Origin of the sequence: Mycobacterium sp. (genome assembly GCF_049608025.1) — a bacterium.
Taxonomy (GTDB): domain Bacteria; phylum Actinomycetota; class Actinomycetes; order Mycobacteriales; family Mycobacteriaceae; genus Mycobacterium.
In genome coordinates, this window is sequence record NZ_JBMYXC010000010.1 from 55,786 (window position 1) to 96,639 (window position 40,854).

General features: G+C 66.0%; 34 protein-coding genes (1 of these 34 only partly in view). 13 read left to right on the plus strand and 21 right to left on the minus strand.

Features of this window, described 5'->3' with window-relative positions; genetic code table 11:
- The 5 genes from ACPGXI_RS05685 to ACPGXI_RS05705 all read left to right on the plus strand — a co-directional run.
- Positions 1 to 141, plus strand: partial view of a CDP-alcohol phosphatidyltransferase family protein gene (locus ACPGXI_RS05685; protein ID WP_526650689.1) — the 3' portion only. It extends 489 nt beyond the left edge of the window; the window shows 141 of its 630 coding nt (coding positions 490–630); the start codon falls outside the window, past its left edge; the stop codon is at positions 139 to 141.
- Between the two features lie 107 nt (positions 142 to 248).
- Entirely contained in the window at positions 249 to 908 is a 660-nt protein-coding gene (locus tag ACPGXI_RS05690) for a universal stress protein (protein WP_526650691.1), read from the plus strand.
- Positions 908 to 3,616: a cation-transporting P-type ATPase gene (locus ACPGXI_RS05695; RefSeq protein ID WP_526650693.1), complete on the plus strand. Its 2,709-nt coding sequence runs from the start codon at positions 908 to 910 to the stop codon at positions 3,614 to 3,616. Before ACPGXI_RS05690 ends, ACPGXI_RS05695 begins: the two co-directional genes overlap by 1 nt.
- Before the next feature lie 110 nt (positions 3,617 to 3,726).
- Positions 3,727 to 5,427, plus strand: coding sequence for a cation:proton antiporter (locus ACPGXI_RS05700; RefSeq protein ID WP_526650695.1), 1,701 nt, complete (start codon positions 3,727 to 3,729; stop codon positions 5,425 to 5,427).
- A 173-nt stretch (positions 5,428 to 5,600) separates the two neighbouring features.
- Positions 5,601 to 7,241: a peptide chain release factor 3 gene (locus ACPGXI_RS05705; protein WP_526650697.1), complete on the plus strand. Its 1,641-nt coding sequence runs from the start codon at positions 5,601 to 5,603 to the stop codon at positions 7,239 to 7,241.
- Here the strand turns inward: ACPGXI_RS05705 and ACPGXI_RS05710 are convergent.
- The 4 genes from ACPGXI_RS05710 to ACPGXI_RS05725 all read right to left on the minus strand — a co-directional run bounded on the left by ACPGXI_RS05710 (position 7,238) and on the right by ACPGXI_RS05725 (position 12,806).
- Positions 7,238 to 9,856 (minus strand): DEAD/DEAH box helicase, encoded by a 2,619-nt coding sequence (locus ACPGXI_RS05710; RefSeq protein WP_526650698.1) that lies wholly within the window; start codon positions 9,854 to 9,856, stop codon positions 7,238 to 7,240. The genes ACPGXI_RS05705 and ACPGXI_RS05710 overlap by 4 nt on opposite strands.
- 18 nt (positions 9,857 to 9,874) lie before the next feature.
- The gene (locus ACPGXI_RS05715) at positions 9,875 to 10,354 is read right to left on the minus strand and encodes a hypothetical protein (RefSeq protein ID WP_526650700.1); all 480 of its coding nucleotides are present in this window, start codon (positions 10,352 to 10,354) and stop codon (positions 9,875 to 9,877) included.
- A 60-nt stretch (positions 10,355 to 10,414) separates the two neighbouring features.
- Positions 10,415 to 11,632: a fatty acid desaturase family protein gene (locus ACPGXI_RS05720; protein ID WP_526650702.1), complete on the minus strand. Its 1,218-nt coding sequence runs from the start codon at positions 11,630 to 11,632 to the stop codon at positions 10,415 to 10,417.
- A 73-nt stretch (positions 11,633 to 11,705) separates the two neighbouring features.
- A complete protein-coding gene (locus ACPGXI_RS05725; protein ID WP_526650704.1) occupies positions 11,706 to 12,806 on the minus strand; it encodes a ferredoxin reductase in 1,101 nt (366 codons plus the stop codon).
- A gap of 85 nt (positions 12,807 to 12,891) precedes the next feature.
- On the opposite strand from ACPGXI_RS05725, the gene ACPGXI_RS05730 reads away from it, so the two are divergent.
- Complete coding sequence (locus ACPGXI_RS05730) at positions 12,892 to 14,160, plus strand: PucR family transcriptional regulator (RefSeq protein WP_526650706.1); 1,269 nt, start codon at positions 12,892 to 12,894, stop codon at positions 14,158 to 14,160.
- A gap of 18 nt (positions 14,161 to 14,178) precedes the next feature.
- Here ACPGXI_RS05730 and ACPGXI_RS05735 read toward each other — a convergent pair whose 3' ends face one another.
- The 3 genes from ACPGXI_RS05735 to ACPGXI_RS05745 form a co-directional block, all read right to left on the minus strand.
- Positions 14,179 to 15,438, minus strand: a complete 1,260-nt coding sequence (locus tag ACPGXI_RS05735) for an MFS transporter (RefSeq protein WP_526650708.1) — start codon at positions 15,436 to 15,438, stop codon at positions 14,179 to 14,181.
- 10 nt (positions 15,439 to 15,448) lie between these two features.
- The gene (locus ACPGXI_RS05740) at positions 15,449 to 15,931 is read right to left on the minus strand and encodes a MarR family winged helix-turn-helix transcriptional regulator (protein WP_526650710.1); all 483 of its coding nucleotides are present in this window, start codon (positions 15,929 to 15,931) and stop codon (positions 15,449 to 15,451) included.
- A 75-nt stretch (positions 15,932 to 16,006) separates the two neighbouring features.
- Positions 16,007 to 16,780, minus strand: coding sequence for an enoyl-CoA hydratase/isomerase family protein (locus ACPGXI_RS05745; protein WP_526650712.1), 774 nt, complete (start codon positions 16,778 to 16,780; stop codon positions 16,007 to 16,009).
- Positions 16,781 to 16,934: 154 nt separating this feature from the next.
- Here ACPGXI_RS05745 and ACPGXI_RS05750 point away from each other — a divergent pair, with 154 nt between their 5' ends.
- Positions 16,935 to 17,651 (plus strand): NUDIX hydrolase, encoded by a 717-nt coding sequence (locus ACPGXI_RS05750; protein WP_526650714.1) that lies wholly within the window; start codon positions 16,935 to 16,937, stop codon positions 17,649 to 17,651.
- 25 nt (positions 17,652 to 17,676) lie between these two features.
- Here the strand turns inward: ACPGXI_RS05750 and phoU are convergent, their stop codons facing one another.
- Positions 17,677 to 18,333, minus strand: a complete 657-nt coding sequence (gene phoU / locus ACPGXI_RS05755) for a phosphate signaling complex protein PhoU (RefSeq protein ID WP_526650716.1) — start codon at positions 18,331 to 18,333, stop codon at positions 17,677 to 17,679.
- A gap of 175 nt (positions 18,334 to 18,508) precedes the next feature.
- Here phoU and ACPGXI_RS05760 point away from each other — a divergent pair, with 175 nt between their 5' ends.
- The 3 genes from ACPGXI_RS05760 to ACPGXI_RS05770 are packed head-to-tail and all read left to right on the plus strand — an operon-like array spanning position 18,509 to position 20,190.
- Positions 18,509 to 19,210: a cutinase family protein gene (locus ACPGXI_RS05760; protein ID WP_526650718.1), complete on the plus strand. Its 702-nt coding sequence runs from the start codon at positions 18,509 to 18,511 to the stop codon at positions 19,208 to 19,210.
- Positions 19,211 to 19,253: 43 nt separating this feature from the next.
- The gene (locus tag ACPGXI_RS05765; protein WP_526650720.1) at positions 19,254 to 19,757 is read left to right on the plus strand and encodes a MarR family winged helix-turn-helix transcriptional regulator; all 504 of its coding nucleotides are present in this window, start codon (positions 19,254 to 19,256) and stop codon (positions 19,755 to 19,757) included.
- Entirely contained in the window at positions 19,738 to 20,190 is a 453-nt protein-coding gene (locus ACPGXI_RS05770; RefSeq protein ID WP_526650722.1) for a DUF5313 family protein, read from the plus strand. Before ACPGXI_RS05765 ends, ACPGXI_RS05770 begins: the two co-directional genes overlap by 20 nt.
- Positions 20,191 to 20,222: 32 nt before the next feature.
- Here ACPGXI_RS05770 and ACPGXI_RS05775 read toward each other — a convergent pair whose 3' ends face one another.
- The 3 genes from ACPGXI_RS05775 to ACPGXI_RS05785 are packed head-to-tail and all read right to left on the minus strand — an operon-like array spanning position 20,223 to position 22,382.
- The gene (locus ACPGXI_RS05775; protein WP_526650724.1) at positions 20,223 to 20,876 is read right to left on the minus strand and encodes an MOSC domain-containing protein; all 654 of its coding nucleotides are present in this window, start codon (positions 20,874 to 20,876) and stop codon (positions 20,223 to 20,225) included.
- 52 nt (positions 20,877 to 20,928) lie between these two features.
- Entirely contained in the window at positions 20,929 to 21,315 is a 387-nt protein-coding gene (locus tag ACPGXI_RS05780) for a DUF2237 family protein (protein WP_526650769.1), read from the minus strand.
- 29 nt (positions 21,316 to 21,344) lie between these two features.
- Positions 21,345 to 22,382: a CobW family GTP-binding protein gene (locus ACPGXI_RS05785; protein ID WP_526650771.1), complete on the minus strand. Its 1,038-nt coding sequence runs from the start codon at positions 22,380 to 22,382 to the stop codon at positions 21,345 to 21,347.
- Between the two features lie 228 nt (positions 22,383 to 22,610).
- Here ACPGXI_RS05785 and ACPGXI_RS05790 point away from each other — a divergent pair, with 228 nt between their 5' ends.
- The gene (locus ACPGXI_RS05790) at positions 22,611 to 23,258 is read left to right on the plus strand and encodes a hypothetical protein (RefSeq protein ID WP_526650726.1); all 648 of its coding nucleotides are present in this window, start codon (positions 22,611 to 22,613) and stop codon (positions 23,256 to 23,258) included.
- Here ACPGXI_RS05790 and ACPGXI_RS05795 read toward each other — a convergent pair.
- The 8 genes from ACPGXI_RS05795 to ACPGXI_RS05830 form a co-directional block, all read right to left on the minus strand.
- Complete coding sequence (locus ACPGXI_RS05795; RefSeq protein ID WP_526650728.1) at positions 23,255 to 24,646, minus strand: aminotransferase family protein; 1,392 nt, start codon at positions 24,644 to 24,646, stop codon at positions 23,255 to 23,257. The genes ACPGXI_RS05790 and ACPGXI_RS05795 overlap by 4 nt on opposite strands.
- A 156-nt stretch (positions 24,647 to 24,802) precedes the next feature.
- Positions 24,803 to 27,286, minus strand: a complete 2,484-nt coding sequence (locus ACPGXI_RS05800; protein ID WP_526650730.1) for an AMP-binding protein — start codon at positions 27,284 to 27,286, stop codon at positions 24,803 to 24,805.
- Positions 27,286 to 27,429, minus strand: coding sequence for a hypothetical protein (locus ACPGXI_RS05805; protein ID WP_526650732.1), 144 nt, complete (start codon positions 27,427 to 27,429; stop codon positions 27,286 to 27,288). The genes ACPGXI_RS05800 and ACPGXI_RS05805 overlap by 1 nt, the downstream gene beginning before the upstream one ends.
- A 13-nt stretch (positions 27,430 to 27,442) precedes the next feature.
- Positions 27,443 to 28,783, minus strand: a complete 1,341-nt coding sequence (locus tag ACPGXI_RS05810) for a TIGR03118 family protein (protein ID WP_526650734.1) — start codon at positions 28,781 to 28,783, stop codon at positions 27,443 to 27,445.
- A 226-nt stretch (positions 28,784 to 29,009) separates the two neighbouring features.
- Positions 29,010 to 29,291, minus strand: coding sequence for a WhiB family transcriptional regulator (locus tag ACPGXI_RS05815; RefSeq protein WP_526650736.1), 282 nt, complete (start codon positions 29,289 to 29,291; stop codon positions 29,010 to 29,012).
- Between the two features lie 231 nt (positions 29,292 to 29,522).
- Complete coding sequence (locus ACPGXI_RS05820; RefSeq protein ID WP_526650738.1) at positions 29,523 to 30,953, minus strand: WS/DGAT/MGAT family O-acyltransferase; 1,431 nt, start codon at positions 30,951 to 30,953, stop codon at positions 29,523 to 29,525.
- A gap of 81 nt (positions 30,954 to 31,034) precedes the next feature.
- Positions 31,035 to 32,519 (minus strand): protein adenylyltransferase SelO, encoded by a 1,485-nt coding sequence (locus ACPGXI_RS05825; RefSeq protein WP_526650740.1) that lies wholly within the window; start codon positions 32,517 to 32,519, stop codon positions 31,035 to 31,037.
- Positions 32,520 to 32,529: 10 nt separating this feature from the next.
- Positions 32,530 to 33,672, minus strand: a complete 1,143-nt coding sequence (locus tag ACPGXI_RS05830; protein WP_526650742.1) for a hypothetical protein — start codon at positions 33,670 to 33,672, stop codon at positions 32,530 to 32,532.
- 190 nt (positions 33,673 to 33,862) lie between these two features.
- Here ACPGXI_RS05830 and ACPGXI_RS05835 point away from each other — a divergent pair, with 190 nt between their 5' ends.
- Entirely contained in the window at positions 33,863 to 34,756 is an 894-nt protein-coding gene (locus ACPGXI_RS05835) for a mycobacterial-type methylenetetrahydrofolate reductase (protein ID WP_526650744.1), read from the plus strand.
- Complete coding sequence (hrpA, locus tag ACPGXI_RS05840; protein WP_526650746.1) at positions 34,757 to 38,677, plus strand: ATP-dependent RNA helicase HrpA; 3,921 nt, start codon at positions 34,757 to 34,759, stop codon at positions 38,675 to 38,677.
- Positions 38,678 to 38,801: 124 nt separating this feature from the next.
- Here hrpA and ACPGXI_RS05845 read toward each other — a convergent pair whose 3' ends face one another.
- Entirely contained in the window at positions 38,802 to 40,061 is a 1,260-nt protein-coding gene (locus ACPGXI_RS05845) for an HNH endonuclease signature motif containing protein (protein WP_526650748.1), read from the minus strand.
- 99 nt (positions 40,062 to 40,160) lie between these two features.
- Positions 40,161 to 40,854 (minus strand): MDR/zinc-dependent alcohol dehydrogenase-like family protein (locus ACPGXI_RS05850; protein ID WP_526650750.1); only part of this gene is annotated, 694 nt, incomplete at its 5' end.

Below are 40,854 nucleotides of genomic sequence, written 5' to 3' on the forward strand. Positions count from 1 at the left end.
GAAGGCGCGGAAACCATTGTCGTGCACAGCCTGTGGCTGATCTTCTCCACCCTGGCCTGGCAGATCGCCGTGGTGTGGGGCGTCATGGTGTCGATCAGTGCACTGCAGCGGATGGTCCTGGGCTACCGCGCGTTGCGCTGAGGAGGGCGTTCCCCGCCGGGCCGCGGGCCAACAAAGGCCCAAAGTCCCTAGGGGTTTCGGCCCTATGAAACTGACACAGCTGGGCTCGCTCTGGAAACATCGAGGGAGTGAGCACAACACTCGTCGTCACATTGATCGTCGCCTGGATTGTGGTGGGCTTGCTGTCCGGACTGTGGATGGCTCGTCACGGCCATGATCCGCTATGGATCCTGATCGCGTTGGTGCTGGGGCCGCTGTTCGTACCGATTGCGATCGAGCGGGTCCAGCGGCGCCCCAGCGTGGCCGCGTTCGGGCAGAAGGGAGCACCGCCACGGCGGGATGGCGACGGTGGATTGCGGGTGCTGGTGGGGCTCGACGGGTCAGCTGAGTCCGAGCGGGGGTTGACGACTGCGTTGCGCCTCTTCGGACCGCACTGCGCACTGCTGGTTCTAGCGGAGGTCACGCATTTCGAAGCTGCCGAATATGACTCCGGCCACGACGTCGACGCGGCGGCGCGGCACCTGTCCGGAGTGGCGAACAGTATCGACATCCCCGGTGCAGTGCACACCGAGGTGCTTGCCGGTGCTCCGGGCCCGGCGCTGCGCGGATTCGCCGAAAAACAGGACATGGACCTGCTGATAGTCGGCCGGCGCGGCCGCGGTCTGTCCACCCGGCTGCTGGGCAGCGTGTCGGCTGACATCATCGAGCATTCCTCGGTGCCGGTTCTCGTCATCGAACCGGAAGGCAACGCGGTTCCTTCGTCGAAGCGTGACCCGGGTAACACCTGATGGTCGCGCCGGCCTCCCCCGGTGTGCACAGCCACCATGGGATCCCCGGCCACGAGGTAGTCCTGCTCTGGGGGACCGATCCCCATCGCGGGCTCACCGACGAGGTGGCAAGCCAGCGGTCGCGACGGTTCGGTCCCAACGTCCTTCCCGCGCCAACCGGTGCGGGATTGGTGTGGCGGATCCTTCGGCAGTTTCACCACCCGCTCATCTATGTTCTGCTGGTTGCCGGTGGTGTCACCGCCCTGCTGCACGAGTACGTCGACTCCGCGGTGATCTTCGCCGTGGTGATAGTCAACGGCCTGATCGGATTCCTCCAGGAGTCCCGGGCCGAGGCTGCGCTGCAGAGCCTGCGCGCGATGGTGCACACCGACGCCAAGGTGATTCGTGATGGCCGCCAACGCGTTGTCGCGTCCGGAGAACTCGTGCCCGGCGATCTGGTCCTTGTCGAGGCCGGCGATAAGGTACCGGCCGACGTTCGATTGCTTCGGCAGACCGAACTGCGCGTCGACGAATCGGCGTTGACCGGCGAATCGTCGTCGGTAGCGAAGAACGAATTGGCACTGCCCGAAGTGACTCCGGTTGCGGATCGGCGCAACATGGCCCACTCGGGCACCCTGGTGACGGCGGGCTCCGGTGCGGGGATCGTGGTGGCCATCGGAGCCGAGACCGAAATCGGGGAAATTCACCGGCTCGTCGGTGCCGCAACCACGTTGGCGACACCGCTGACCGAGAAGCTGGCCCGGTTCAGCAAGATCCTCACCGTCGGCATTCTCGCCCTGGCCGCGTTGACCTTCGCCATCGGATTGCTGCGCCGGCAGGACGCAGCAGATACCTTCGCAGCAGCCGTCGCTCTTGCGGTGGGCGCGATCCCCGAAGGCCTACCCGCTGCCGTCACGATCACCCTGGCTATCGGCGTGGCGCGAATGGCGAAGCGCAGAGCGGTCATTCGGCGGCTTCCCGCGGTGGAAACGCTTGGCAGCACCACGATCATCTGTGCCGACAAGACCGGCACTCTCACCGAGAATCAGATGACAGTGCGCGAAATCTGGACGCCTGTTGGGTCGGTTGAAGCGACAGGGTCGGGGTATGCCAGCGCCGGAGCGTTGTTGTCGCGTGACGGAACGCCCGTGGCGATCGAGTCCAACGTCGCGCTGCGATGGACTCTGCTGGTAGGTGCGGCGTGCAATGACGCAGCCCTGACTGCGGCAGGTGAGCGTTGGGATATTGTTGGCGACCCCACCGAAGCAGCCATGTTGGTGGTTGCCGCCAAGGCCGGCCTCACGCCGGATCGGATCCCCGAGAAACTGGCTCGCGCTGCAACGATCCCGTTCAGTTCAGAACGCCGGTACATGGCCACTCTGCACGGATCTGGGGGTGGTGCCCATGTGGTGCTTGTCAAGGGAGCCGCGGAACGGATGCTCGAGCTGTGCAGCACCCAGATGCGCGCCGACGGCTCGCCCGAGCCACTTGACCGATCGGTCGCGCTGCAGGCGGTCGAGCGGCTTGCCGCCAAGGGCCTGCGGGTGCTGGCCACCGGTGTCCGGGTACCGGCCGACCCTGCCGACTTCACCGAAGAGGGGCTACTCGGCGCGGTGACGCTGACGGGTCTGCAAGGCATGCTCGATCCACCCCGCGCGGCGGCCACAGCGGCGGTGACGGCCTGCCATTCGGCCGGCATCGCGGTGAAGATGATCACCGGCGACCATGCCGGCACGGCTAGCGCGATCGCCAGCACGGTCGGGGTGCTCGAGGGTGGCGAGAGGATCGATCAGGCGGTCTTGACCGGTGCTGAGCTGGCCGCGCTGCCACCCGAGGAGTTTCCCGACGCGGTCGAGCGGGCGAGCGTCTTCGCCCGAGTGTCACCGGAACAGAAGCTGCGGTTGGTGGAGGCCTTGCAGGACAGGGGCCACGTCGTGGCGATGACCGGCGACGGCGTCAACGATGCGCCGGCGTTGCGGCAGGCGAGCATCGGCGTCGCGATGGGCCGAGGCGGCACTGAGGTCGCCAAGGATGCCGCTGACATGGTGCTGGTCGACGATGACTTCGCGACCATCGAAGCCGCCGTCGAGGAAGGCCGCGGCGTCTTCGACAACCTCACGAAGTTCATCACCTGGACGTTACCCACGAATATCGGTGAGGGCCTGGTGATTCTGGTGGCCATCGCCGCGGGCGCGGCGCTGCCGATCCTGCCGACCCAGATTCTGTGGATCAACATGACCACCGCGGTAGCGCTCGGATTGATGCTCGCGTTCGAGCCCAAGGAGGACGGCATCATGACCCGTCCCCCGCGCGACCCGGGCCAGCCGCTGCTCACCAGAGCCCTGGTCGGGCGCATCCTGTTGGTATCGAGCCTGCTTGTCGCCGGTTCATGGTGGCTGTTCGAGTGGGAACTGGCCAACGGAGCTACGCTGCCCGAGGCCCGCACCGCGGCGCTGAACCTATTCGTCGTGGTCGAGGCCTTCTACCTGTTCAGCTGCCGGTCCCTGACCCGCTCGGCCTGGCACATCGGCCTGTTCACCAACCGCTGGCTCATCGTGGGTGTGGTCACCCAGGCTGTTGCCCAGCTAGTGATCACCTACCTGCCGGCCATGAATACGGTGTTTCAGACTGCGCCGCTGGACGCCGGAGTGTGGCTGCGCATCTTCGCCGTCGGGGTCCTGGTAAGCCTGGCAGTAGGGGCCGAGAAATGGCTGCGGGCGCGCGAATAAACTTGTCGGCACCGAGGAGGAGCTGAAATGGGCGTCACCGCCGTATCGGCCCGGCGACTCGCCTGCTGGAGCTGTGCCACTCCAGTGCTGTCGACGGTCAACACCTGACCATGGACCTACACCCTTTTCCCACCCTCGCCATGATTCTGGCGATCGCGACGGTCGCCGGGGTGCTGGCCACCCGGCTGCGTCAGCCGCTCATCGTTGCGTTCATCGTGGTGGGCATTTTGGTCGGACCCGTAGGCACCGGATGGGTGTCGGCCGACAGCACGATCGACCTGCTCGCCAGGCTCGGTATCGCGATCCTGTTGTTCCTCGTCGGACTCCGGCTGGACCTGCACATGATTCGCAGCACCGGCCCCGTAGCGCTGGCGACCGGGCTCGGACAGGTGGCCTTCACCTCCGTGATCGGCTACCTGATCGCACTGGGGCTCGGCATGGACAGCGTCACCGCCCTCTACGTGGCCGTGGCACTGACGTTTTCATCGACGATCATCATCGTCAAGCTGCTGTCGGACAAGCGGGAACTCGACCAGCTGCACGGGCGGATCGCAGTCGGCTTCCTGATCGTCCAAGACATCGTCGTGGTTCTGGTCATGATCGCGCTCACCGCCTTCGGACAGGACACAGGTGACCACCTTGGTCTCGGTATCGCCACAGTGCTGCTGAAGGGGGCCGGCCTGCTCGGCGGCACCTGGCTGCTGATGCGTTTCATCTTGCCTTGGCTGCTGCCGCACATCGCGAGGTCTCAAGAACTGCTGGTGTTGTTCGGGGTTTCCTACGCCACGTCCTTGGCGGCCTTCAGCGAGTGGCTGGGGCTCAGTTCGGAGGTCGGTGCCTTCCTCGCGGGAGTGTCGCTGGCGAGCACGCCGTTCCGTGAGGCCCTGGGGGCGCGACTGGTCAGCCTGCGAGATTTCCTGCTGCTGTTCTTCTTCCTCGATCTCGGTGCTCGCCTCGAATTCACCGACGCTGCAAGGCAGATCACCGAGGCTGTTGTCTTTTCAGCGTTCGTGCTGCTCGGAAACCCGTTGATCGTCATCGTCATCATGGCCGCGCTGCGCTACCCCGTACGGATCGGCTTTCTCGCCGGGCTGACCGTCGCTCAGATTTCGGAGTTCTCGCTCATACTCGCCGCGTTGGGCTTGAGTCTCGGCCATATCACCAGCACCACTGTCAGTCTGATCACCGTCGTCGGCCTGATCACGATCGGCGGATCGACTTACATGATCATGTACTCGCACCAGCTTTACGACTGGTTCAAGCGGTGGCTCTCGGTGTTTGAGCGAAGAGACAGTGCAACGCCCGACGATGGTGACGCTGACGACTCCTACGACGTCATCGTGTTCGGATTGGGGCGATTCGGTGGCCATCTGGCGCAGCGACTCAGCGATGCCGGTCACCGGATCCTCGCGGTCGACTACGACCCGCATGCGGTGAGGACCAACGATCGTGAGGGGGTGACGGCGATGTTCGGCAGCGCCGAGGATGTCGATCTCCTAGCCGCCTTACCTCTGGGGCAGGCACGGTACGTCGTCAGCGCCATTCCGATACTGCAGACCAATCTGGCGCTACTTCACGGACTGCGCCACCACCAGTTCGCCGGCACCGTCGCATTGACCGCCCATACGCCCCACGACGCGGAACAGTTGCGTGCCGCGGGGGCCCACACGGTTCTCGAGCCGTTCTCTGCGGCCGCGCACACGACATCAAACACGCTGCACGACTTGTTGTCCGAAGATATCGACCTGCCGGTAGATATCGACCTGCCCGTAGATATCGACTCGGCCGATGTCGACAAGAAGACCGAATGACCGGATTCTTGGGCGCAGGCCGCGGACTTCGCGGCCCCTGACTGAACTTCCAACCTGCTGGCCGATATACCCCAGCGGGGTATTGGACCCTGCCCATTGGGCTTGGGTGCCGAGGCCTTACCGGCAGCGGCGATTGTCGTTTCTGCGCCGTGGCCAATAAAGTCGACGATGCAATGACCGATACCGCCCCAGGTGTGTCGACGGCCGCCGCCGGGCCTCAGGCAGACCGAATCTCCGCTGAAGCGAAACGTCGCAGAACGTTCGCGGTGATCAGCCATCCCGACGCCGGTAAGTCCACCTTGACCGAGGCGTTGGTTCTGCACGCCAACGCCATCACCGAGGCCGGCGCCATCCACGGCAAGGCCGGTCGCCGCGCGACCGTGTCGGACTGGATGGAGATGGAGAAGGCCCGCGGCATCTCCATCACCTCCACGGCGCTGCAATTTCCTTACCGGGGCGTGGGCGGGGAAACCTGCATCATCAACCTGCTCGACACCCCCGGGCACGCCGACTTCTCCGAAGACACCTACCGCGTGCTGACCGCCGTCGATTCCGCGGTGATGCTCATCGACGCCGCCAAAGGTCTGGAACCACAGACTCTCAAACTTTTTCAGGTGTGTCGTCATCGACGTATCCCCATCATCACGGTGGTCAACAAATGGGACCGGCCAGGGCGTGACGCCCTGGAATTGATGGATGAGATCCAGGAGCGGATCGGGCTGCGGCCCACGCCGCTGACGTGGCCGGTGGGTATCGCCGGCGAGTTCAAAGGAGTCCTGGACCGCCGCAGCGAAAATTTCATTCGATTCACCCGGACTGCCGGGGGAGCCACCGCCGCTCCCGAGGAGCACATCGATCCAAGTCGGGCGCACGACGTCGCGGGCATCGACTGGGACACCGCGGTGGAGGAGTCCGAACTGCTGACAGCGGATGGGGCAGACTTCGATCCGGATACGTTCCTGGACTGCACCTCGACGCCGGTGCTGTTCACTTCGGCCGCGCTCAACTTCGGAGTCAACCAACTCCTGGACGTCCTGGTCCAGCTTGCTCCGCCACCGAACGGACAACTCGACATCTACAGCGAGACACGCGAAGTCGTGGCGCCGTTCAGTGCCTTCGTCTTCAAGGTTCAGGCGGGTATGGACTCGGCCCACCGCGACCGCATCGCCTATGCCCGAGTGTGTTCGGGCACGTTCGAACGGGGCGAAGTTCTGACCCACGCCGCGACCGGCAAGCCGTTTGTCACCAAGTACGCGCAATCGGTCTTCGGTCAGCGCCGATCCACCCTGGATACTGCCTGGCCAGGTGACGTGATCGGGCTTGCCAATGCCGCTGCGCTGCGTCCGGGCGACACGCTCTACCGCGAGACGGCCGTGCAGTATCCGCCGATACCGAGCTTCTCGCCTGAGCATTTCGCTGTCGCGCGGGGCACCGATCCGAGCAAGCACAAGCAGTTTCGGCGGGGGATCGAGCAGCTGGAGCAGGAGGGCGTCATCCAGGTTCTGCGTTCGGACCGCCGCGGGGATCAGGCACCGGTCTTCGCCGCCGTCGGGCCGATGCAGTTCGAGGTGGCCAGTCATCGGATGGCCAGCGAATACAGTGCGCCGATCGAGCTCGAGCCGCTCCCGTACACGGTGGCCCGCGCCGCCGAACCCGAGGATGCCGAGTTTCTGCAGAAGCAGCCGTCAGCCGAGGTGTTCACCCGAACCGACGGTGTCGTCCTGGCGGTGTTCTCCACGAAGTGGCGCCTCGAAGGCTTCCAACGGGATAATCCCACCGTGCAGCTGCGTTCCCTGGTCGCCGCGGGCGATTAGTCCAGGCGGCCGGCGTCGAGCAGGCGGATAACCGCCACGCCCTCCTCGTCGGATGCTTCCAGGTCTACTTCCACGTCGAAGCCCCAATCATGGTTGCCCGCAGGATCGTCGAGGATCTGCCGGACCCGCCACACATCGCTTTGCCGGTCGATGATCAACAACGCCGGGCCACGCGCGTCGGCTGCGGTGCCCACCTCGTCGTGCTCGTCGAAGTACGCGCGCACCGTCTCTTCCCAGCGTCCGGGCGTCCACGCCGCGTCGGAATCCACCCGACCGTCCAGTACGCCAAGTTCATCCCAGCGGCGCCGTGCGAAGAGCTCCACCCGCCGGAACAACGCATTGCGAACCATCGCGGTGAACGCCCGCTCGTTCCCGGTCACCGGGCGCGGGCGAGTCGGCACCGCGAGAATGTCCGGGATGGGCGCACCTTCCTGATGTTCAGGGCTGGTCAGCTGTTCCCATTCGTCGAGCAGGCTCGAATCGACTTGGCGCACAAGCTCACCGAGCCACTCCACGATGTCGGTCAGCTCCTCGGTCCGGGCGGCGGCAGGCACTGAAGAGCGCAGCGCCTTGAAGGCATCGGAGAGGTACCGCAACACTGCGCCCTCCGAGCGGGTGAGCCCGTAGACGCTGATGAATTCCCGGAAGGTGAAGGCCCGCTCCCACATCTCGCGCACGACGGACTTCGGTGACAGATGTACATCAGCGGCCCAGGGATTGCTCTGCAGATAAACCTCGTAGGTGTGCTCGAGCAACTCCGCAAGCGGCTTGGGATAGCTGACCTCGTCCAGCAACTCGATACGTTCGTCGTATTCGATGCCCTCGGCCTTCATCGCGGCGACCGCCTCGCCCCGGGCTTTGTTCAACTGCGCGGCCAGGATCTGGCGGGGATCTTCCAGGGTCGCCTCGATGACCGAGACAACGTCCAAGGCAAAGGTCGCAGAGCCTTCCGGCCCCGGGTCGAGCACGTCGACGGCGACCAGAGCGAATGTCGACAGCGGCTGATTGAGGGCGAAGTCGGGCGGCAGGTCGACGGTCAGGCGGTACCGGCGCCCGTTCGATGGGTCGCCGGCCACATCCACCCGTTCGATGACGCCGGCCTGCAGCAGCGAGCGCGCGATACCGATCGCCTCGCGGACATGCTGCAGCTGGCGCTTCCGCGGCTCGTGGTTCTCGGTGAGCAGGCGTCGCATCACCGCGAACGGATCACCTGAACGATCCACCGTCGCTTCGCTCGCCCCCTGCCGTGCCACGACATTGAGGATCATCGCCGTCGTCACGCGCATGTTGCTGGTCAGCGGTTCCGGCGCAGCGTTCACCAATCGGGTCATGGTCGACTCGCTCCACGGGACCATGCCCTCGGGTGCTTTACGGCGCACCAGCTTTCGGCGCTTCTTCGGGTCATCGGCCACCTTGGCGAACTGCTTGAGGTTCGCTACCTCGTGGTCGGGGGCCTGGACGACGACGGTGCCGGCGGTGTCGTAGCCCGCGCGCCCGGCTCGCCCCGCGATCTGGTGAAACTCGCGGGCGGAGAGCAGCCGGGTGCGGGTGCCGTCGTATTTGGACAGCGCCGAGAACACCACGGTCCGGATGGGCACGTTGATGCCGACGCCGAGGGTGTCGGTGCCGCAGATCGTCTTGAGCAGCCCGGCCTGAGCCAGCTGTTCCACCAACCGGCGATACTTGGGCAGCATTCCGGCGTGATGGACGCCGATGCCATGCCGGACGAGTCGGGACAAGGTGGAACCAAAGGCCGTAGAGAACCGGAACCCGCCGATCATGTCGGCGATCGCCGCCTTCTCCTGCTTGGTGCTCACGTTGATGCTCATCAACGCCTGCGCCCGCTCCAGCGCTGAGGCCTGGGTGAAGTGGACGATGTAGATCGGCGCCCGCTGGGTGTCGAGCAAGTCGCCGATCGTCTCGTGCGTCGGTGTGGTCGCGTAGCTGTAGTACAGCGGCACCGGGCGTTCGGCTTGGGTGACCAACGCTGTGGGCCGGCCGGTCCGCCGGGTGAGGTCCTCGCGCAGGAACGTGACGTCGCCGAGGGTGGCCGACATGAGCAGGAATTGGGCGTTGGGAAGCTCGAGCAGCGGCACCTGCCAGGCCCAGCCGCGGTCGGGGTCACCGTAGAAGTGGAACTCGTCCATGACCACCAGACCGATCTCGGCCCGGTCCCCCTCGCGCAGCGCGATATTTGCCAGCACCTCTGCGGTGCAGGCAATGATCGGCGCACCCGCGTTGACCGAGGCGTCGCCGGTGAGCATCCCGACGTTCGCGGCGCCGAAAATCCCGCACAGGGCAAAGAACTTCTCGCTGACCAGTGCCTTGATCGGCGCCGTGTAGTAGCTGCTGCGTCCCTCGCCGGCACCGGACTCAGCCAGCGCGGCGTAGAGCGCGCCGGTGGCTACCAGCGACTTCCCCGACCCGGTCGGTGTCGCCAGCACGACGTTCGCGCCGCTCACCAGTTCTATAAGCGCTTCTTCCTGCGCGGGGTAGAGCGCGGTGCCGCACGCCTCGGCCCATGCGCCGAATGAGGTGAACAGCTCGTCGGCGTCGGCGCCCTTGGCGCGCAGCGCGGACAGGTCGCCGGGATCTTCCAACAGGGGAGCGGTCATGGTCAGTGCCCGCCGGTGTCAGTCACCGCATTCTGTCTTGGAGGGCTTCGTCGGCCAGACGCAGGCGTCGATATCGGTCGTGTTGCCGTAGCCGCCGCCGGTGAACACCCCGTAGGCGTCGCTGTTGGACCCGGTGTAGGTCGCGCCGCCGCCCCCGCCACCACCGCCCTCGTCGCGAACTGTCACCGACCAGCCGCTGTTTTCCAGGTCGGTTTTGTAGGACTCCATGGTCGCGCCGGGTGCTCCGCTGACCTGGAAATGCATATGGACGCCGTTGTCCGGGACGGTGTCAGGACCGTCGGTTTGCTGGGTGTCCGCCGGCGTGGGTATCAGCGACCGCAAATCGGTGCCGGCGTCTGCGGCCGACGTCGTCGTCGGGGAGATCGTGACCGTTTCCGTGTCGGTCGCGGTGCCCGAGTCCGAAGAACTGCCGCAACCGGCTGCGATGAGACCGATAACCGTCGCCGCGATTGCCGAGACGTAGGCGCTGTGTCGCATATCCACCCCTTCTCCGGTGCGAATCGAATCGGAGCCTGCAGGAACCGTAGCAGCCCGCCGCTATGCGGCCTCGGTGGAGATCGTCGAGGTGCCGAACGCTGCGCGCGTGATCGACCCAGCGATCGACCCTGTGATCGACGCGTTTGCCGCCGCCTCCCTGGCCTTGCGCGCGAAGTCGTTCGGCAGTGAGAGCGTGAACACCTTCTTCCATGCCGATGCCACCTGCTTCGGCAGCGAACCGCTCACGTAGGTCAGGCCATAGCGTCCGAAGAGTTCCTGAACCTGTGGCGCTATCTCGGCGTAGCGGTTGCTCGGCAGATCGGGGAACAGGTGGTGCTCGATCTGGAACGATAGATTCCCAGTCATGAAGTGCAGCAACGGGCTTCCCGAGATGTTGGCCGAGCCCAGCATCTGGCGGAGGTACCATTGCCCACGAGTCTCGCCGTCGATCGAGGTCTTCTCGAAGGTCTGGACGCCCTCGGGGAAGTGACCGCACATGATGACCGAGTGCGTCCACAGATTGCGCACCAGGTTCGCGGTCAGGTTCGCGGTCACCGTGGTCAGGGCTGAGGGGCCCGACAGCAGCGGGTGTAGCACGTAGTCCCGTGTCACGTGGCGGCGAACCTTGGCGAGCACCTTCTTTCCGTTGCGACGAAACTCTGCTCTGTCGCCGCGGCCCTTGAGCTGCTTGCCGATCTCGAGGTCGTAGGCGGCGATGCCGTACTGAAACAGGCAGGCATTGATGAAGTTCCAGAGCGGCTGGGCCAGGTAGAACGGCATCCACCTCTGGCCCTCGTCGACGCGCATGATGCCGTATCCGAGGTCGTGGTCCTTGCCCAGCACGTTGGTGTAGGTGTGGTGGAGTTCGTTGTGGGAGTGTTTCCACATCTCCGAAGGAGACACGCTGTCCCACTCCCAGGTCGTCGAGTGGATCGTATTGTCGCGCATCCAGTCCCATTGCCCGTGTAACACGTTGTGCCCGATCTCCATGTTCTCGACGATCTTGGATATGGAGAGCCCGGCGGTGCCGGCAATCCAGGCCGGCGGGAACAGGGAGAACAGCAGGATGGCGCGGCTGGTGAGTTCGAGCTTGCGCTGGCCGGTGATGACCCTGCGGATGTAGGCGGCATCGCGCTCACCGCGGCTGGCGATGACCTCGGCGCGAATGGCATCGAGTTCACGGCCGAGATTTTCGATGTCTTCGGAAGTGAGGTGACCGGCTGGGTCGGCTTGGCTGGAACCTTGGCTGGAACCTTGGGTGGAGTGCAGAGTAGTCATGTGTGAATGTCCTTGCAGTCATGGTGGTTTGGTAGTCGCAGAGCGTCGATTGTCGTCGCGTGCAGGTTGTCGTTCAGAGATCGATGTCGCACGCGCCCGCGGCGGCCGAGATACAGGTCTGGATGACCACGCCGTCGGCGGCGTTGGTGACCTGGCCGGTGCGCAGATCCCGGACGGCGCCTTGACGTAGCGGCGCGACACATCCGAAGCAGATGCCCATCCGGCAGCCCGAGGGCATCAGGACGCCAGCGGCTTCGCCGGCGTCGAGCAGGGTCTGGCTGCCGTCGGCATCGACGACGGTTCCGGTCTTGGCGAAGGTCACCGTGCCGCCGTCGCCGGTGGCGATGATCGTGGGACGGAAGCGTTCGGTGTGCAGGCGGTCGGCGATGCCGTCTTGGGCGAAGCGCTGTTCAAGGGCATCGAGCAGCCCGGCGGGTCCGCAGGCCCAGGTCTGACGCTCCGCGAAGTCATCGACGATGTCGGCGAGGCGGGAGACGTCGAGCATGCCGGCAGTGTCGGTGTGCCGCTCCAACAACCGGATTCGACCCTCGCTGGCCATAAGCTGCAGCTCCGCCCCGAAGATCACATCGTGTGCGGTGGGCGCGGAATGCAGCACGACGATGTCGGAGCCTGCGTCGGGCATGTTGCGCAGCATGCCCATCACCGGGGTGATGCCACTGCCTGCGGTGAGGAACAGAATCTTGGGGGGAACCGGATGGCTGAGGGTGAACTCACCTGACGCCTGTTCGAGTTGGACGATGGTGCCGGCCGTGGCGTGCCGCACGAGGTGGTTGCTGACGGCTCCGCCGGGTATCGCCTTGGTCGTGATCGCGATACAGCCGTCGGCTCGCGTGGTTTCGGAGGTCAACGAGTAGGCCCGCCACTGCCGGACACCGTCGACATCGATGCCGATGCGCACGTACTGCCCGGGTGTGTGGCCCCGCCAGCCGCGGCCGGGTTTGATCACCACAGTGACGGCGTCGCGGGTCTCGGGGTGGATATCGAGGATCCGACCGCGCAGCGCGGCGCCGGAGCGCAGCGGGTCGATGATGTCGAGGTAGTCGGCGGGGACCAGTGGGGTGGTGACCCGTTCGGCGAACTTGACGAGCCGGTCATGCAGCGCGCCGGCGACAGTGGGTCGGGGTGCTGTTGTTGCCATTGCTCCTGTTGTCATGACTCCATGGTGGGTTATCCCGTGGGATAGAGTCTTGTCCGTATAACGTGGACTAATTGCTTGAAGTTGTTCGAAAGGAACAGTTATGCCCGATTCGCGTCGATTCACCGGATTGGAGCTTGCTGATGACGTGGTGTTGGCGTTGCAGGCGGTGCTGCCCCAGATGGCGGAGCGCACTGTTGCGGCGGTCACCGTAGAGGTTCCGAGCTACGCCGATGCATTCAGCGGACCGATGGGCCAGAACATCGAGAACGCGGTTCAGATGGCGTTGGGCGCCTTCCTGCGACTGGCGACGCGCGCAGAGGGCACCGACGCCGCGGCCCAACTGTCGCCCGCCCTGGACGGAGCCTATGAGCTCGGCGGTGGGGAGGCCCGCAACGGTCGCTCCGTGGACGCACTTCTAGCGGCCTACCGGGTGGGTGCCCGGGTGGCGTGGCGGGAGCTGTCCGACACCGCGGTGAACGCCGGGCTGCCCGCGGAGGGCATCGCCCGGTTCGCCGAGTTGGTGTTCGCATTCATCGACGAACTGTCGGCTTCGAGTGTCACCGGTCACGCCGACGAACTGGCCACGACCGGACGGGTCAGGGAGCGATATCTCGAACGGCTCGGGCAGAACCTGGTGGCCGGCGCACCTGTGGAGATTCTGCGGGCTAGTGCGGAAAAGGCTGACTGGCTGATGCCGGAATCCCTTACTGCCGTGCTTGTTCCCGCGATTCAGGTTCGTGGATTGGCGGCAGGACTCGCCCCGTCGACCTTGCAGCTCAGTGAAGACCTGCCCGGCATCGACCCGGCTGAGTCTCTGACTCTGTTCTTGGTACCGGACATGGGCGGACCGTTGCGGCGTCAACTGCTCCGCAGCCTGAAGGGAAAGCGAGCGTGGGTCGGGCCGGCGCGGCCCTGGACACAGGCGCGGACCTCCTATCGACGGGCGGTTCAGGCCCGGGTGTTGGTTCCCGCCCCCGGCGCAGGTGTTCCCGCCCCCGGCGCAGGTGTTCCCGCCCCCGGCTCTGATGTCGTCGATACCGACGAACACCTCGTCGAGTTGGTTCTGGGCGCCGACCGCGCTGCAGCCGACGACCTGCGCCGCCGAGCGCTGGCACCGCTCTCACAGCTGCGAAGCAGCACCGCGGATCGGCTGACCGAAACTCTGCGCTCATGGCTACTGCATCAAGGCCTGCGCGACGCCGTTGCCGCTGATCTCTTCGTGCACCCTCAGACTGTGCGCTATCGCATGACTCAACTGCGCGAACTTTACGGGGACAGGCTGAAGGACCCGCATACCATTCTTGAACTCACTGTGGCGCTGGGGATTCCACCGGGACTCGGTGGTTCCGAGGACGAGCCAGACCAGTAGGCCGGCGGCCCTGCCCTCTTAGATCTGTGCCGGCGCTGGGCCGACAAGATTCGACGGCCGGCAGCAGATCGTCACGGCGAGCGTCACTATCGCCGCGACTGCGAAGGCTGCCTGCACGCTGACCAGATCGGCGGTTCCGCCCAGCAGTGCCGCCGCTATCGGTCGCGAGCCGAGAAATCCGACCAGCCAGAGCGCCATGATCCGCCCGCGCAACTCCTCGGGCGCGCGTTCCTGCACGACGGTGCTCAATCCGGTCATGGCCCAGCCGAAGCCCAAGCCGGCCAGGGCGAACCCCGCCAGCGCCGCGACCGGAGCGGACCCCACGGCGAGCAGAGCACACCCGGCGCACAGCCCTGCCAGCCCGATGGACGACACATGCGCTGAGGCCAGTCGGCCCCGCATCAGGGCCAGCGCAATCATGCCGACCGCCGCCCCGATACCGAACACCGCCGACAGGGTGCCGACGAGTCCCGCACCGCCGCCCAGCCCATCGGCAACCGATGGCGTCAACGTGATCGACGGGTCCGACGCGAAACCGACGGTGGTCACCGCGATCAGTGCCAGCAGCAACGGCCGGTCGCCCACGACGTATCTGATGGCTGCGCGCACTCGATAGTCCGCCCCCGAACGCCGCTCCGGCGGTGACGGGAAGCTGACGGCGACGAGGAAGGTGACGAAGATGAGATGCAGGCCGGCGCTGACGGCGAAGCCGGCAGCAGGCCCGACGTTGGCGGCCAGGTAGGCGCCGGCGGCGGGTCCGACGATCCGCCCGATCGTCATCGGGATGCTGTTGAGCGCCATCGCCGTCGGGAGTTCACCGTCGCGGATCAGGGCGGGCACGATCGACTGCATCGCCGGCCCGCCCACTACGAAGCCGAACCCGACCAGGGAAGTGCCCAGGAGAATCGGGATCGCTGAAGACGTCCCATGCAGTCCCGGTTCGATGAACAACCATGCCGCCACAGATCCGGACCCTGCGACGCACAGCACTCTGCCGAGCAGGATCTGGCGCGCCGGGTTCCCGGTGTCGGCCCACTTGCCGCTGGTGGGACTCAGGATCAGCTGCGGTGCGAACTGTACGACGCCGACCAGGCCGACCATCAATGCAGAGCGCGTCGCTTCGTACATCACGATCGCCGCGACGATGCCGTGCGTCCACACCGCGACGACGGCGAACATCTTGCCCCAGAAGAGCGCACCGAAGACCGGGTCGAACAGCAGCCCGAGCGCGCCCCGCGGTGGGGCAGTTGGTGGCCGGGCCCTGGTTTCGGTCACCATCGGCCGGCGATCATTGGTCGGCCGCGCGTTCGAAGCGTCTGGTCAGCCGGTCCAACAGGGCGACCAGGGTGTCGACATCAGCGTCGGTCCAGTCGGAGATCGTTTCAGCGACCAGGTCGCGCCGCCGGTCGGTCACAGTGGCCATTGCTTTGCGGCCGATGTCTGTTAGCGCCAGGTCGCAGCGCCGTTGATCGTCGGGAGCGGAGGTCTTCTTCAGCAACCCGGCCGCGACGACGGCGCCGACGGTGCGACTGGCGGTCGAGTGCTCAACGGCCATGAACTCGGCGACATCGCGGACGGACGCCCCGCCGCCGCTACCTTGACACTCCTCCACCGCTCGCAGTACTCGCAGCGTCGACACGTTCGTCACCGGTCCGGCGCTGTCCAGCAGGCGCCGCCGCCAGGCCGGCTTCTGCCGCGCGAGGTGAATACGCGTCAACAGCTCATCGAGGTGGTCGTATCGAGAGCGCGGCACTATATATGCATAGCACATAGATATATTCACGCACCAGCGATGCCGGCCGGTCCAGTCGCCGCCCGAACCTCCGGTCGTGGTGTCCGCGCCGGGTCAGCGGGCCTTCCAAGCCGGTTTTCGCTTCTCCCCCCAGGCGGTGAGGCCTTCTCCAGCATCTGCGGTCGCTCCGGCCACCTTGCGCATGACCTCACCGAAGCGAACTGACTCGATCCAGCCCATGTCTGATGTGCGCCACGCCACTTCCTTGGTGGCTCGTTGAGCGAGTGGGGCTGCCGCGGTGAGGGTTTCGGCCCACTCGCGCGCGGCAGCGGCCAAGTCTGCGGGCTCGACGAGTTTCCACACCAGGCCCACCTCCTTGGCCCGTTCGGCAGTCATCGGACGGCCCGTCAGCAGTAACTCCATCGCATCTGCCCATCGAATCCGTTGAGGCAGTCGGATGGCGCCGACGATGGTGGGTACGCCGATCGCCACCTCGGGGAAGGAGAAGGTCGCCTCTGTGCTGGCTATGACGAAGTCGCAGAACAGGATTCCCGTCAGGCCATAGCCGATACACGGGCCCTGCACCGCCGCGATCGTCGGCTTGAACAGCTCCATCCCGCTTTCGAAGGAGTTTATTGTCGGCTTCTCCCAAAATGTGCCGCCGAACGTTCCTACCGAGCCTTCGCCGTCCTTGAGATCGCCCCCGGCGCAGAAGACCTTGCCGTTGGCGGTGAGGATCCCCACCCACGCGTCCTCGTCGTCGCGAAACCGGTCCCATGCGGCGTTCAGCTCTGTTCGCAGCGCTCCGTTGATGGCGTTGCTCGCCTCGGGGCGGTTGAGGGTGATGGTGGCAATGTGCCGATCCAGCTCGTAGGTGACCAGACTCATTTCTTCACCCTAATCGGCGGCTATCACGCGGCAGGCGGTCAGAGACCCCGGCAGCGGGCCGGGGTCTTCGCGAACTCGAGGTTCCACGTTGAACAATGACGTGGTGAACGAGGCGCTCAATGCGACATGGATCTCCGAGTGACAAGATCTTCGAGTGACGATCAGCTACGACGAAGCCCTTCGCGGGCGAATTCGGGCGCATCTGGCGGGCCACAAGCGCCGCGAAGCCACCGATCCGAACAAGCGGCACGCGGCCGTCGCGGTGGTGCTGGTCGACTCCGAGCTCGGCGAAGACCGGGTTGATCCGGCCGCGGTGGACGACTGGATTGCCGGCCGGACGATGCCTGGTGCTCTGGACGGCCGCATGGTGGACGTCTCGGGCGGTGCTTCTTTCCTACTGTGCCGCCGGACAGCTCGGCTCTCATCACATGCTGCTCAGTGGGCGCTACCGGGCGGCCGGCTGGATCCGGGCGAGACGGTGGTCGATGCCGCGCTTCGTGAACTCGAGGAGGAGGTCGGAATCACCCTGCCCGATACGGCCGTGCTGGGCCTGCTCGACGACTATCCGACGCGGTCTGGCTACATCATCACGCCGGTGGTCATCTGGGGCGGCGGACGGCTCGACCTGCGCCCGTCACCGGACGAAGTGGTGGCCGTCTATCGAGTGGGCATGCATCAACTCCTGCGTCCAGATTCGCCGCAGTTCATCAGTATCGCTGAGAGTTCCCGCCCCGTCGTGCAGATCCCGTTGGGCAACGACCTCATCTACGCGCCGACGGGAGCGGTCCTGCTGCAGTTTCGGTGGCTCGCCCTTGAAGGTCGTCATGACCGGGTCGACGGACTCGAACAACCAGTCTTCGCCTGGAGATGAACCGGAACGGTGCGGATCGCCGCGATCACTGGCCGGGGTGCAGTGCCGTCTGCCCCGTACTGCGGAACAACACTCGTGCTGCGATCGCCACAGCGTGGTCGGCGAACCGCTCGTAGAACCTGCCCAACAGCACCAAGTCGACCGCCGCGGGAACGCCGTGGCTCCACTGCGGTGACATCACCGTGCTGAACAGGCGGCGGTGCATATCGTTCATCGCCGCGTCGTCGTCGCGAATTCGGCTCGCCCGCACCGGATCTCCATCGACGATGACGGACGCGGCGTCGTCCGCCAAATCCACTGCGAGGCTGCCTATTTCAGAGAACTGTGCGACGACCTCACTCGGCAGGGCCGATTCCGGGTGGCGCCGCCGGACGATGCGGGCGACGTGCCCGGCGAGTCCGCCCATTCGGTCGGCGTCAGAAGCGATGTGGACGGCGGCCACGACCGCGCGCAGGTCACTGGCAACCGGTGCCTGCCGCGCCAGCAACGTCAGCGCTGCATGGTCTACGTCGTGCCGCAGCCGCGCCAGGGTTTCCAGTTCGGTGATGGTCTGCTCAGCGGCATCGAGGTCCACGGTAAGCAGGCTGAGGGTGGCGCGTTGCATGGCTTCGCCCGCCAATTCGCACATGTGGGCGAGGTCGGTGTTGAGCGCGTCCAGCTGATGATGAAATTCGGTACGCACCCGTGCTCTCCTTTCCGCAGCGGTAAGTACCCACGGCACTCTCAGTGATCCCACACACCAGGATAACGGGCGGTTGACCTCGCCGATTCCTGGATCGGCGACGAGGCAGTGGCCCAGAAGCAATGATTCCGTGCGGTACGTATCCTGTGATGCCGGTGAAAAGAATGGAGTCCTCATGACAGGTCGACGAGTGGTTCGTGGCGGCGTCGTCGCGGCAGTGGGTGCGTGGGCGACGCTTGTGGGTGTGGCTGCTCCGACCGCCACTGCACAGCCGTGTCCCGATGCGGAGGTGGTGTTCGCCCGCGGGACCGGTGAGGCCCCCGGCGTCGGGGGGATCGGGCAGGCCTTCGTCGACTCGGTGCGGGCTCAGGCCGGCCCCAGGTCGGTAGGTGTCTATGCGGTGGGCTATCCCGCGGGCGACAACTTCGCCGATCGGATCGGCTTCGCATCGACGGTCGTCGACGGGGTGCGGGACGCCGCCGACCGCGTGCAGACCATGGCGGCTGACTGTCCGGACACCAAAATGATTCTTGGCGGATACTCCCAGGGTGCGTTGGTGGCCGGCTTCGTGACCTCGGCTGAGGTGCCGGCCGGCGTGCCCGCGGAAGCAGTGCCGCAGCCGATGCCGCCCGAAGTCGCTGAGCATGTGGCAGCTGTCGTCCTGTTCGCCACCCCTTCGGCTGACTTCCTCGGCCAGTTCGGGGCGCCCCCGGTCACCATCGGACCGCTCTACCAACAAAAGACACTGGAACTGTGCGACCCGGGCGACTCGATCTGCTCAGGCGCGCCAGGCGGCGGGCCGAACCTCGCGCACGCCATGTATGCGTTTGACGGAAGTGTGAACGAAGGCGCGGCCTTCGCCGTCAGTCGCCTGTAGCGCGAAGTGGATCGTGCCCTAACTATTAGCGTACGATGGAAATATGTCCGCACCGGCCGACGCCGATATCGATCCGCTCGCCCTGGATCGACAGGTGTGCTTCGCGTTGGCGATCACCCACCGGGCCGTCCTGGCCGTCTACCGGCCACTGCTGGAGCCTCTTGGGTTGACCCATCCCCAGTATCTGGTGATGCTCGCGTTGTGGGACCGCCACACGTCGCATCCGGATGCTCGGTCACCGCTGTCGGTCAAGGAAATCGCGACCATACTGCAATTGGATTCCGCCACGTTGTCGCCGATGCTCAAGCGGCTCCAAGCCCTGGGGCTGATCACCCGGACCCGGAGTTCGGCCGACGAGCGCGCGACAGACGTCGAGTTGACCGGGGCCGGAATCGCGCTGCGTGAATCCGCACTCGCGGTTCCAGCCGCCGTTGTCGCACGCCTCGGCGTCGGTCTGGCCCAACTCGAGGAATTGCACCGGGCACTGACCTCCATCAACGTCGCGGCGCTGGCGGCGGGGAGCTCACATGACGAAACCGACCGCTGAGAGGGGAACCATCGTGGCCACCGACCGACCATCATTTCTGCAAAACATCGGGTACTCCTACGGGCGTCGCCTGCCGCCCTCGATGCGCAGGTGGGTGGCCGAAGACCTCGCCGCGCAGGGAGCCGTACGCCGGCACATGATCCGGATGGCGATACCGCCAATCTTCGTCCTCGCGCCGCTCTGGCTGTTACCGGCGTCGCTATACGTGCATATTGAGATGACGGTACCGATCTACCTGTGGAGCTTGCTGATGGCGTTCGCGCTCAACAAGGTGTGGCGCCGGCACCGGCTGGCCCAACACGGGCTCGATCCCAAGCTGGTCGATGTGATCAACCGCAAGAAGAGGGCGCACATCGACGAGGACTACATCCGGCGATTCGGCCCGCGGCCGGAATCGGCTGAGTGGCAGTCCAATAGCAATCCGTTTCACTGACGTCGGGCCGCTTCGGCTCTACGCTCGGCCGGCTACCTGCTCCGCCGTCGGGCCACCTGTTGTTTGATCTTCTCGGGCAGGGCATCTGCGGCCGCCAGTTGGGGCATCAATTCAGGTTCCAGCATGAGAGCTCGAAACACGGTGCCGATCGTCACCGAGTGGGCCGGTCGATCGATGACCTCGATCCGGTCGGCGGCGCGGATGGTGCCAGGCTCGATCACCCGGAAGTACGCGCCGGGCAGCGCCGCGGCGGTGAACATCTTGATCCACCCGGGGACGGCCAGCCACGTCGAGAAGGTCTTGCAGGGAATCCGTGGGCTGGTGACTTCCAATACCAGTCCGTCGGAACCGATCGACCACCGCTCGCCGATGAGGCAATCGTTGATGTCCGCGCCAGATGTGGTGATGTTCTCCCCGAATGTGCCATTGGGGAGGTCACGGTCGAGCCGGGACTGCCAACCGGCGAGATCTTCGCGGGCGTAGGCATAAACCGCCTGATCGTCGCCGCCGTGGTGCCGCGGGTCGCAGATCGAGTCGCCCACCACGCCGCTGCCCAGGCCGCCCTGCCTGGGGCCCGGCGCGCGGACTGCCAACGGCTCGGCGCTGGGGCGTTTGTCGATACCGCTACGCAGCTCGCCCAGGTCGACGGGTACCTGCGCCGCGTTCACCGTCAACACCGAAGCCATACTTTAGATTAACCGCCCCGGCCGCGGACTCACGCGTGAGCTAAATGTCGGGCTACAGACCCGCCAGGTCGTCGGGAACGTCTACCGCGTACTGCCGGAGCACGTCCAGAGGCACCGCATCCAGTGTGCGCTCGTGGGTCGATGCCAGCACCACCGGGCAGGCATGGCCGTCCTGGTGTGCCCGAAGCCAGTTCAGTGAAGTGACGCACCAGCGGTCGCCGGGCACCAAGCCCGGGAACCGGTAGGCGGGCATGGGTGAGGACAAATCGTTGCCGATCGAGCGCTGGTGGTCGAGGAACTCGGTGGTCATCACCCCGCAGATGGTGTGCAGGCCTTGGTCCTCATCGCCGGTGCTGCAGCACCCGTCGCGGTAAAAGCCGGTCAGCGGCTCGGTCCCGCACGGGTTGAGAGGTCCGCCCAGCACGTTCCGGTCAAAGATCGAGCGTTCCGGGTTCGAGCGCTCGGCCATCAGATGCTCAGCTTCCGATAGCGGCGCAGCCGCCGAATGCTCTGCGCCGTCGCCGCGCCGGCGACTGGCGCGAGCGCAGCGCTCAGTTGCTCCCGGACATCGTCGACGTCCAGCCTCATGCCGATCGCGACCAGGCAGTTGGGGGACAGGTGCGCAGGCGCGGCGGCGATGTGGATGGACGGCCCGACGACGTTGACGACGTAGACCCGCGTGCTGGCTCGGTAGCGTACGGCGACGGTGCCTTTCAGCCGGTACACACCGGGTGGGGGTTGCTCCAGGAAATCGATGACGGCGCCGGGATCCACGCACCCTTGGGTGACAACCGTGACGGAATCCGCGTGATCGTGCTCGTGATCGTCGCTGTGGGCCGCTGAGCTCTCCGACTCGGTGCCGAAGAGCAACTCGCGGAACGTCAGTTGGCCCGACTCCCCGCCAGCGGCGGCGACGTCGTAGAGCAGTGCGGGGTCGATTCGGCCCGCTGTAGCGCCCACCACCTGCGCATGAGGGTTGCGTTCGCGAACCCTGCTCTCGAATCGCTGCAATGCAGTGGCGCGTGCGCCTTCCGCAATCTGGTCGAGCTTGTTGACCACCACCAGCGTGGCGGCGCCGTAGCGTGCCGGTGGGACGGCGTCCCGGTCGACGGCGTCGAAATGAGTTGCGGCATCCAGCACATCGATGACCCCGCCCGGCCGTACTCCGTCCACGCCGCTGAAGCGGATGATCCGGGAGATCGCGACCGGGTCGGCCAGACCGCTGGCCTCGACGATGATCGCATCCAGGCGGAGCCTGGGATCAGCCAGGCGGGTCAGCGCGACGTCGAGTCCGCCGTCGTCGGGCAGGCAGCAGATACACCCACCGGCGATCGACGCGGGCTCGTCCACCTGTCCGGTCACCAGCCCGGCGTCGACGTTGAGCTCGCCGAAGTCGTTGATGACCACCCCGATCCGGGCGTCGGGGCTGCGCAGCACATGGTTGAGCAGGGTCGTCTTGCCGGCGCCGAGGTAGCCGGTCAGCGCGATGACGGGAATCGCTTGCACGGTAACTCCTTCGGTATCCAGCAGGTCGTCGCGGCTACCTGGGGCCGGAAGCACCTCAGCAGCATACGATCCATGCACACGGGAGTGCCGGACCCGATCTCGGGGAACCCGGGTCCGGCCCCGATACGCACTCTGTCCAGCCACTTCAGGGGCGGGCACGCAGGCACCAGCCAGGGTTTCCTCGAGCGAGCTGAAGAGCATCGCGCGCGATGGTGGCATCCTGGCTTGATGGGACTGCTCTTCCGGCTGGCCGAGCTGCTGATCTTGCTGGTGCCGCTGGCCGGTGTGGGCTATGCGAGCTTCAGGGCGATCACGGCGGTGCGGGATCGCCGGGCAGACCAGCTCGCGCCGGCCGCCGACCAGCCCCCCAGCAGCGACACAGCGCAGCGGCGCGCGATCACGCGCACGATCGAGGAGCATGACCGAACCGATACCCGGTGGCTGGATTATGAGCTCGACGTCGCCAAGCTGCTCGACTACCCGCTGATGACCGATATGCGCGACCCGCTCACCGAGCGATTCCACCGGGCAAAGCTGAAGGCGGACTTCCTGCGTCCGGCTGAGGTGGTAGACCTCGTCGACGACCGCGATGCCACGCGCGAATATCTGGACGCGGTGCAGGAGTATGTCACCGCTTTCGACATCGCCGAAGCAGAAGCGATCAGGCGCCGGCGCGACAGCTTCTCGAGCGAGGAGCAGGAGCGCCTTGCCCGAGCGCAACGGCTGCTCCGGGTGTCGGCGGATTCTGCGGCGACGCCGCAGGAACGCGAGCGGGCTTATCGCTTGGCGCGGCGGGAGCTCGACGGGTTGATCGTGCTGCCCGAGCGCGCGCGTGCGGCGCTCGAACGCGGCATTTCCGGCGAGCTCGGCAGCTAACCGGCCGTCAGCGCCGCGTCGGCGACATCCAACGCGCGATCCAGGATCGCCACGCCTTCGAGCGCCTGCTCGTCGGTGACGATGCACGGCGGCACGACGTGGATGCGGTTGTAGTTCGCGAACGGCAGCAAGCCGGCCTTCTTGCACTCCGAGATCACCGCGTTCATTGCCGCGCTGGAGCTGCCGTAAGGCGCCAGTGGTTCCCGTGTCACCTGATCGGCGACCAACTCGACTGCCCAGAACACGCCCGCTCCGCGCACCTCGCCGACGCAGCGATGCCGCGCGGCCATCTGCTTCAGTGCGGGTGCCAGCACGTCGTTCCCGATTCGCGCGGCGTTCTCCACGATGCCTTCCTCGGCCATCGCATTGATGGTGGCGACCGCGGCGGCCGTGGCCAGCGGATGACCCGAGTACGTCAGCCCACCCGGGTACGCGCGATGGGAAAAAGTGTCCGCGATCGCGGGGCTGATGGCCACGCCACCGAGGGGCACGTAACCGGAATTCACCCCCTTGGCGAAGGTCAGCAGGTCCGGCGTGACATCGAAATGGTCTATGGAAAACCATGTCCCGCAGCGGCCGAAGCCCGCCATCACCTCATCGGCGATGAAGAGGATGCCGTATTCGTCGCACAGTGCCCGCACCCCGGCGACGTAACCGGCCGGCGGCACCATGATGCCGGCGGTTCCAGGGATCGGCTCGAGGATGATCGCCGCGATGGTGGACGGCCCTTCCATCCGGATGACTTCGCGTAGATGGGCCAGCGCGCGGTCGCACTCCTGGGCCTCGGTGGTGGCGTGGAACTGCGACCGATAGAGGAACGGTCCGAAGAAGTGGACGACGCCCGCACCGCCGCGGTCGTTGGGCCAGCGCCGCGGATCTCCGGTGAGGTTGATCGCGGTCTCGGTGCCGCCGTGGTAGGAGCGGTAGCGGGAGAGCACCTTGTGGCGGCCGGTATGCAGGCGGGCCATCCGCACTGCGTGCTCCACAGCCTCTGCGCCGCCATTGGTGAAGAACACTTTGTCCAGTTCACCAGGCGTGCGTTCGGCGATCAGCCGCGCGGCTTCGGAGCGGGCGTCGTTGGCGTGCTGGGGTGCCACCGTGCACAGCTTGGCGGCCTGCTCGGCAATGGCGGCAACAACCTTGGGGTGCTGGTGGCCGATGTTGGTGTTCACCATCATTGACGAGAAATCGAGCAGTCGGTTGCCATTGCCGTCCCAGACGTGGCAACCCTGCGAGGCGACGATCGTCATCGGGGTGATCTCAGCCTGCGCGGACCACGAGTGGAACACGTGGGCGCGGTCGAGTTCGTAGGCACGAGTGGCCTGCTCGCGAGCCGCCTCGACGCTCAGGCCGTTGGGCAGTCGGGGGGTGTCGTTCAGCACAGTCATGACCGTAGAACTTATCTGCTTCGGGGGAGTCGAGGCTGGTGAGGTTCGTTCACGAGGTTTCAGCCACGCAGACGTGCGAGTCTCCCCGTGGATTCAGCCCGCCATGCGCGTCTTAGCTGTGCTCCACAGGTGTGAATGGGGCCGGTTTGGTGGGTCTCACCGCGGAGCCTGCGCAGTCATCCTAGGGGTGGCCGACCGAGCGTGTTGAATGCGAAACCGCCTGCGTGCCATGGTCACCACTTGGGTCACGCCGATACCCGCCAGCACGGAGGCGATGACGCCCAGCAGGCGGTATTCCCCCAGTAGGGGGTACACCTGGAAGTGAATGAGGTAGATCCACAACGACGCCTCCGCGACCACGCCCGCCGAAACGGTGAACGCCGAGGGACAGCGAATAGCGGGCAGCCAGATGAGCAGCCCCAAGCCGATGAACACCAGGAGTTCCCGGTGGGGGTTGCCGAAATAGCCGACGACCCCCGTGGCGAGGACAGCTGTGACGACCGCGCGTTGCCAGGCCGTCGAGGACTTCGATGCCGCCCACCCGATGGCGAAGAACCAGAACGCCAGAACGGTGAACCAGCCTCGGTTACCCATGTCGAATCCGTCGAAGCGGATCGCCAATCCCAGCACCACGAACGCCACTGCGAATGTGAAGGGCCCGCGCCGCTCCAGTCGGTCGGCGATCGGCGTCAAGCACATCAACGCCAGGCCCACCAGAATCCAGACTACGACTTCGACGAACCACAACCTTCCCGCGGTCATGCTGTCATGGGGTCCGAGGAACTTGTTTGCCAGCAATAGATTTGACGGGTAGTAGTCGTCGGTGACCACCAGGGCGGCGGCCACCCACAACACCGACGGCACGGCGATCCAGGCGATCGTTTTCACCAGGTGACGGGCCCGTTGGATCCGCGGCAAGGGGGTGAGGCAGAAGCGGCCGAAGTTGTAGCCGGCGATGCCGAGCAGAATGTGTGCGCCGCCCCACAGCGTGCACAACCCGGCATGCGAACCGACGACGAGGACGATGGCGATGGCGCGCAGGGCGACACTGGTTTCGAGCGTGGTGCCCCACCTGCGTCGCGGTTGGCTCGCGGATTCCAGATCGCGAAGCGGCAATTGTTGCCAATCGGCGGGAAGGTGGCCGAGTGCGCGTTCGAGACGCACCGACATCGACACGTAGGACAGCGAGTTTCCGCCGAGGTCCACGAAACTGGCGCGTGGATCGATTGTGGCAGCGTCGAGCTGAAGTACATCGGCGAACAGCGAGCGTAGGTCGATACCGTCCGCTTCGGGCATCGCGGTGCGTTCGGCCAACTCGCGGACGGCGCGGAAGTCGGGTTTGCCCGATGTCAGCCGAGGGACCTCGTCGACGTCGAGGACTCGGATCGCCGACCGGGGGAGGCCGGATGCGTCCGCGACCGCCAGTGCCACGTCGCATCCCAGGGGACGGTCGGAAGCGGCCACTAACAGCCCGCCCTTCCCCTCTGCGCAGATCGCGGTCACATCTGCGGCACGCAGGGCGGCTTCGACCCTTTGCAGGTCGATTCGCAGGCCGAACAGCTTCACAAAGCGGCTGATGCGGCCGACCACCTCATAGAGACCGCGGGAGTCTCTGCGCGCGAGGTCGCCGGTGCGCAGGGCGTCGATCGTGCTGCCGGCCGCCAGGTCGTCGCGATCATTCGCGTAGCCCATCATCACGTTGGGTCCGCGGTACACGAGCTCGCCGACGTCGTCTGGCATGCCGTCGATGGGTTCGACATTGAACGAGCCACCGGGGATCGGCACTCCGATCGAGTTCGGATTGTCGTGCGCGAGTTCCGTTGGAAGGTAAGCCATTCGGGCGGTCGCCTCGGTGGCCCCGTACATCACGACAAGTTGCCAGCCTCTGCGACGGCCGAGGGTGGCGAGCCCCCGGACCTTGTCGGGTGCAAGCCTTCCGCCTGCCTGGGTGATATATCGCAGGTGCGGTAGCGACATGTCGTCGAATCCGATGCGGTCTAATAGATCGAAGGTGTGCGGCACACCGGCGAACGTCGTCCCGTGGTGCAGTGCCATCAGGTCCCAGAATTCGCCACTGACGACCGAGTCGTCGGTCAGGATGAGAGCGGCGCCCCGCATCAAGTGGCTGTGTATGACCGAGAGGCCGTAACAGTAGGACATGGGAAGTGTTGTTGCGGCTCGGTCGGCGCGCCGGATGTCGAGGTAGGTGGCGATGGACTCGGCGTTGGCGGCCAGGTTGGTCCTCGACAGGCGCACCAGCTTCGGTGATCCCGTGCTGCCGGACGTGGACAGCAGCAATGCCAGCTCCGGATGCAGTTCGTGGTGTGGTTGGTGGCGGTGCGCCACGCTGCCGTCGCGAATGATCACGTCGGGGTCGTAGGTATCGATCGTCGCCGTGTGATCGACGTCGGCGGGCACCGGTAGTACGACGTGGCCGCCAGACAGCGCGCCCAGGTAGTTCACCAGAGTGGTGGTGTCATTGCGGGTCTCAAGCAGGACGAGCCTGCGCTGAGTGCCGAGCTCGGAAGAGGAGGCCGTGACGTGGTCGGCGAGTTCGCGATAGGAGATTTGCCGATCGGCGGTCAGCAGCGCGGGATTCCCACCACCCGAGACGAGATGGTCGACAAGACGGTCGAACATCACAACGCCCGCTCGCCGAGGACGATTGCAGGCCCGAGGGCGTGGACGCGGACCTCGGCGACGTCCGCAGTGACCGAGCACGCCAGCAGCACGCAGTCGCCGCGGAACTGGGCGGTGAACGTGGCCTCGGACGCGTCTGACACAGCAATCCGCGATCTAGCCTGTGGCTGGCCGCAAGGCGCCGAAGAGCCCTTCGGTTTCTTCGGCCGGGCCCGCGGTGAAATAGAGCGCGTTGCTGTCCCCCAGGCTCTCACCGTTACCGAACATCAGCGCCCACAGTCCCATGATCGCCGCCGGCTGGCCGTCCTCGTCGCGGAGGTAGTCGATGAACGTCCCGGTGTCAGGGTCGAAGCCTAGGATTCGGCCCGCACCGCCGAAGTTGCCGACCAGCAGTTTCCCGCTGAGTGCGCCGAAGTCGTCGGGGGCTAGCGCGACCCCCCACGGGGCGTTGAGCCGGCCACCGTCCTCATAGATCCGGACCAGGTCGCCATTGCTGTCGAACTCGGCGAGCTTGCCCTTGTCCGGACGGTTATCGACGGCCTTTTCGATCTCGATGTTCACCGAGTCTTCTTCGCCGGAGTCGAAAGCGGCGGGATCAGCTTCGGTGGCTTGGGTTTTCGCGTAGGCGACAAAGACCCGGTCACCGATCGTCGTGACGTTGAACGGACCAGGGTCGCCGGGGCTGAGTGTTTTTCCCTTCCCGGGGTCAGTCGGGTCGACCGGATCTCCGGTGGCGAACGGATTAACGAAGCCTGCGGTCGGCTGCAGGCGCCAATACTGGTCGAACTGCCGGATCTGGGGTTGCTCGCCGAAGTCGGCGGCGAGCAACGTATCGCCCGCGCCTGGTTTGATCGCAATGCCGAAGAACGCCATGCCCCGGTCTTCGCCGTTAAACGTTTCGACGGCAGGGCCATTGTGTCGCACGATGTCGCCGTCGGCATTCATCTCGGTCCATCCCGAGATCGACCCGGAGTCGGTAGCGAAGATGAACCGCGAAGATCCGGCGAGCATCTCGGTTCTACCGTCGACTTCGACGGGTTGGCCGGTGACGGCAAACACGTCCGACCGGATATCTGCGCCGTTGAAGACTACTCCAGTGACCTTGCCGATGGTGTCATCGCTGCTGTCAGCGTCCGCGCCGGGAACCGCTACTTCGGCGAGCGCGTTTTGGAACAGCTTCTGCAGCTCGGGATCATCGGAGCGGGTGACATCGCCGACGTACTCAAAGGAGATCCCGCCGGCGCCGACCCAGAAGTGTCCGCCCGCTCCCGATGGCCGATTCGCCAGCCCCCAGGCGTTGACGAAGTCTTCCTGCGTGAATTCGGCGTTGTATTCCGGATGATCGGCGACCAGGTTGGTTTGTTTGTAGCGGTTGTCCCCCGACATTGCCTTGTCGGATGCGTTGCTCGAACAGCCAGCCAATCCCGCCAGTAGGACAGCCCCGACAGCGAAAGCCCGCCGGCCGGGGCGGTGATAGGGGGCAGGGGCAGTACGCATACGACAACTCTTTCGATGTGAGATGAACAGATATCCGGACGGTCGAACAGTAGCCTCAAGCTAAGGGTAGGGCAACCTAAGTTTCCGAATCGGGGTCGACGCCTGCTCCGCCGCCCAGCGCCGCACCCCTGGGTGCCCGCGATGGCCTACAGGCCGTGCGGCGGGACCGAACGTGACCCATCAATTTCTCGACTTCGCCCCGGAATCCGAGATCGCGTTGTCTCGTTCACGCAGGCCGTGCTCGGCGGCTACCGTGACGATCAGATTCCGACAGCCCGCCCCAGATGCCGTAGTGTTCGCCGACGGCTAGTGCGTGCGAGCGGCACTGGGCGATTACCGGGCAGCTCCGGCACATCTCTTTTGCTCGCAGTTCGCGTTGCTCGCGGGCTCGGCCGCGTTCGCTGTCGGGGTGGAAAAACATCGATGAGTCGACGCCACGGCACGCGGCGAGCAACTGCCAGTCCCAGTGATCGGCATGAGGCCCGGGTAACTGCTGCGGCTGTAACACGAGAAGACCCCACTCCTGCCCATCTGCACAATCCGGGCGGCATGGCCAGAAGGCACACCCCGCGCTATGAATAAGGATAGCCTATCCTACAATATGGTGCGTTAGGCAGAACGGGTGACCGTCTGGGTCGCGGATCCGCGATCTTTCAGTGGAGGCAGCCCGTTGGTATGTCCAACCAGTCGAGCCTGTTTGTGACCTCGCCGATGGCCAGTACCAGAATCTGGAGGGTCGTCAGCCCAGCGAAGCCTTCTCGAGCTCGCCCAGCGCATCGCCGGTGTACACCGCAAGCCGCTGAAGGTGCGGTAAGGCGTCGCGGCAGCCGATGAAGCCGAAGTTCATGCTGTCGGCGTAGCTCTGCAGTGTGACGTTCAGCGCCATCCCGTGCATCGGAATAGACACCGGATACGTCGCTTCCAATCGGGAACCGTTGAAGTACAAGGGTTCCCGGGGGCCGGGGACGTTGGACACGCACAGGTTGAAAGTGTAGGGCCACGGCGGTTTCACGCCCGTCAAAGCGCCCGCGATCTGTCCGCCTGCCGGAGCCAGCAATGCCGCGCTGTAGGCGACGATGGCCGCCGGTGACATCGTCTGGAGCTGGGCCTTGGAGGCTCGCGTGGCCGCCGTGATCGTCGCCAGACGCTCGACGGGATCCTCGATGTCGGTGCCCATCGGGGCCAAGATGGCTCCCACCGCGTTGCCGCCGCCCTCGTCGCCCTTGGGCCGCACATTTACCGGAAGGAACGCGATCAGCGAGCGCTCCGGCAACTCGTCGATATCGGCCAGGAACTTGCGCAGACCGCCGCCGATGATGGCCAGCGCGACATCGTTGATCGTCGCGCCGTGCTGAGAGCCCACCGCCTTCAACCGATCGAATTCGTACTGCTGGGTGGCGAAGCGGCGGTTGCGGCTGATTCGCGCGTTGAGGATGCTGTGCGGCGCGGACACCGAACCCGCGATATGGCCGTACTCGCCGTCGCGCCGGATCTGGGTGTTGACCAGCGCGTTGGTGAGATCGACTGCGGAGGTGACCCCGTCGGTGACCGCCGAGCTGATGCCGCCGAGTGCGCGCATCGTGGCGGTCAGTGGATTCAGCGAGATTCCCGAGTCCGCGGTCGGGGGACGCGAGCGGGACGGCATGGGCACGTTGAAGAACATCTGGGTATCGCGCGCCTCTGGGTCGGGCGAAAGGCTGCGCGCCAGCATTTTCATCGCGCTGTAGCCGTCGACGAGCGCGTGGTGGATCTTCATGTAAAACGCGAAGCGTCCACCCTCGAGTCCCTCGATGACGTGGATCTCCCAGGGCGGCCTGGTCAGGTCGAGGTGATTGCTGTGCAGCCGGGACACCAGGATGCCCAGCTCCCGTTCGTCGCCCGGACTCGCAAGGGCCGACCGTCGGACGTGATAGTCGAAGTCGAAGTCGTCGTCGGTCACCCAATCGTGGACCGGGCTGAACTGCAACCTCGGGTGGGCCAGTTTGCGGTTCCACGGTGCCACCACCTTCTGCCGCCGCGCCTCGTCGATCATGTCCCGCAGGTAGTCGCGCGGTAGATCGGCGGGCGGTGTGAACGGCAGAAGCCCCGCGACGTGCATCTTCGAACTCGATGTCTCGCCGTAGATGAACATCAGGTCTTGCAGCCCAAGCCTGGCACTGTCGTCGCTCAAGGGGTCTCCTGTGGCCGTAGCTGCTTGCTGTCTTCGTCTAATGGTGTAGCTGATGGTGTAGGCAACGGTACGCCGGTGCGGTCAGGTTCCACAGAAAGTTTGAAAGGACGTGCTGAACTGCTGCTCGGCGGGCTCGGCGAAGCGCGCGAATCCAGGCCGTTCCTCGAACGGGGATCCGACGGCGTCCAGCAGTCGCAGGAACGGCTCCAGGTCGCCCGCGTTGGCTGCCGCCAACGCTTCTTCGACGAGGTGGTTGCGCGGGATGTAGATGGGGTTGACGAGATCCATCGCCTCCGGGTCGGGAGCCAGTGCCCGCCATCGGGTGGCCCAGCCGTCGAATCTCGCCAGGTCGATGAACTCGCCGCGCACCGGTTCGGCGTCTCCGCGAGCTGCCTGGCTGAGTCGGCGATAGAACGACGTGTGGTCGATCTGGTTCTGCTGCATCTGTGGGAGCAACTCCTCGATGAGCGGGGCCACCGCCTCGACAGAAGCGTGCGCAACTCCGAGCTTGGCCTGCATGCCGGCCGACCAGCTCTGCTGGTAGCGGCCGGCGAAGCCGTCCAGAGCCGACTTCGCCAGCTCGACGGCGCGCTCGAGGTCTTCGGTGCCGGATACGTCTTCGGTGCCGGATACGAACAGCGGCAGCAGCGCTTCGGCGAAGCGGGTCAGATTCCACAGCGCGATCCCGGGCTGGTTGCCGTATGCGTAGCGACCGCCAGTGTCGATCGAGCTGAATACGGTTGCCGGATCGAAGCTCTCCATGAAGGCGCACGGTCCGTAGTCGATGGTCTCGCCCGAGATGGTCGTGTTGTCGGTGTTCATCACCCCGTGCACGAAACCGGCCAGCATCCAGCGGGCGATCAGCTCGGCCTGCACGGTGCTGACCGCCTCGAGCAGGGCGACGTAGGGGTTGTCGGCCGCGGCCGCAGCCGGATGGTGCCGTGCGATCGCGTGGTCGGCCAGCCTGCGCAACAGATCGAGATTCCCCGTCGATTGAGAAATCTCGGCGGCGTACTGAAACGAGCCGACTCGGAGATGGCTGTCTGCTACGCGGGCGAGCACGGCCCCGGGCAACACCGTCTCCCGATATACCGGCCGTCCTGTCTCGGCCACCGCGAGAGCGCGAGTAGTCGGGATGTGCAGCGCGTGCATGGCCTCGCTGATGAGGTACTCGCGCAGCATCGGTCCGATCGCGGCCAGTCCGTCGCCGCCCCGGGCGAACGGCGTCCGGCCCGAACCTTTGAGGTGGAGGTCCCGTACCCGGCCGCCGGCGTCGACGATTTCACCGAGCAGCAATGCGCGGCCGTCCCCGAGGCGGGGGACGAAACCGCCGAACTGGTGGCCTGCGTAAGCCTGCGCGACGGGCGTCGCGTCGTCGGGGACCGTCGTGCCTACCAGCAGGCCCAGCCCCTCGGCGCTACGCAACCAGGTGGGGTCGAGGCCGAGTTCGGCTGCCAGTGGTTCGTTGAGGATGACGAGCTTGGGCTCGGGCGCCGCCTCCGCCTGCCAGTGCACCGCCAACTCGGGAAGCTCCCGGCCGAACCAGCCCTGTAGTGCGATGCTCACCTCATCCAGCCTACTGAGGCGGCGGAATCACGGCGATCGCGTCGACCCCGTCTTTGATCGAGGTCCGGCGATCGCTGTCCTCGAGCACCAGCGTCCCCGTCGGCTCGGTGTATGCGCCGCTCTTCGGCAAGACCAGCGCGCGCTGGCCGGGCGCGACGTCGCCAGTCTCCAGCGCCGCGGCCGGCGGGGTGATCTCCTGGATGTTGCCGGGGCCTGCTGTGTCCAATTGCCACACCAGAGGCGAATACAACGTGGGCTGGTCGCACTGCCAGGTCGCCAGGCTCAGCCTGGGAGGACCAGTCGGCGGCCACCAGAGCTTCGGCACCCTCGACCCGCTAGCGGCGTCCGGGCCTGCCACGTCGAAGGTCTGCTGGTCGCCGTCGGCGTCGGACAATACGACCGATGCGTTCCCGCAGGCGCTGTCCCTGCCCTGGTACAGAGCGTATGCGAGCTGGGTACCGTCGGCGCTCAGCCGTGCCACCGAAACCGGTGAGTTCGCCTCAGCCTGGCCGAGCCTGGTCGGCGCACCTGGACCGTGCGCGACGTACAGGGTGTCGGGGCCACCGAACGGCGACGGTGGAGCCTCCACCCGCGCGATCACCGCGGTGCCGCCGCGAGCGACGAGCAGTCGCGGCTCACCCGGGCGCACCCCTGCCACCGGGGGGAGTTCGACCGTCTGGTGCAGCACGGGTTGTGCGTCCGGGTCCGCCAGGTCCAGCTGCATCAGGCGATTCGGCTGCTCCCACCAGATGATGGTGCTGCCATCACCGGTTCCCAGAACCGGTCCCACCGGCACTGGGCGAGTCGTTGTCTTCCTGGTGTCGACCTCGAGCGTGGCGACCCGGTTGTCGGTGGTGCGCGCGAAGAGGAAGCGGCCGTCCGCGGTGGCAATAAGGTCGTTGGAGGGCTCGAAGGTGCCCGGCGACGAGGCGATCACGCTGGTGCCATCGACGAGCCCGATCTCGTCGAACGCCCGGTAGGCGAGAAGGGGTCCCGTGGGTTTGGCCGGCGTCGGGTCGAACGGGGAGCTCGGGCGGGCCGGGGCGGAACCACGACCTGAGTCGCCGACGGTGCAGGCCGCGACGAGGCTGGCGATCAGGGCCAGCGTCGCGACCAGCGTGCGGGATGTCTTCGGACTGCGCAGGATTTTCATGATGGCTGTGCCCCTATGAAAGCTCAGTGCCGAGTGTGATCTGGCACTGGGTCGTCCGCGCAAAGCCGAGAATCTGGCTGTCGGTAGGGTGAACCTCCTCTGGCGGCGGGGATGTAAGGCCGAATGACCTGGAGACGACGGACGTCGGCGGGCCGCCGGGAACAGTCGATGTCAGATGTGGAGCAACGCTGTGAGTCTGAACACCATTGCCCTGGAACTGGTGCCGCCGAATGTCGAACGGGGCCGTGAGCGGGCACTCGAGGACGCCGAGAAGGTACTGCGATGCTCGGCGGAGGCAGGTCTGGCCGGGCGAATCCGCCACGTCATGATCCCGGGAATGATCGAAGAGGATGACGATCGGCCCATCGAGATGAAGCCGAAGCTGGACGTTCTGGACTTCTGGTCGATGATCAAGCCCGAGCTTCCCGGGATCAACGGCCTGTGCACCCAGGTGACCGCGTTCATGGATGAGCGCGCGCTGCGTGCCCGACTGACCCAGTTGGGTGACAGCGGGTTCGACGGGATCGCGTTCGTCGGGGTCCCCCGCACCCTCAACGACGGCGAGGGCAGCGGCGTCGCACCCACCGACGCGTTGTCGATTTTCGACGGCGTCGTCGACAACCGCGGCGTGATCCTGATCCCGACCCGGGAAGCCGAACACGGGCGCTTCGAGTTCAAATGCAATCGGGGTGCCACCTACGGCATGACTCAGCTGCTGTACTCGGACGCGATCGTCGCGTTTCTCACCGAGTTCGCCGCCATGACGGAGCATCGACCCGAAATCCTGCTGTCGTTCGGTTTTGTGCCCAAGGTCGAGGGCAAGGTCGGTCTGATCGACTGGCTGATTCAGGATCCGGGCAATGCGGCGGTGGCCGCCGAGCAGGAGTTCGTCAAGACGCTCGCCGGCAGCGAACCCGCCGAACGGCGCAACCTGATGCTCGATTTGTACAAGCGGGTGGTCGATGGTGTGGGTGCGCTCGGCTTCCCGTTGAGCGTCCACTTCGAAGCCACCTATGGCGTGAACACGCCGGCGTTCCAGACTTTCGCCGCGATGCTGGAGTACTGGTCGCCGGACCAGCCCTAGATGTCCGATCCGTCGAATGCCGACGTGCAGGCCCTGCGCGGGCGGCTGGACGGGCTGACGCTTCGTGATGCGGCCAGGCTCGGCCGCAGGCTCAGAGGGTTGCGAGCGCCCACTGTCGACCAGTTGGGGCGACTGAACCAGCAGTTCGCCGCGGCCGAAACGCTCGTCGCGACCCGGATGGCCGCGGTCCCCGAGATCACCTATCCCGATCTACCCGTCAGCGAGCGGCGGGACGATCTCGCCAAGGCCATCGCCGAACATCAGGTTGTGGTGGTCGCCGGCGCGACCGGGTCCGGCAAAACCACGCAGCTGCCGAAGATCTGTCTCGAACTCGGACGTGGCGTCCGGGGCACGATCGGCCACACCCAGCCGCGGCGGTTGGCCGCACGCACCGTCGCCCAGCGCATCGCCGACGAACTCGCCACGCCGCTGGGCGATGCCGTGGGCTACTCCGTGCGCTTCAACGACCGGGCCGGCGATCGCACGCTGGTGAAGCTGATGACCGACGGCATCCTGCTCGCCGAGATCCAGCGTGATCGCCGGCTGCTGCGCTACGACACCCTCATTCTCGACGAGGCCCACGAGCGCAGCCTCAACATCGACTTCCTGCTCGGCTATCTGCGGGAACTGCTGCCGCGGCGACCCGATCTGAAAGTGATCGTCACCTCAGCGACGATCGAGCCCGAGCGGTTCGCGGCACACTTCAACGGTGCGCCCATCGTCGAGGTGTCGGGCCGCACCTATCCCGTCGAAATCCGTTACCGTCCATTGGAAGTCACTGTCTCGGCGGCCGGCTCCAGCAACGGGACTGACGATCCTGACGATCCCGACCACGAGGTCGTCCGCACCGAGCTTCGCGATCCGACCGAGGCCATCGTCGACGCGGTCGCCGAACTGGCTGCTGAACCGCCCGGCGACGTGCTGGTGTTCCTGTCCGGTGAGCGCGAGATCCGTGACACCCGTGAAGCACTCGGCAGCGCTGTCGGTTCGGACCTCGAGGTGCTTCCGCTGTACGCGAGACTGCCGACCGCCGAACAACAGAAGGTCTTCGTGCCGAGCCGGGCGAAACGCCGTGTCGTGCTGGCCACCAACGTCGCCGAGACGTCGCTGACCGTGCCCGGAATCCGCTACGTGGTCGATCCCGGCACCGCCCGCATCTCGCGGTACAGCCGCCGAACCAAGGTGCAGCGCTTGCCCATCGAGCCTATTTCGCAGGCTTCGGCGCAGCAGCGGGCCGGTCGATGCGGACGGACCGCGCCGGGGGTGTGTATCCGGCTCTACCCCGAAGCCGACTTTGACGCCCGTCCCCGCTACACCGACCCCGAACTGCTGCGCACCAACCTCGCGGCCGTCATCCTGCAGATGGCTGCTCTCGATCTCGGTGCGGTGGAGGACTTCGGGTTCCTCGACCCGCCCGACGCGCGCAGCATCCGCGACGGCGTGACCCTGCTGCAGGAACTCGGCGCCTTCGACAAGAACGGAGCGCTGACCGACACCGGCCGCAGGCTGGCCAGGATCCCGGTGGATCCACGGCTGGGCAGGATGTTGCTTCAGGCCGATGCCGAGGGATGCGTGCGGGAGGTGCTGGTGCTCGCCGCGGCATTGTCGATTCCAGACCCCCGCGAAAGACCCGCCGACCGGGAGGAATCCGCCCGTGAGAAGCACGCCAGATTCGCTGACGCACGCTCGGATTTCGCGTCCTTCCTCAACCTGTGGCGATACCTCGGCGAGCAGCGGAAGGAACGCTCCGGCAGCTCCTTTCGGCGGATGTGCCGCCAGGAATACCTGCACTACCTACGTATCCGTGAGTGGCAGGACCTGGTAGGTCAGCTGCGCTCCATCTGCCGCGATCTTGGTATCCGTGAGCAGGACGATCCTGCGGACACCGTAGCCGTGCACGCTGCGCTGACTGCTGGATTGCTGTCACACATCGGGCTGCGGGAGGGCGATGGACGTACCTATCAGGGCGCCCGCAACTCGAAATTCGTCCTCGCGCCGGGCTCGGTGCTTACCCGCCACCCCCCGCGCTGGGTCCTGGTTGCCGATCTCGTCGAAACCAGCAGGCTCTACGGACGCACCGCGGCGCGAATCGAGCCGGAGTCGGTCGAGCGTCTTGCCGGACACCTGGTGCAGAGGAACTACAGCGAGCCGCATTGGGATGCCAAGCGCGGCGAGGCGATGGCCTACGAAAGGGTGACGCTCTACGGGCTGCCGATCGTCGCGCGCCGCCGCGTCGGCTACGGGCAGATCGATCCGGAGGCCGCCCGGGAGTTGTTCATCCGGCATGCGCTCGTCGAGGGCGACTGGGAGACCCGACACCATTTCTTCAGAGACAACGCGCAGTTGCGGGCAGAACTCGCCGCACTCGAGGAGCGCGCCCGCCGCCGGGACATGCTGGTCGATGACGACGAGATATGTCGGTTCTACGACGCGCGCGTTCCCGAGGACATCGTGTCGGTGCGCCACTTCGACGGTTGGTGGCGCAAACAGCGGCGGCGCGCTCCGGATTTGCTCACCCTGAGTCGCGGCGACCTGATGCGCAGCGAGGAAGACACCGACCATCCGGAGACCTGGCAGTCTGGCGATCTGGCGCTGCCGCTGTCCTACCGGTACGACCCGAATGCCGCTGATGACGGTGTCACCGTGCATGTTCCGGTCGATGTGCTAGCCCGACTGGGCGGCGACGACTTCGCATGGCAGGTTCCCGCGCTACGCGAGGAACTCCTCATCGCGCTGATTCGCAGTCTGCCGAAGGGACTGCGACGCAACTTCGTACCGGCGCCCGATACCGCCCGGGCATTGCTCCGGGCAATCCCGCCCGACGTCGAATACCTGTTGGACGCCGTGCAGCGCGAACTACGAAGGATGACAGGGATTCTGGTTCCCGTCGATGCGTTCGATCTCGACAAGCTGCCGCAGCACCTCCGGGTGACCTTCGCCGTCGAAGCCGCGGACGGCGCCGTGGTGGCGCGGGGGAAGAACCTCGCTGAACTTCAGGACCATCTCGCCGCACCGGTCCGGCAGGCCGTAGCGGCCGCGCTGGCGGATGGACTCGAGCGCTCGGGTCTACGCGGCTGGCCAGACGATCTCGACGAATTGCCGAGGGTCGTCGAGAGCAGCGGAAGTTCCGGACATGCGGTCCGCGGTTATCCGGCCCTGGTCGACCGGGCTTCTGCAGTGGATGTTCGGGTGTTCGCGACACCCGCTGAGCAGGCCGCCAGCGCAGTGTCGGGAAGCCTGCGACTGTTACGGCTTACCGGGCCGTCGGTTGCGAAACCGGTTGAGCGGGGCCTTGATACCCGAACCAAGCTGGTCCTGGGTAACAACCCCGACGGATCGCTGGCTGCACTGATCGAGGACTGTGCCGATGCGGCCGTCGCGCTGCTCGTTCCGGAGCCGGTCTGGACCCGGCATGAGTTCGATTCTGCGCGAACCCGATTGGCCAGTGCTTTAACCCCCACCACCCTGGATGTAGCACGCCGCGTCGAAAAGGTGCTCGCCGCCCTGCACCAGGTGCAGATCACACTGCCGGATACGCCGACCCCCGCGCAGGCCGAGGCAGTCGCCGACATTCGCGCCCAACTGGCGCGGCTGATGCCTGCCGGGTTCGTCGCGGCTGCCGGTGCGGGTCGTCTCGGTGATCTCGCCCGTTACCTGGCCGCGGTGAACCGCCGCCTGGAGAGGTTGCCGCAGGCGCCGGCCGCTGACCGGGACCGGATGGCCCGGATAGCCGTGGTCCAGGACTCCTACGATGAACTCGTTTCGGCGCTGTCACCGGCGAGGGCAGGGTCCGCAGATGTCCGCGACATCGCCTGGCTCATCGAGGAGTTGAGGGTCAGCCTGTGGGCCCAGCAACTCGGGACCGCCCGGCCGGTCAGCGAACAACGGATCTTTCGCGCGCTGGATGCGGTCCACGATTAGGTTCCATCACTTCTGGCTCCAGCGGCGGCTGAAGTGTTGCTGCGCAACGAGTGTCCCTTCCCGCAGGCGGTCCACAACTGTCCCGACGACCAAGGAGGCGGAGCGCCGGTGACAAGCAACGTCTCTAGCTGGCCTGGTCAATGGCCGGTGGTGGTTGTGGTTGGAAGGGTTGGTACCACCACCAGTCGGCGCGTTCGCCGGTGGGGCCGGGACATGGTGCGACTGCGGGCGGGGGTTTCGTCGGTGGGCGGGCCAGTGATCCGGCGCCCAGTGGTTGGCCGTCACTGTCGCTTACTGTGAGGTGTTGGGCGGGTCCGGTGATGGTGATCGTGCCCCGATGGTGTAACCGGTGGTGGTAAGGGCACACCAGCACGAGATTGTCGAGTTCGGTGAGGCCGCCGTCTTCCCAGTGCCGGATGTGGTGGGCGTGCAGTCCTCGGGTGGCGCCACAGCCGGGAACCGCGCAGCAGCGGTCCCGATGCTCGAGCGCACGACGCAGCCGTCGGCTGACCGTTCGGGTGGTCCGTCCGGTTCCGATGACCTGGCCGTCACGTTCGAACCAGACTTCGCAGGTGGCGTCGCAGGTCAAGAATTGCCGCTCATCATCGGATAGCAACGGGCCCAGATGCAGGGAAGCCACCCGTTGTGCGACGTCGAGATGGGCGACCACGGTGGTGTGGTGGCCGTGCGGTCTGCGGGCCACCTCGGCATCCCAGCCCGCTCCGATCAGGCTCATGAATGCCGCGACCGTGTCGGGAAACGGGGGCGCCTGATCGCCGGCCCGGTCACCGGTGTCGTGATCCCGCTTCCATTCGGCGATCTGTGCGTCGTGATGAGACTGCAGGGCAGCGTCAAAGGTGGCTGCTTCGACACGAGGTAGTCGGATCCGCCAGGTGGTGTACGCATCATCGACGGTCTTGCTGATCGAGCGTGGGGGTTCGGGTCGTGGATCTGGTTCGGGTCGTGGTTCGAGCTTGACCGCGGTGCGCAGCTGGCTGACCGTCGCGTTTTCGGCCAGTTCCGCGTAGTGCGCGTCGGATCCGTCGGCCGCGCGGTCGGCGATGACGCCGACCTGATCCAGCGACAGCCGGCCCTGCCGCATGCTGGCTGCGCAGCGGGGGAACTGCTCAAGCCGACGTGCGACCGCGACAACCGTGTCTGCGTTGCGCGGTGCCGCGCCGGTTTTCCAGGCCACCAACGCCGACAATGACCGTGCACCGGTGGCGCCCCACAGTTCGTCGCGGTTCACCTCGGCCACGATCTCCACGATGCGCCCGTCGATCGCGTTGCGCTGACCGGTCAACTCGGCCAATTCCTCGAACAACTCCTCAAGGCGCTCAACACCGCAGGTCTGCGCGGCCAAAGAGGTTGCGGTCGAGGACATGGTGTCATCATCGCAGGGGGGTACGACACTGATGATGGTCCACGATTGATGCCGGTCCGCGTCAACCGCCAGATCACGAAGATCGAGGCCTGGGGCCCGCTAAGGTGCGGTCGCCTGACTGGCCGGGTCGATGAGGATTTTGGCGTGCGCTTCGGGGTCGCCGAGAGCCTCGAATGCCGTCGCGACGCCGTCCAGGCCGACGGTGCCGGTCACCAGCGCCGACGCGTCCAACTTCCCGTCGGCGAGCATGTGCAGGGTGTCACGGAACTCCAGTGGCGTGTAACCGAAGACGAACCGCATGTCGATCTCCTTGCCGACAGCCATGGCGGGCCGCAACTTGTCCTCGCCCATGCAGACGCCGACGACGACGATCCGCGACGCCAGCGGTGCCGCACCGATCACCCCGTCGATCATTCCGGGAACGCCGACGCACTCGAAGATGACCGGCCGCTTGGGAGCGGTGGCGCCGAGGCGGTCCATCGCCCGATAGACGTGCGACCATCCCGGCAGACGTCGCAGTTTCTGCATCGATCCCACCCCGAGTTCGTAGAGCGCGGGCAGGCTGGTGAGGCCCTGCTGCTTGGCGGGCACCGCCGCATAGGGGGAGCCGACCGCAGGGTCGACGACGATATGAGCGCCGCATCGGGCGGCCAAAGCCCGCCGCCCCGGCGAGAAGTCGCTGGCCACGATGGTGCCTACGCCTTGGGCTTTCAGGTGGCAGATGACGGCCAATCCGACCGGTCCGCAGCCGAGCACGATGGCGACGTCCTTGCGACTGATCTCGCTGCGCCGG

Coding starts and splice junctions, on each gene's coding strand:
- ACPGXI_RS05705 (WP_526650697.1), top strand. CDS start 5,601: ATGACCGATACCGCCCCAGGTGTGTCGACGGCCGCCGCCGGGCCTCAG.
- ACPGXI_RS05715 (WP_526650700.1), bottom strand. CDS start 10,354: ATGCGACACAGCGCCTACGTCTCGGCAATCGCGGCGACGGTTATCGGT.
- ACPGXI_RS05795 (WP_526650728.1), bottom strand. CDS start 24,646: ATGACTGTGCTGAACGACACCCCCCGACTGCCCAACGGCCTGAGCGTC.
- ACPGXI_RS05720 (WP_526650702.1), bottom strand. CDS start 11,632: ATGACTACTCTGCACTCCACCCAAGGTTCCAGCCAAGGTTCCAGCCAA.
- ACPGXI_RS05830 (WP_526650742.1), bottom strand. CDS start 33,672: ATGAAAATCCTGCGCAGTCCGAAGACATCCCGCACGCTGGTCGCGACG.
- ACPGXI_RS05735 (WP_526650708.1), bottom strand. CDS start 15,438: ATGGTGACCGAAACCAGGGCCCGGCCACCAACTGCCCCACCGCGGGGC.
- ACPGXI_RS05790 (WP_526650726.1), top strand. CDS start 22,611: ATGGGACTGCTCTTCCGGCTGGCCGAGCTGCTGATCTTGCTGGTGCCG.
- ACPGXI_RS05745 (WP_526650712.1), bottom strand. CDS start 16,780: ATGAGTCTGGTCACCTACGAGCTGGATCGGCACATTGCCACCATCACC.
- ACPGXI_RS05800 (WP_526650730.1), bottom strand. CDS start 27,286: ATGTTCGACCGTCTTGTCGACCATCTCGTCTCGGGTGGTGGGAATCCC.
- ACPGXI_RS05810 (WP_526650734.1), bottom strand. CDS start 28,783: ATGCGTACTGCCCCTGCCCCCTATCACCGCCCCGGCCGGCGGGCTTTC.
- ACPGXI_RS05730 (WP_526650706.1), top strand. CDS start 12,892: ATGCCCGATTCGCGTCGATTCACCGGATTGGAGCTTGCTGATGACGTG.
- ACPGXI_RS05740 (WP_526650710.1), bottom strand. CDS start 15,931: ATGTGCTATGCATATATAGTGCCGCGCTCTCGATACGACCACCTCGAT.
- ACPGXI_RS05710 (WP_526650698.1), bottom strand. CDS start 9,856: ATGACCGCTCCCCTGTTGGAAGATCCCGGCGACCTGTCCGCGCTGCGC.
- ACPGXI_RS05765 (WP_526650720.1), top strand. CDS start 19,254: ATGTCCGCACCGGCCGACGCCGATATCGATCCGCTCGCCCTGGATCGA.
- ACPGXI_RS05700 (WP_526650695.1), top strand. CDS start 3,727: ATGGACCTACACCCTTTTCCCACCCTCGCCATGATTCTGGCGATCGCG.
- hrpA (WP_526650746.1), top strand. CDS start 34,757: ATGTCCGATCCGTCGAATGCCGACGTGCAGGCCCTGCGCGGGCGGCTG.
- ACPGXI_RS05775 (WP_526650724.1), bottom strand. CDS start 20,876: ATGGCTTCGGTGTTGACGGTGAACGCGGCGCAGGTACCCGTCGACCTG.
- ACPGXI_RS05770 (WP_526650722.1), top strand. CDS start 19,738: ATGACGAAACCGACCGCTGAGAGGGGAACCATCGTGGCCACCGACCGA.
- ACPGXI_RS05760 (WP_526650718.1), top strand. CDS start 18,509: ATGACAGGTCGACGAGTGGTTCGTGGCGGCGTCGTCGCGGCAGTGGGT.
- ACPGXI_RS05725 (WP_526650704.1), bottom strand. CDS start 12,806: ATGACAACAGGAGCAATGGCAACAACAGCACCCCGACCCACTGTCGCC.
- ACPGXI_RS05845 (WP_526650748.1), bottom strand. CDS start 40,061: ATGTCCTCGACCGCAACCTCTTTGGCCGCGCAGACCTGCGGTGTTGAG.
- ACPGXI_RS05695 (WP_526650693.1), top strand. CDS start 908: ATGGTCGCGCCGGCCTCCCCCGGTGTGCACAGCCACCATGGGATCCCC.